Source organism: Achromobacter sp. UMC46, from assembly GCF_014170335.1.
Lineage (GTDB): Bacteria > Pseudomonadota > Gammaproteobacteria > Burkholderiales > Burkholderiaceae_B > Achromobacter.
In genome coordinates, this window is the sequence record NZ_LZZS01000014.1 from 113689 (window position 1) to 171359 (window position 57671).

General features: G+C 65.5%; 44 protein-coding genes, 2 tRNA genes and 1 pseudogene (2 of these 47 only partly in view). 19 read left to right on the forward strand and 28 right to left on the reverse strand.

Features of this window, described 5'->3' with window-relative positions:
- Positions 1–477 carry the start of an acyl-CoA dehydrogenase gene (locus A9973_RS13825; RefSeq protein WP_183014331.1) on the reverse strand. Its footprint begins 1830 nt before the window's first position, so only the first 477 of its 2307 coding nucleotides appear in the window; its start codon is at positions 475–477; the stop codon falls past the left edge of the window.
- Positions 478–623: 146 nt separating this feature from the next.
- On the opposite strand from A9973_RS13825, the gene A9973_RS13830 reads away from it, so the two are divergent.
- On the forward strand, positions 624–1853 hold the full coding sequence (locus A9973_RS13830) for a nucleoside recognition domain-containing protein (protein ID WP_183014332.1): 1230 nt from the start codon (positions 624–626) through the stop codon (positions 1851–1853).
- 45 nt (positions 1854–1898) lie between these two features.
- Here the strand turns inward: A9973_RS13830 and pyk are convergent, their stop codons facing one another.
- The gene (gene pyk, locus A9973_RS13835) at positions 1899–3341 is read right to left on the reverse strand and encodes a pyruvate kinase (protein ID WP_183014333.1); all 1443 of its coding nucleotides are present in this window, start codon (positions 3339–3341) and stop codon (positions 1899–1901) included.
- 105 nt (positions 3342–3446) lie between these two features.
- On the opposite strand from pyk, the gene A9973_RS13840 reads away from it, so the two are divergent.
- On the forward strand, positions 3447–4589 hold the full coding sequence (locus A9973_RS13840; protein ID WP_183014334.1) for a glycerate kinase: 1143 nt from the start codon (positions 3447–3449) through the stop codon (positions 4587–4589).
- A gap of 59 nt (positions 4590–4648) precedes the next feature.
- Here A9973_RS13840 and rsmA read toward each other — a convergent pair whose 3' ends face one another.
- Genes rsmA through A9973_RS13855 form a run of 3 tightly spaced genes read right to left on the reverse strand, consistent with a single transcriptional unit; the run spans position 4649 to position 9444 of the window.
- Positions 4649–5440 carry a 16S rRNA (adenine(1518)-N(6)/adenine(1519)-N(6))-dimethyltransferase RsmA gene (gene rsmA / locus A9973_RS13845; RefSeq protein WP_183014335.1) on the reverse strand — a complete coding sequence of 264 codons (792 nt, stop codon included), beginning with the start codon at positions 5438–5440 and terminating at the stop codon, positions 4649–4651.
- 18 nt (positions 5441–5458) lie between these two features.
- On the reverse strand, positions 5459–7042 hold the full coding sequence (locus A9973_RS13850) for a peptidylprolyl isomerase (RefSeq protein ID WP_183014336.1): 1584 nt from the start codon (positions 7040–7042) through the stop codon (positions 5459–5461).
- Complete coding sequence (locus A9973_RS13855) at positions 7039–9444, reverse strand: LPS-assembly protein LptD (protein ID WP_183014337.1); 2406 nt, start codon at positions 9442–9444, stop codon at positions 7039–7041. Before A9973_RS13855 ends, A9973_RS13850 begins: the two co-directional genes overlap by 4 nt.
- A gap of 169 nt (positions 9445–9613) precedes the next feature.
- Here A9973_RS13855 and A9973_RS13860 point away from each other — a divergent pair, with 169 nt between their 5' ends.
- The 6 genes from A9973_RS13860 to A9973_RS13885 all read left to right on the forward strand — a co-directional run bounded on the left by A9973_RS13860 (position 9614) and on the right by A9973_RS13885 (position 14619).
- A complete protein-coding gene (locus A9973_RS13860; protein ID WP_183014338.1) occupies positions 9614–10654 on the forward strand; it encodes an aminoglycoside phosphotransferase family protein in 1041 nt (346 codons plus the stop codon).
- Positions 10654–11340, forward strand: coding sequence for an N-acetylmuramate alpha-1-phosphate uridylyltransferase MurU (murU, locus tag A9973_RS13865; protein WP_183014339.1), 687 nt, complete (start codon positions 10654–10656; stop codon positions 11338–11340). The genes A9973_RS13860 and murU overlap by 1 nt, the downstream gene beginning before the upstream one ends.
- Positions 11341–11486: 146 nt before the next feature.
- Positions 11487–12185: a DUF6776 family protein gene (locus tag A9973_RS13870; RefSeq protein WP_183014340.1), complete on the forward strand. Its 699-nt coding sequence runs from the start codon at positions 11487–11489 to the stop codon at positions 12183–12185.
- Positions 12186–12308: 123 nt separating this feature from the next.
- Positions 12309–13934: an FAD-dependent monooxygenase gene (locus tag A9973_RS13875; protein WP_183014341.1), complete on the forward strand. Its 1626-nt coding sequence runs from the start codon at positions 12309–12311 to the stop codon at positions 13932–13934.
- Positions 13931–14158 (forward strand): hypothetical protein, encoded by a 228-nt coding sequence (locus tag A9973_RS13880; protein ID WP_183014342.1) that lies wholly within the window; start codon positions 13931–13933, stop codon positions 14156–14158. The genes A9973_RS13875 and A9973_RS13880 overlap by 4 nt, the downstream gene beginning before the upstream one ends.
- Positions 14155–14619 (forward strand): MarR family transcriptional regulator, encoded by a 465-nt coding sequence (locus A9973_RS13885; RefSeq protein WP_183014343.1) that lies wholly within the window; start codon positions 14155–14157, stop codon positions 14617–14619. Before A9973_RS13880 ends, A9973_RS13885 begins: the two co-directional genes overlap by 4 nt.
- Here the strand turns inward: A9973_RS13885 and A9973_RS13890 are convergent.
- The 11 genes from A9973_RS13890 to A9973_RS13940 form a co-directional block, all read right to left on the reverse strand.
- Positions 14616–14942 (reverse strand): 4a-hydroxytetrahydrobiopterin dehydratase, encoded by a 327-nt coding sequence (locus tag A9973_RS13890; protein WP_183014344.1) that lies wholly within the window; start codon positions 14940–14942, stop codon positions 14616–14618. The genes A9973_RS13885 and A9973_RS13890 overlap by 4 nt on opposite strands.
- Positions 14943–14950: 8 nt before the next feature.
- Positions 14951–15598, reverse strand: coding sequence for an OmpA family protein (locus A9973_RS13895; protein WP_183014345.1), 648 nt, complete (start codon positions 15596–15598; stop codon positions 14951–14953).
- Positions 15599–15728: 130 nt separating this feature from the next.
- The gene (locus A9973_RS13900; protein WP_183014346.1) at positions 15729–16403 is read right to left on the reverse strand and encodes an HAD family hydrolase; all 675 of its coding nucleotides are present in this window, start codon (positions 16401–16403) and stop codon (positions 15729–15731) included.
- A gap of 96 nt (positions 16404–16499) precedes the next feature.
- Entirely contained in the window at positions 16500–17138 is a 639-nt protein-coding gene (locus A9973_RS13905; RefSeq protein WP_370539488.1) for a hypothetical protein, read from the reverse strand.
- 114 nt (positions 17139–17252) lie between these two features.
- On the reverse strand, positions 17253–17915 hold the full coding sequence (gene pdeM, locus A9973_RS13910; protein WP_183014347.1) for a ligase-associated DNA damage response endonuclease PdeM: 663 nt from the start codon (positions 17913–17915) through the stop codon (positions 17253–17255).
- The gene (locus A9973_RS13915) at positions 17896–20361 is read right to left on the reverse strand and encodes a ligase-associated DNA damage response DEXH box helicase (RefSeq protein ID WP_183014348.1); all 2466 of its coding nucleotides are present in this window, start codon (positions 20359–20361) and stop codon (positions 17896–17898) included. The genes pdeM and A9973_RS13915 overlap by 20 nt, the downstream gene beginning before the upstream one ends.
- Positions 20358–21962 (reverse strand): ATP-dependent DNA ligase, encoded by a 1605-nt coding sequence (locus A9973_RS13920; protein ID WP_183014349.1) that lies wholly within the window; start codon positions 21960–21962, stop codon positions 20358–20360. Before A9973_RS13920 ends, A9973_RS13915 begins: the two co-directional genes overlap by 4 nt.
- A 21-nt stretch (positions 21963–21983) precedes the next feature.
- Positions 21984–22988, reverse strand: coding sequence for a ligase-associated DNA damage response exonuclease (locus A9973_RS13925; RefSeq protein WP_183014350.1), 1005 nt, complete (start codon positions 22986–22988; stop codon positions 21984–21986).
- A 109-nt stretch (positions 22989–23097) separates the two neighbouring features.
- Positions 23098–23901, reverse strand: coding sequence for a hypothetical protein (locus A9973_RS13930; protein WP_183014351.1), 804 nt, complete (start codon positions 23899–23901; stop codon positions 23098–23100).
- Between the two features lie 157 nt (positions 23902–24058).
- Positions 24059–24134: transfer RNA gene (locus tag A9973_RS13935), tRNA-Lys, on the reverse strand.
- 164 nt (positions 24135–24298) lie between these two features.
- A complete protein-coding gene (locus tag A9973_RS13940; protein ID WP_183014352.1) occupies positions 24299–25045 on the reverse strand; it encodes an SDR family oxidoreductase in 747 nt (248 codons plus the stop codon).
- 115 nt (positions 25046–25160) lie between these two features.
- Here A9973_RS13940 and A9973_RS13945 point away from each other — a divergent pair, with 115 nt between their 5' ends.
- Both A9973_RS13945 and A9973_RS13950 read left to right on the forward strand, forming a co-directional pair.
- On the forward strand, positions 25161–25805 hold the full coding sequence (locus A9973_RS13945) for a TetR/AcrR family transcriptional regulator (protein WP_183014353.1): 645 nt from the start codon (positions 25161–25163) through the stop codon (positions 25803–25805).
- Positions 25806–25816: 11 nt separating this feature from the next.
- A complete protein-coding gene (locus tag A9973_RS13950; RefSeq protein WP_183014354.1) occupies positions 25817–27412 on the forward strand; it encodes a diguanylate cyclase in 1596 nt (531 codons plus the stop codon).
- Positions 27413–27438: 26 nt separating this feature from the next.
- Here the strand turns inward: A9973_RS13950 and A9973_RS13955 are convergent, their stop codons facing one another.
- Complete coding sequence (locus A9973_RS13955; protein ID WP_183014355.1) at positions 27439–29523, reverse strand: AsmA family protein; 2085 nt, start codon at positions 29521–29523, stop codon at positions 27439–27441.
- A gap of 357 nt (positions 29524–29880) precedes the next feature.
- On the opposite strand from A9973_RS13955, the gene A9973_RS13960 reads away from it, so the two are divergent.
- Positions 29881–31821: an LTA synthase family protein gene (locus tag A9973_RS13960; protein ID WP_183014356.1), complete on the forward strand. Its 1941-nt coding sequence runs from the start codon at positions 29881–29883 to the stop codon at positions 31819–31821.
- Here the strand turns inward: A9973_RS13960 and A9973_RS13965 are convergent.
- A complete protein-coding gene (locus A9973_RS13965; protein ID WP_183014357.1) occupies positions 31790–32410 on the reverse strand; it encodes a DNA-3-methyladenine glycosylase I in 621 nt (206 codons plus the stop codon). The genes A9973_RS13960 and A9973_RS13965 overlap by 32 nt on opposite strands.
- 153 nt (positions 32411–32563) lie before the next feature.
- Between A9973_RS13965 and A9973_RS13970 the strand changes: the two genes are divergently transcribed.
- A complete protein-coding gene (locus A9973_RS13970; RefSeq protein ID WP_183014358.1) occupies positions 32564–33025 on the forward strand; it encodes a YkgJ family cysteine cluster protein in 462 nt (153 codons plus the stop codon).
- A 59-nt stretch (positions 33026–33084) separates the two neighbouring features.
- Here the strand turns inward: A9973_RS13970 and A9973_RS13975 are convergent.
- Positions 33085–33861 (reverse strand): annotated as a pseudogene (locus tag A9973_RS13975) (alpha/beta hydrolase); the annotation flags it as partial.
- A 160-nt stretch (positions 33862–34021) separates the two neighbouring features.
- A complete protein-coding gene (locus tag A9973_RS13980; RefSeq protein WP_183014359.1) occupies positions 34022–34798 on the reverse strand; it encodes an AraC family transcriptional regulator in 777 nt (258 codons plus the stop codon).
- Between the two features lie 108 nt (positions 34799–34906).
- Between A9973_RS13980 and A9973_RS13985 the strand changes: the two genes are divergently transcribed.
- From A9973_RS13985 to A9973_RS14015, 7 genes are all read left to right on the forward strand, one after another.
- Positions 34907–35347, forward strand: a complete 441-nt coding sequence (locus A9973_RS13985; RefSeq protein WP_183014360.1) for a transcriptional repressor — start codon at positions 34907–34909, stop codon at positions 35345–35347.
- Positions 35344–35763, forward strand: a complete 420-nt coding sequence (locus A9973_RS13990; protein WP_183014361.1) for a hypothetical protein — start codon at positions 35344–35346, stop codon at positions 35761–35763. Before A9973_RS13985 ends, A9973_RS13990 begins: the two co-directional genes overlap by 4 nt.
- Positions 35764–36208: 445 nt before the next feature.
- The gene (locus A9973_RS13995; protein WP_183014362.1) at positions 36209–37135 is read left to right on the forward strand and encodes a LysR family transcriptional regulator; all 927 of its coding nucleotides are present in this window, start codon (positions 36209–36211) and stop codon (positions 37133–37135) included.
- Between the two features lie 191 nt (positions 37136–37326).
- Positions 37327–38943 carry a methyl-accepting chemotaxis protein gene (locus tag A9973_RS14000; protein ID WP_183014363.1) on the forward strand — a complete coding sequence of 539 codons (1617 nt, stop codon included), beginning with the start codon at positions 37327–37329 and terminating at the stop codon, positions 38941–38943.
- A 153-nt stretch (positions 38944–39096) separates the two neighbouring features.
- Complete coding sequence (locus A9973_RS14005; protein ID WP_183014364.1) at positions 39097–39384, forward strand: ClpX C4-type zinc finger protein; 288 nt, start codon at positions 39097–39099, stop codon at positions 39382–39384.
- Between the two features lie 111 nt (positions 39385–39495).
- Complete coding sequence (locus A9973_RS14010) at positions 39496–40317, forward strand: hypothetical protein (RefSeq protein ID WP_183014365.1); 822 nt, start codon at positions 39496–39498, stop codon at positions 40315–40317.
- 382 nt (positions 40318–40699) lie between these two features.
- Positions 40700–43573: an autotransporter outer membrane beta-barrel domain-containing protein gene (locus A9973_RS14015; RefSeq protein WP_183014366.1), complete on the forward strand. Its 2874-nt coding sequence runs from the start codon at positions 40700–40702 to the stop codon at positions 43571–43573.
- Between the two features lie 89 nt (positions 43574–43662).
- Here the strand turns inward: A9973_RS14015 and A9973_RS14020 are convergent, their stop codons facing one another.
- The 8 genes from A9973_RS14020 to mnmC form a co-directional block, all read right to left on the reverse strand.
- On the reverse strand, positions 43663–43857 hold the full coding sequence (locus A9973_RS14020; protein WP_183014367.1) for a hypothetical protein: 195 nt from the start codon (positions 43855–43857) through the stop codon (positions 43663–43665).
- Positions 43858–44357: 500 nt separating this feature from the next.
- Complete coding sequence (locus tag A9973_RS14025) at positions 44358–51278, reverse strand: autotransporter outer membrane beta-barrel domain-containing protein (RefSeq protein WP_183014368.1); 6921 nt, start codon at positions 51276–51278, stop codon at positions 44358–44360.
- Positions 51279–51650: 372 nt separating this feature from the next.
- Positions 51651–51726, reverse strand: a tRNA-Lys gene (locus tag A9973_RS14030).
- A gap of 160 nt (positions 51727–51886) precedes the next feature.
- On the reverse strand, positions 51887–52684 hold the full coding sequence (locus tag A9973_RS14035; protein WP_006217501.1) for a MetQ/NlpA family ABC transporter substrate-binding protein: 798 nt from the start codon (positions 52682–52684) through the stop codon (positions 51887–51889).
- A 56-nt stretch (positions 52685–52740) separates the two neighbouring features.
- Positions 52741–53394: a methionine ABC transporter permease gene (locus tag A9973_RS14040; protein ID WP_057287106.1), complete on the reverse strand. Its 654-nt coding sequence runs from the start codon at positions 53392–53394 to the stop codon at positions 52741–52743.
- Positions 53351–54439, reverse strand: a complete 1089-nt coding sequence (locus A9973_RS14045; protein ID WP_183014369.1) for a methionine ABC transporter ATP-binding protein — start codon at positions 54437–54439, stop codon at positions 53351–53353. The genes A9973_RS14040 and A9973_RS14045 overlap by 44 nt, the downstream gene beginning before the upstream one ends.
- A 228-nt stretch (positions 54440–54667) precedes the next feature.
- Positions 54668–56893 (reverse strand): glycoside hydrolase family 31 protein, encoded by a 2226-nt coding sequence (locus tag A9973_RS14050; RefSeq protein WP_183014370.1) that lies wholly within the window; start codon positions 56891–56893, stop codon positions 54668–54670.
- Between the two features lie 269 nt (positions 56894–57162).
- Positions 57163–57671 carry the end of an FAD-dependent 5-carboxymethylaminomethyl-2-thiouridine(34) oxidoreductase MnmC gene (mnmC, locus tag A9973_RS14055; RefSeq protein ID WP_183014371.1) on the reverse strand. Its footprint extends 1360 nt past the window's final position, so only the last 509 of its 1869 coding nucleotides appear in the window; the start codon falls outside the window, past its right edge — the gene reads right to left on this strand; it ends in the stop codon at positions 57163–57165.

The window sequence follows — 57671 nt, forward strand, 5'->3', positions numbered from 1 at the left end:
AAACTGCATCAGCAATTCGCCCGGCCCCAGCGAATTCGGCACCATGACCGTCACGCCCGCGGTGATGGAGTACGCCGAAATCCGCCTGACCACTTCGGAATGCGCATAGGGGGAAAAGCCCAGGCCGCCGTAGCGGCGCGGGATGATCATGCCGAAGAAGCGCTGCGCTTTCAGGAAAGCCCAGACCGCCGGCGGCAGGTCGCGCCGGTTCCAGGTGATGTCCCATTCATCCAGCATGGCGCACAACTGCGCCACCGGGCCGTCGATGAAGGCCTGCTCTTCGCGGGTCAGCGTGGCGGCGGGCACGTCCAGCAGCTTGCGCCAGTCGGGGTTGCCCGTGAACAGGTCGGCATCCCACCAGGTGTCTCCGGCCTCGATGGCCTCGCGCTCGGTGGCGGACATGGCCGGCAGGGCGTTGCGCGCCCAGCGGTACGCGGGTTCCGAGATGCGGCGCCGGCGCCAGGCATTGAAATCCATGAGTGTCCCTCACTGTTATGGCCCTGGGGCGTATCAGGTCAAAGTACCAGAATTGGCGGCGGGCGGCCAAGCCCGGGCGTGCTGACTCTGCGACAATAAGCGTCGCCGCGCTGTGCGCAATCAACCGCTATCCGGGCACATTCCGCATGCTGAACAAACTCTGGCTGGGCTTTTTCCTGACCGCAGCCGCCGCCGCCCTGTACCGCTGGCTGGCCGTCGGCGACCCCGACGTCTTCCGGCTGATGGTGGCCAGCCTGTTCGACATGGCGCGCGTGTCCGTGGAAGTCATGGTGCTGCTGTTCGGCACGCTGACGCTGTGGCTGGGGTTCCTGCGCATCGCAGAAGGCGCCGGGCTGGTGGAACGGCTGGCCCGCCTGCTGGGGCCGCTGTTCGCGCGCCTGATGCCCGAGGTGCCGCGCAACCATCCCGCCATCGGCCTGATCACGCTGAACTTCGCCGCCAACGGCCTGGGGCTGGACAACGCGGCCACGCCGATCGGCCTGCGCGCCATGCGGGAACTCCAATCGCTGAACCCCACGCCCGAAACCGCCAGCAACGCGCAGATCCTCTTCCTGGTGCTGAACGCCTCATCGCTGACGCTGTTGCCGGTCACGCTTTTCATGTTCCGCGCGCAACAGGGCGCGGCCGACCCCACGCTGGTGTTCCTGCCGATCCTGCTGGCCACCAGCGCCTCGACGCTGGCGGGCTTCCTGGCGGTCGCCGCGTGCCAGCGGCTGCGCCTGGCGGATCCGGTCGTGATGCTGTGGCTGGGCGGCGCGGCGCTGGTCATGGGCGGCTTCATGGCGCTGCTGGCCAGCATGTCGGCCGCCGCCATCGCGTCGCTGTCGTCGCTGATGGGCAACCTGGCGCTGTTCGGCATCCTGCTGGCGTTCCTGATCGCGGGCGCCTGGAAGAAGGTACCCGTCTACGAGGCCTTCATCGAAGGCGCCAAGGAAGGCTTCGACATCGCCAAAAGCCTGTTGCCCTATCTGGTGGCGATGCTGTGCGCCGTGGGCGTGCTGCGGGCCTCGGGCGCGCTGGATTTCCTGCTGGACGGCATCCGCTGGCTGGCGCATTCCGCCGGCTGGGACACGCGTTTCGTCGACGCCCTGCCTACGGCGCTGGTCAAGCCGTTTTCGGGCAGCGCGGCCCGCGCCATGATGCTGGAAACCATGACGCACTACGGCGTGGACAGCTTCCCGGCCTTGCTGGCCGCGGTGATGCAGGGCAGCACGGAGACCACCTTCTACGTGCTGGCGGTGTATTTCGGATCGGTGGGAATCTTGCGGGCCCGCCACGCGGTGGGCTGCGCACTGATCGCCGACCTGGCCGGCGTGCTGGCCGCGATCGGCGTGTGCTACTGGTTCTTCGGTTGAGCGCCGCGGCGGGGCCTGCGCCCCGTCCCAGCCGGCCCCAGGCCCTTAGTCCACCAGCAGGATCTTCATGCCGTTGGTGCCGCCGCTATCGCGGTAGAAATCGCCCTTGGTCAGGACGACCCAATCGCCCGCCTTCACCAGGTTGCGCTTGCGCAGTTCGTCGATGGCGGCGTTGCTCAAGTCTGCGGGCTCGTACTCCGACGGCGCGAACGGCACCGTGTAGACGCCGCGGAACATCGCCACGCGATTCTGCGTCAAGCTGTGCGGGCTGTAGCAGTAGATCGGCACGCCCGAACGGATGCGCGACATGATCAACGGCGTGTGCCCGCTTTCGGTCAGCGCGATGACGGCCTTCACGCCGGGGAAGTGGTTGGCCGCGTACATGGCCGCCAGCGCGATGGTCTCGTCGCAGCGTGTGAAGGTTTCTCCCACGCGATGATGCGATTTCGTCGTGGTCGGGTGCTTTTCGGCGCCCAGGCACACGCGCGCCATGGCTTGCACGGCCTCGACCGGATACTGGCCCGATGCGCTTTCGGCCGACAGCATGACGGCGTCCGTGTAGTCCAGCACCGCATTGGCCACGTCCGACACTTCGGCGCGCGTGGGCATGGGGCTGGAGATCATCGACTCCATCATCTGTGTCGCCGTGATCACGACCTTGTTTAGCGTGCGCGCGTGCTGGATGATGCGCTTCTGGATGCCCACCAGTTCGGCGTCGCCCACTTCCACGCCCAGGTCGCCGCGCGCCACCATCACGCCGTCGCTGGCGCGGATCAGCGAGTCCAGCGCTTCGTCGTCCGCCACCGCCTCGGCGCGTTCGATCTTCGCGATGATCCAGGCCTGGCTGCCGGCCTGGGCCAGCAGGGTGCGGGCTTCGTCGATATCGCTGCCGTAGCGCGGGAACGACACGGCCACGAAGTCGAGCTCCATTTCCGCCGCCAGCTTGATGTCGACGCGGTCCTTGTCGGTCAGGCTGGGCGCGGACAAGCCGCCGCCGCGGCGGTTGATGCCCTTGTTGTTCGACAGCGGACCGCCGACCGTCACGGTCGTGTGGACCTCGTCGCCTTCCACGCGATCCACCACCAGCACGACGCGCCCGTCATCCAGCAGCAGCTCGTCGCCTACGCGGCAATCCGTCACCAGCTCGGGATAATCGATGCCCACGATGCTGGCGTTGCCGGCTTCCTTGGGGTGCACGCGCGACAGCGTGAACGGTTGGCCGACCTGCAATTGCACCAGCTTGTCCGTGAAGCGCGCGATGCGGATCTTGGGGCCTTGCAGATCGCCCATGATGGCGACGAAGCGGCCTTGCTTGGCGGCAATCTCGCGCACCAGTCGGGCGCGCTCGCGGTGGTCGTCCGCGCTGCCGTGCGAGAAGTTCAGGCGGGCCACGTCCAGGCCTGCGCGGATCAATGCATCAATGCGTTCGGGCGACGAAGTCGAAGGCCCCAGGGTGGCGACAATTTTGGTGCGGCGCAATACAGGCATGACGGTCCACTCTCGCGAAAACAACGAAAGCGTTATGGTACGCCGCCTGCGTCCGCACGGGTATCATGGTCGTCACACCGACCTATAACGAGCCCAGTCAAACCCGTGAAAATCGTCATCGCTCCCGACTCTTTCAAAGAAAGCGTTTCCGCGCCCGATGCGGCGGCGGCCATTGCGCGCGGCGTCAAAGCCGCGTGCCCAGGGGCCCACACGATATGCGTACCGATGGCGGACGGCGGCGAAGGCACGGTCGAAGCCGTGCTGGCAGCGACCGGTGGCAAGGAACAGCAACTGACCGTCAACGACGCGCTGGGCTACAAGGTCGATGCCGTCTGGGGCTTGCTGGAAGACGGTACCGCCATCATCGAAATGGCCGCGGCGGCGGGCCTGGAACTGATCGCGCCCTCCAAGCGCGACCCGATGCGCGCCAGCAGCCACGGCGTGGGCGAACTGATGCTGGCAGCCGTCAACGCGGGCGCCACGCGCATCATCCTGGGATTGGGCGGCTCCGCCACCAACGATGCCGGCGCCGGCATGCTGACGGCGCTCGGCGTGCGCCTGCTGGACGCGGAAGGCCACAGCCTGCCGCCCGGCGGCGGCGCACTCGGCAAGCTGGCCAGCCTGGATACGCGCGGGCTGGACCCGCGCCTGGCCGGCATCCGCATCGACATCGCCTCCGACGTCGACAATCCGCTGTGCGGCCCGCAAGGCGCCTCGCACATCTTCGGCCCGCAGAAAGGCGCCACGCCGGAACAGGTGCTGGCGCTGGACCGGATGCTGACGAATTTCGCGGACGTCTGTGCGCGGCATCTGGGCGCCGACCACCGCAACGTGCCCGGCGCGGGCGCCGCCGGCGGCTTGGGGTTTGCCGCTCACGCCTTCCTGCAGGCGCACTTCCGGCCCGGCGTCCAGATCGTGGCCGAACTGGGCGGGTTGGCGGAAGCCATTGAAGGCGCCACGCTGGTATTCACCGGCGAAGGCCGCATGGACGCGCAGACGCTGCGCGGCAAGACGCCCGCAGGCGTGGCCCGGATCGCGCAGCAGGCGGGCGTACCGGTCGTGGCGCTGGCGGGATCGCTGGGCGAAGGCTACGAGGCGCTGCACGCCTGCGGCATCAGCGCCGCGTTCAGCCTGGCACCCGGTCCGATCACGCTGCAACAGGCGCTGACGGATGCCGAAAAACTGCTTGCCGACCGCGCGCGCGATGTGATGCAGCTGTGGATGGCGGCGCAAAAACGCATGCTGTAGATGCCGGCCGTAAAATGAAAAAACCCGCATCAGCGGGCTTTTTCATTTGGGATCGCGTTTCAAGCGGATTGCAGAATGCCCGCTTCCACCAGCGCATCCGACAAGCGGATGTAGCGGTCCACCGAGATGTCTTCGGCGCGCGCCGTCGGCGCAATGTCCAGCGCTTCCCAGGGCACTTGCGACGCCCAGTCGGCCAACACGCGGCGCAGCATCTTGCGGCGCTGCGAGAACGCGCGCGCCACCACCGTCTCGAAGGCCCGTGTGCTGACGGGACGCAGGCGGTCCGCCGGCAGCGGCACCATGCGCACGATGGCCGACACCACCTTGGGCGGCGGATCGAAGGCTTCGGGTGGCACGTCGAATAGTTTGTGCATGCGGTAGCGCGATTGCAGCATCACGGACAGGCGGCTGAAATCGCCCGACCCCGGCTGCGCGACCATGCGGTCGATCACTTCGCGCTGCAGCATGAAATGCTGGTCGCGGATGTGGTCGGCCCATGCCATCAGGTGGAACAGCAACGGGCTGGAGATGTTGTAGGGCAAATTGCCCACGACACGCAGCGCGCTGCCGAACTGCGAAAAATCCACCGTCAGCGCGTCGGCTTCGACGACGGTCAGGCGGGTGGCATCGAACTGCTTGCGCAGCCGGGCGGCCAGATCGCGGTCGATTTCGACCGCAGTCAGATGATCCAACCGCTCGAGCAGCGGCCGGGTAAGCGCAGACAAACCCGGGCCGATTTCGACCACGGCATCGTCACGGGCGGGAGCAACCGCCCGGACGATGGACTCGACGACGCTTTCGTCGGTCAGGAAGTTCTGGCCAAAGCGCTTGCGCGCCTGGTGTTGAGACATGAAAAGCCCGTAATGCGTTTAGCGGTTGTTCTGCTGGATCTTCTGCTGCTTTTCAAGACGGTTGTCGACGTACGCCTGAGCGCGCAACTGGTCGAGCCAATCTTCGAAAGCAGGCTGGGCACGGCGCTCGAACAGGATCTGGCGCGCCTTCATGCGGGCCAATTCGTCGGTGACGTCATGCTGGCGGCGCTCTTCAACCTGGATCAAGTGCCAACCGAAAGGCGACTGGATCGGGGGGCTGATTTCGCCCGGCTTCAAGGCATTCATGGCGGCTTCGAACGGCGGCACGGTTTCACCCGGGTTCAGCCATCCCAGTTCGCCGCCTTGCGGCGCGGTCGAGTCCTGCGAGTACTGGCGCGCCATGTCTTCGAACTTCGCATCGCCGGCCACCAGGCGCTGGCGCACCTGCTCCAGGCGTTGGCGCGCGGTCTCGTCGCTCATGACGGTGGAGGTCTTGATCAGGATGTGGCGCGCGCGGGTCTGCATGACTTCCGTCGGCCCTTGCGGCGCGGCGGCTTGCGGGCGCGCGGCGGGCTGCTGGGGCTGCGGGGCCTGCGCGGGCGCCGGGGCACGGGCGGTACGGCCAGGAGCCGGTTGCGCCGTGCCGCGGTCCATCACCTTGATGATGTGGAAACCGTTGCCGCTCTGGATCAGGTTCGTCACTTCGCCCTTCTGCAGATTGCCGATGGCCTTGACGAACAGATCGGGCCAGCCGTCCAGCGGGCGCACGCCCATGACGCCGCCCTGCAGGGCTTCGGGGCCATCCGAGGACGCTGCGGCCAGGCTGGCGAAATCGTCGCCGCGCTTGGCGCGCGCCAGGATGCCTTCGGCCTTCTTGCGCAAGGCGGCCAGTTGTTCGGACGACGAGCCTTCCGGCACGCGCACCAGGATCTGCGCCAGCGCGTAGAGCATGGGGCCTGCGGGCGCGGCGGCTTGCTCGGGCTTCTGCTCAGGCTGGGCCTGGGGCTGGGGCGCCGCTTGCGGCGCGGCGCCGAACGCCGGATTGCGGCGCTGGTCCTTCAGGAAAGCATCGACTTCGGTGTCGGAAATGACGATGGTGGAGTCCACCGCGCGCTGGCGCAGGCGATCCGTGCGGATCTCATCGCGCAGCGATTTGCGGTAGGCGTCCCACGACGTGCCCGATTTTTCGATTTCGGCGCGCAGTTGCGCCACGCTGATCTTGTTGCGGCCAGAGATGGTCTGGATGGCCTGATCGACTTGGGCGTCATCCACGCGGATGCCCAGGCGGTCGGCCTCGTGGCGCTGCACGCGCTCCATGATCAGGCGCTGCAAGACTTGATGCTGCAAGGTCTGGTCGTCGGGCACCTGGATGCCGCGCGACTTCAGCTCGCCCGAAATGCGGAGCGACGCATCGCGCAATTCGCGCAACGTGATCACATCCTTGTCGACCACGGCGGCGATGCCGTCGACGAACTGCTCGCCCTTTGCTGCAGGCGCCGCGGCCTGCGGCGCGGCCTTGGCGCCATTGTTCGCGGCCCGGCCAGTCTGCTCGGCCGCATGCGCGGCGGGCAGGCCGGCGCAAAGGGCCAGCAACAGCGCGCTGCCGGACAGGCGGCGCAAAGAGTGCAACCTACGCATCATTCATACCTTTCAAATGTGGTCCCAGCCGGCACAGGCGGTGTAATGCTGGTGTAGCCGGGGATACTTCTGTTCAGCAGGTTCATCGGATCGGTCCCCAAGGAACCCAGGCCGGTCAACTCAAGCTGGAAGAACACGGCGGAGTTGGCGTCCGTCGCCGATACGGCATAGCGCTGGTAGACCACGCGGCCCACCCAGCAGCAATCGCCTTTGTACTCCAGGCCGGCGATGGCCTGCGTGACGCGTGGGGACTCCGTCGTGTTGGCCACCGTGCTGGACGGCCCGGAACGCAACGAATAGTCCACCCGGCCAACGCCGTACCAGCGCTTGGTGAAGGGCCACTGCAACGCCAGGCTGACCTGGTTCTGGCCCTGCGGCTGGTACGAAACCCCGGTTTGGGGGTCACGCTGATAACGGTACGACACCGCCACCGTCGTCAGTCGCTGCGGCGACCAGCGTGCGCTGATCAGCCCGCGCGACCATTGGTTTTCGTAGGGGTTGTACTGCGCCGCCACGTCGGTGCTGAGCGTGTCGGTCAGCGCGGCGCTGGCGCCCACCAGGAAGTCGGAGCGCACGTTTTCACGCGGCGTCTCGCCCGGCAGGGTGACCTGCTGATCCGCGAAGTACAGGCGCTGCGCCACGGCCAGCGACATGCGCTCGAAACCGGTGTTGGCGTCCAGCCAGCGCGTCGTCAACGCGGCGGTCAGCTGATTGGCATTGGATATGCGATCCCAGCCGCCGGTGTAGATGTTCTCTTCGAAGGCCTGCGAGAAGCTGAAATCCGCCAGCGAAGTGTCGTAGACGGGCAGCTTGGACTGATCGCGATACGGCACGCGCAGGTAGTACAGGCGCGGCTCCAGCGTCTGCGTGGAGGCCTTGCCGAACAGCGAGGTGTCGCGTTCGAAGATCATGCCCGCGTCCAGGGACATGATCGGCACCGTGCGCGATTGCGTCGACGGATAGCCGAAAGATGTGCCTGCGTTGGACGTGCCCGAATTCAGGCCCAGCCAATCGCTGCCGTACCAATTGGTCTGGTACTGGGTGTAGTTCACCCCCGCCTTCGGGATGATGAACCAGCCCGGCCTCACAATCGGATAGGACACGGTGGGGTAAGACTGCAGGCGATCGCCTTCCGGACCGCTGCGGCGGCCAGCCACGGTCGGTATCTGGAAACGCACGGCGGTCGATGTCCAGTCCACGTCGAAGCCGCCCCAGTCATAACGGGCACCCCGCAGATAGAGCTCGGGAACCTTGTCGTAAGGGGGCACCAGCGGCGCGGCCGGATCTTGCAGCGTCTGGTACTTGTAGACCTGCGCGTACGTGCTCCAGTATGTGGAGGACCAGCCCACCCGCGCACGTTGCGGCAGGTAGGTGGTGGACGCCTGGTTCAGGCCCAGTTGGGAAATATCCCGGAAATAGTTGTCGTCCGAAACCTTGGCGATGTCCCAGTCCGCATAGAAACCATGCGAGAACTGCTGCTGATGGCGCCACCAGTACATCCAGCGGTCTTCGCTGGTGACGTTGTCGTTAGGCAGATAGGTGCCGTCAAGGGTGCCCGCGTATCCCGCGCCCAGATAGCGGAATTCGGCGCCCAGCTGCATGCCGCGCTTGGAGAAATAGCGTGGCTGGATCGTCGCGTCGTAGTTGGGCGCCAGATTCATGTAGTACGGCAGCGAGAAGTCAAAACCGCCCTGGCTCGTCGTGCCGTAGGTCGGCATCAGGAAGCCCGATTTGCGTTCCTTCTTGACCGGAAAGGTCATGTACGGCGACGCCAGGATCGGCACGTCCTTGAAATACAGCACGCCATTGCGCGCCACGCCTTCGTTCTCATCGAAGTCGATGTCGACCGTGTTGGCCTTGATGTACCAGGACGGCGTCTCGCATGCGCAGCCGCTATACGTGACGGTGTGCAGCCGCATCTGCGACTTGCTGAAAATGTCCGCGTGCTCGGCAACGGCGAAACCGCCGGCAGCCCCCATCCAGAAATTGGGCTTTTCGACTTCGCCGGAATACTTGTCGACGTTGAACTTGGCGTTGGGGCCGGTCACCAGCGTGCCGTCGCGCATCATGCGCGCGTTGCCCTGCACGTCGACTTCGCCCGTGTCCTTGCGGTAGTTGATCCGGTCGCCCTTGATGATGCCGTCGATACGGCGCACTTGCGCGCTGCCGGTCAGGGTCAGGTCGGAATCAGGATCGCCCTGGATGCTGTCCGCTTCCATATAGGCGGGGATGCTGCCGTCCGGCAAGCGGTGCATCCGCAAACCGGGGGACGTGCGCAGCTCGGGGGCCGCGGGCGACGCGCTGGCGGATGACGCGGCGGAAGCCGGATCCTGGCTGCCTTGGGCCTGAACGGCCCCGGCGGCGACGCTGACAGCAGAGAGGATCAACCACCGAACCTTGCGCACGAGTGAAAACAGCCCTTTTGTGACGATGGGGAAACCTGGCACCGGCGCCGCGGAAGGGCCAATGCGAACGGAAACGAGCCGGTATTATAGAGAAGCCGCGCCATACGCCCAGCCTTATGTGCGCCGAACGCAAATTTCAGCAATATTGCCTTTCTGACACGGATCTTCCTTGAAAAACGATCACGACCCCCGCCTGGCGCAGATCCGCAACTGGCTGGATAGCCTGCCCGCCGACCTGGAACTGGCCTTGGACACGCTGCGCCCCGCCTCCGCCGATGCCAGTTTCCGCCGGTATTTCAGGCTGGACGCCGGCGCGCGCACCCTGATTGTCATGGACGCGCCCCCCGCCCACGAAGACTGCCGCCCCTTCCTGCATGTGGGCCGGTTGCTGGCCGACGCCGGCTTGAACGTGCCCGTGGTGCTGGCAGAGGACCTGGGCCTGGGCCTGCTGCTGCTGTCCGACCTGGGTGAACAGACCTACTACCAGCGCATCCAGGCCGGGATGCCCGACAACCAGCTCCAGACGCTGTACCGCGAGGCGCTGGCCGCCCTGGTCCAGCTGCAGAAGGCGTCCACCGCCGGGCTGGCGTCCTATGACAGCGCCCGGCTGGCCGACGAGCTCAAACTGTTCCCCGAATGGTATGTGCGAAAGCACCATGGCCACGCGCTGGACGACAAGACCTCCAACGCGCTGGAAAAGATCTTCGCGCTGCTGTCGGCCAGCAATGGCGGGCAAGCGCAGGTGCTGGTGCACCGCGACTTCCATTCGCCCAACCTCATGGTGTGCGATCAGCCGCAGTACGGCCCCAACCCGGGCATCATCGACTTCCAGGACGCGCTGGCTGGCCCCATCACCTATGACCTGGCGTCGCTGGTGACCGACGCCCGCACCACCTGGGAAGAGCCGCAGCAGTTGGACTGGGCCATCCGCTACTGGGAGATGGCGCGCGCCGCCGGGCTGCCGGTCGAGGCCGATTTCGCCGACTTCCACCGCGCCTACGAGTGGATGGGCCTGCAGCGCAACCTGCGCATCCTGGGCGTCTTCGCCCGCTTGAACCACCGCGACGGCAAGACGCACTACCTGGGCCACATGCCGCGCGTGAACGGCTACGTGCGCCAGGTGGCCCAGCGCTACGGCGTCTTCACCCCCCTGCTGCGCCTGCTGGACAAGCTGGACGACCGCCAGGTCAGCGTCGGATACACCTTCTGATGCAGGCGATGATCCTTGCCGCCGGCCGCGGCGAACGCATGCGCCCGCTGACCGACCGCCTGCCCAAGCCTCTGCTGGCGGCCGGCGGCAAGCCGCTGATCGTCTGGCACCTGGAGCGTCTGGCTGCGGCCGGCATCCGCGACGTCGTCATCAACCACGCCTGGCTGGGCCACGAAATCGAGCGCGCGCTGGGCGACGGCGCCGCCTTCGGCGTGAGGATCCGCTATTCGGTGGAAGGCACCGCGCTGGAAACGGCCGGCGGCATCGCGCAGGCGCTGCCGCTGTTGGGGGACGCCCCCTTCCTGGTGATGAACGGGGATGTCTGGTGCGACTGGGATCCCGCGGCCGCCCCGGGGCTTGCCACCGGCCTGCCCGACGGCGGGGCGTGGCTGCTGATGGTGGACAACCCGGTCCAGCACCCCGGCGGCGATTTCAGGCTGGCGCCCGACGGCAGCCTGCACGTCCAAGGGGAACCTCGTTTGACCTATGCAGGCATCGCCGTCTACCATCCCTCGTTGTTCGCGGATGTCCCGCGCGGCGCGGCGATGCCCATGCTGCCCCTTTTCAGGCAAGCGATGGCCAAAGGCCTGGCCTGCGGCGCGCATCATACCGGCCGATGGACCGATGTCGGCACCCCTCAACGGCTTGCCGACCTGGACGCCGAGCTCCTCGCAGCCGCGCGTTGATGCTCACATATTTCACAATATCAAGGTGCGCAACCAGGATTTTCCGCGCACCCAACGCCCCCGGGTAACGGGGTATTCTCTGACGCTTTGGCACGCGCGGGCACCGTGCGGACGAGCAACACACAGGAAGTTTTCTAGGAATGGGGATGTTTGGAAGATCGCAACGGGCTGTATTCAAGCCCTCCGTATACCAACCCGGTCAACGCACGCGGCGCCTGCCGCGCTGGCTCGTCCTGCTGCTTGTGGGGATTGCCCTGGGTGCGGGCGGCGTGCTCTTCCTGCAAACCAACTACGGGCCGCAACGCCTGACCGTAGAGCAGTCCGAGTCGCTGCACAGCGAGCTCAGCGCCTCCAACCTGGAACGCCAGCGCCTGCAGACCCAGCTGGACGAAGCCATCCAGCAGCGCGACGCCAACAAGTCGGGCCACGAAAAGCTGACGGCTGACCTGGCCGAGTCCCGCACCCGGATCGAGACGATGAACAAGGAACTGGTCTTGTTCCAGGACGCCATGCCGCCCGATCCGCGCGGCGGCAACCTGGGCATCCGCTCGGCCACATTCAAGCGCGCCCCCGGCCAGCTGGACTACCAGGTGCTGGTCATGCGCGAAGAGCGCACCGGCGCGCCCTTCAAGGGCACGCTCACGTTCTCCATCGACGGCAGCTACCCCAACGGCCGCGCCGCCACCGTCACGCCGGAAGGCCCGGCGCTCAATGTGGACCGCTACGACTACGCCCTGGGCCAGTTGAAGCTGCCCGACGGCTTCACCCCCAAGGTGGTGGTGCTGCGCGTGATGGACGGCGGCCAGAAGCAGCAGGCGATGCGCATCTATTACGTACGCAACTGACGCCTTCGGCGCCGCTGCGAAACCCGCCCTGATCCGGCGGGTTTTTTTTCGCCTGGCAAAACTGGTTGCGTGCGCAACTTATCAAGCATATAGTTGCGCACACAACTACATATCGGAGACAAGATGCCGCTCCCCTCGCACGTTCCCGTCCTGATCGCTGGCGGCGGCCCCGTCGGCCTGACGCTTGCCGCCCTGCTGGCTGAATACGGCATCGCCTCGTTGACGGTGGAGGCCGACGACGATTACTGCACCGGCAGCCGCGCCATCTGCATCTCGCGCCGGTCCCAGGAAATCCTGGGCTGGGCGGGCGCCGACCGCCCTCTGACGGCGACCGGCCTGCCCTGGACCGGCGGGCGCAGCTACTACCGCGACCGCGAAGTCCTGCACTTTGAAATGCCGCACGACCCGCTGCAGCGCTATGCGCCGATGGTCAACATCCAGCAATACGCGATCGAGGAATACGCCCATCAGGCCATGCGGCGCCATCCCGGACGGGCGGCGTTGCAATGGTCGGCGCGCGTGACGGGACTGCGCGCTGACACGGACGGCGTGACGGTCGATGTCGATGCCGATGGCCAGCACCAGACCGTGCGCGCCGACTGGCTGATCGCCTGCGACGGCGGACGCAGCACGGTGCGCGAAGCGATGGGCCTGAAACTGGAAGGCATGCAGTACGAAGGTCGCTACGTCATCGTCGATATCGAGCAGGCGTCCAGCCGCCCCGTCGAACGCCTGGCTTGGTTCGACCCGCCCTCCAACCCCGGTTCGACGCTGCTGATGCACCGTCAACCCGGCAACGTGTGGCGTGTGGACTATCAGATCCGTGACGACGAAGATCCCGAAGAAGCCGTCAAGCCCGAGAACGTCCTGCCGCGCGTGCAAAGCCATCTGGACATGATCGGCGAAACCGCGCCCTGGAAGCCGCTGTGGATTTCCATCTACAACGCCAAATGCCTGACGCTGGACCAGTACCGCCACGGCCGCGTGCTGTTCGCCGGCGACGCCGGTCACCTCGTGCCGATCTTCGGCGTGCGCGGCCTGAACTCCGGCCTGGACGACGCCGGCAACCTGGCCTGGAAACTGGCCTGGGTGCTGAAGGGCCAAGCGCCCGCCAGCCTGCTGGACAGCTACAGCACCGAACGCGTACACGCCACCCGCCAGAACCTGGCCTACGGCGCCAAGAGCACCGAATTCATGGCGCCGCCGGATTTCGGCTTCCGCCTGATGCGCGAGGCCGCGCTGCGCCTGGCGCTTGCGGACGATACCGTGCGGTCCTTGATCAACCCGCGCCAGTCCGCGCCAATCTCCTACGACACGTCGCCGCTGAACCTGGCCGACGGCGCCCGGGAAGCCGGCGCCGCCGCCGCGCCCGGCCAGCCGGCGCCCGATGCGCGCCTGCAGGACGGCGACGCGACACGCTATCTGAGCGAGTGCTTCGGCCGCGGCTTCGTCGCGCTGGCGGTATCTCCGGCCGCCTCGGTGGCAGGGGATCTGGACGCGTTGGCCGCCGCCACGCAGGGCGCGCCGCATCCGCTGCAGATCGTGCGCGTGGGCGAAGGCGGCTGGGACGATGCGCACGGCCAACTTCGGCAACGCTATGGCGCGGCGGACGGCGCGGTCTACCTGTTGCGCCCCGACGGCTATGTGCTGGGCCGCTGGCATGCCCCCGATGCGGCAAGCCTGCGCGCCGCCCTCGCCCCCTACTACCCCTCGATCGCCGTGCCCGCGCACAAGGAAAGCCAAGCATGAACCACCAAGAACTGGACCAGGTGTACACCGGCATGGCGCAAGCCCTGACACGCGTGGGCGAACCCCGTGCGGCGTTGTTCCTGTCGATACTCGGCTTGTCGCTGCTGAGCCGGCAGCCCGACGCCGCATCCGCGCTGGCGTTATTGACGCAGGCGGAAAGCGCCTGTCTGGGCGACGACGCTGTGGCAAACTATCCCGCCCCCACTGCCGCCCGCCCGACGTGAAAACGCCTGCCCTGGAACGATTCCTGACCTACCGCCTGCACGTGCTCAACAAGATCACGGATCGGGACACGAATCGCGCCTATCTGTCCGACTGCGGCATTCCCTTGGGCGAGGCGCGCTGCCTGGCGGCGATCGGCCGCTACGCACCGCTTTCCGTCAATGATCTAGCCCGCTCGGCGAACCTGAACAAAGGCCAGGCCAGCCGTTCGGCGCAAGCGCTGGTCGAACGCGGGCTCGTCGAAAAGACGCTGTCCGCCTCCGACGGGCGCGGCGTGGTGCTGACGCCGACCGAGGCAGGCGTGGTGCAGTACCAGCGCATCATCACGCTGATCGCACAGCGAAACGACGAGATCTTCGCGTGCCTGGATGCCGGCGAACAGCGCGCCCTGGGCGACATGCTGGATCGCCTGATCGACCATCTGCAAGCCCGCGAAGACGACGCGGACGGCGAAGACGGCTAAGCGCCGGTTTTCGGCGCCGTGGCCCCCATCTGCGCCGCGGCCTCGTCCATGAACTGCGCCATGCGCACGTCCAGTTCAGTCACGCCGCCGGCGTCATGGGTGGTCAGCGTCACATCCACCCGGTTGTAGACGTTGGTCCACTCCGGATGGTGGTTCAACTTTTCCGCGAACATGGCGACCCGCGCCATGAACCCGAATGCCGCGTTGAAGTTCGGAAAGCGGAAGCGTTTCTCGATGGCGTCGCGCGTAGCCACGGCCTGCCAGCCGGACAACGCGGCCACGGCGATATCGGTGCCGATACGGGCGGGAGGAAACATGCTCATGACAGCCCCTATTGCTTGACCGCGTACAGGTAGATCTCTACGCGACGGTTCAGTGCGCGCCCTTCGGCGGTCGCATTATCGCCGATGGGATCGTTCGGGCCGCGTCCTTCCACCGCCATGCGGCCGGCCGCCACCCCTTGCTTGGCCAGATAGTCCGTCACGCTCTTGGCTCGATTCACCGACAAGGTCTGGTTATGCGCCAACGCGCCCGTGCTGTCGGTATGGCCGACCACCTTGGCGCGCAGTTCCGGATGCTGGTTGAGCGAACGCGCTACGCTGTCCAGCACCGGCAGCAACGCGGGCTTCAACTGCGTCTTGTCCGTGTCGAACGACACGCCGCTGGGGATATTGACCTTCAAGCTGCCGTCGGGCATTTCCACGACGTCGATCCCAAGCGACGATGCGCCGGACTGCTGCACGTCCTCTTTGACGACCTTCCAGTTGTAGCCCACCAGGCCGCCCGCCACCGCACCGATACCGGCGCCGATGGCGGCCCCCTTGCCGTGCCCGATCAACGCGCCGATGCCGGCGCCGACCGCAGCCCCCGCCCCCGTGCCCACGGCGGTGTTCGTCTGCTGTTGCGTGGCGCAACCCGCCAGCAACGCCCCTGCCGCCGCAACCACCGCGATCCGGTTGAACATCGGTCTTGAGTTCATGGCAACCTCCACTATCCCGTCGGTACGCCGGATCATTCCGGTGTAAACCATGCTAGCAAGCGCGAACAGCCGGACCGGCAACATTTTGTACTGGCAGATCGGCCCAAAACCGACTGCGGGCGGCTTGCGTTCAGCGGTTGCGGAACCCAGCCAGCCAGGGCAACGCGTCTTCCAGCCGCGGCGACTCCCGTTCCGGCGCCGGCGCGCCTGGCGGCAACGACAGTCCCACCCGGTTGTGCCAGTACGTGCGCAACCCCACCTTGCTGGTGCCGAACAGGTCGTACCCCGACCCGGCGACGAACGCGGCATCCGCCGCCGGCACCTGCAAGCGCTCCAACGCCAATGCGTACGGCCGCGGATCAGGCTTGTAGAAACCGGCCTCCTCGGACGTCACCACCACGTCCCAATCGATCCCCAGCAGGCTGGCAGCCTGGCGGCCCAAACGGTCGGAACAGTTGGTAACCACACCCAGCCGGCAGTGCGGCCGCAACGCCTGCAACAGCTCGCGCGCCCCGTCCCAGGCGGGCAATTCGGCCCAATGCGCTTCCAGCGCATCCGGGGCGCTGGCCGGCAGGCCGACTGCGGCCGCCGCTTCCTGCACTAATTGCTCATACGGCTGATAGGCACCGCATCCATAAGTGCGACGCAGATAGTCGGCGCGCCAGGCGCGGCCCAGGGCCTCGGTGCCCGCCGCCCGGTTCCAGACCGTCCACGAATCCAGCAAGGCGGTCAGCAAGTCGAACAGGACCGCGCGCGGATAGCCGGATGGCGCGGAGGTGTCGGGAAAATCAGGCGTGTGGGACATGCGGGCGCTCCATGGATGGCAATGCGGCCACTATAAAGAGCCGCACGCCTGCTGTGATGTAGCGGGCCTTTACCCATCGTTAAGCCCAGGCTTAACTCAGACCCGCTTGCCCATCAGCATCGCCAACCCGAACAACGCCCCCAAGCCTCCGACGATCGCCAGCGACACCGACGGTTCGCGCAGGTTCAGCGCCATCACGGCTGACCCCACGCCCAGGGCGGTGATCACCGCACCGATCAGGCGGGCTCCCGTCGAACCGTAGAAATAGGTCCGGCGCGCCGGATCCGTTCCAGCGGGTTGCCGCTTCTGCCAAGCCTGAAGCGCAGCCTGGAATTCGCGCAGCAGGCGCTCGCGGTTGGGCAGGTCGACCGCGCTGACAAGCAGCGTGGAATGCCCCGGCCGGACCAATTTCAGGAAATCGTCGGTGCCCCAACGGGTCAGATCGGCAAAGGCGACCGGCGCCCGCCGCGAGAATGCCAGCCCGTCGGCCGTCACGGTGACCCGGTTGCGGGTGGGAAAGCCTTTGAAGGCTACGAGGGGCGGGACAAGCAGGCCCGCCAATGCGACGATGGCCGCCCAGAGCATCGGGCCGCGGTTGAACACCACCAGCATGAAACCGCCGGCGGCCAGCGCGAACGCCAACGGCACCGACAATTGATGCCAGCGGGTATAGACCGCGGCCTGGATGCCGTCGCCACCCTCGGCCACCGAGGCGTGCGGCGGGCGGTCAACCACACTTGCCTCCCAAAAGCATGCCCGGCGACGTCAACACGGCGAACTCTCTTTTGCGCATTTTTTCCTCCCGTTGCCCATGTTAACGGCAGGCGGCATTCGCGCCCGTCATCCCGTCTACGACGCGAATCCGATCGCCAAGGCGCTGCCTTCCACACACGCCACCAGGGCGCTGCCGTCGCCCGCGCCGACGACCTGGCCGCCCGTGAAGTCGGAAAACGCAGGCAGCACGGTCATGCTTTCCCGCAGCCAGAATGCGGGCCAACTGCGGGGGACGCCGGGCACGCGGGTCTTGGGATGCACGTGGCCCGCGATGACATGCCGGCCGTGCGGATCGGCGCAGGGCAGATGCCGGAACAGGAATGGCCCGTCGGTCGCCGATTCGCCCAGTTGCCTGATGTCCAGCACCGCCCCGTCCAGCGCGCGGTCATGGTTGCCAGTCAGCGCCGCCACGTCGAGCGTGGCGTGCCGCTTGCGCCATTGCGTCCAGGTGTCGCGCCAGCCCGCCCGGTCCATCGGACCATGCAGCATGTCGCCCACGATCCATAGCCCCGCCGCGGCGGTGGATTCGAGCAGTTGGTCCAGTCGCATCAGGTCATCCCGGGTTGCGCCCTGCGGGACGGCGATGCCCGCCTGGCGGAAGACGTGGCTCTTGCCCAGATGCAGATCCGCGATGATCAGACGCGACCGCGCCGGCCAGAACATGGCGCGATCGCCCAATAGCACCACGGGTTCGTCCGCCAGCTTGATGCAAAGCCCTTCATCCCGCGATCCGGGCATAGCGCTTCTCCAGTTGGGCGGCGGCGCGCTTGACGCGGGCCTGCCAGGTTTCCGTGCTGAGCTGACCACGCAGGCTATCCGTCCAGAGCGGAAAAGACAGCGGCGTCAGGGCCCGGGGTTCGCGCAAGTCCAACGACCGCCTCGAGCAATCGTGCAAGGCGGCCAGCAGGCGTGGCGCTTCCAACTGGATTTCAAGAACTTCCCTTTCGGCTTGCGCCAACAGCAGGTGGTCGGGATCGTAGCGGCGCAGCACGTCGTACAACAGCCCGCTGGAGGCCTGCACCTGACGCAGGGAGCGCGCCGCGCGTCCTGGCAGCGAAGGCGTCAGCAAGCCGGCCACGCGGGCGATCTCGCGGAACTGGCGGCGCGCCAACTCTCCCAGGTTGACGCCGTCGCGCAGATCGCCGGCCAACTGCTCGGGGCTGAGCAATTCGCGCAGCAGCGCGTCGTCCAGATCCGCGGGCTCGGCCAGCGTCAGCATCAACCCGTAATCGTTGACCGTATAGGAAAACGTGTTGGCCTGCCGGCGCCCCCAACGCAGCGCAATGGTGGCCGCCATGCCTTCATGTACGGCGCGGCCGGCGAAAGGGAACAAGAACAGGTGCATGCCGCGACGCGTGGCGATGCGCTCGGCCAACAGGCGGCCGGGGTCGGGCAGCCCGCTGGCCTCGCGCTGGATCCGCAGCAGCGGCTCCACGGCGCGCATCTCGGCATGCCGCCCCGGATGGGCGAAAAGGCTTTCGACCTCGCGCGCCAATTGGGTCGACAGCGGCATGCGGCCGCCCTGCCAGGTCGCCACGGGTCCGTTACCGCCCTTGGCGCGGCGCACATAGGCGGTCATGCCTTCCAGCCGCACCAGTTCCAGCGTCCGGCCGGCGAACTGGAAGTGATCCCCTGGGCGCAGGCGCGCCAGGAACCCCTCTTCCACCGACCCCAGCCCCCCGCCCCGCAGGTACTTCACCGAGACGGCGCCGTCGGCGGTGATGGTGCCGATCGACAACCGATGTCGCAACGCGATGCGGCGGTCATGGACGCGAAAGCAACCGTCGTCATCCCGTTGCACCCGGCGAAACTCGGGATAGTTCGCAAGCGCGCGGCCGCCTTGGACGATGAAATCCAGCACGGCCTGCCACATGACGGCGTCCAGGCTGTCGTAGGCATGCGTGCCTCGGACCTCCTCATACAGCGCAGCGGCCTCGAAGCCGCCCCCCAGCGCCAGGGTGACCGCGTGCTGCGCCAGCACATCCAGGCTGCCGCGCGGCGGCGGCCGCGATTCGATGGCGCCCTGCGCAATCGCCTGCCGGGCGGCGGCGTATTCGATCAGCTCCAGCGCTTGGGCCGGCACGCAGATCACATGGCCGGATTCGCCGGGCCGGTGCCTGGCGCGGCCGGCACGCTGCAACAGCCGGGCGACGCCTTTGGGGCTGCCGATCTGCAGCACCTGGTCCACGGCGGGAAAGTCGACGCCCAGATCCAGGCTCGACGTCGCCACCACGCAGCGCATGACGCCGTCGCGCAGGCCCTGTTCGGCTTGCGCCCGCAATTTGGGATCCAGCGAGCCGTGATGCAGCGCCAGCGTGGACGCCGCTTCGGGCCAGATGGATGCCAGCGCGCGATGCCATAGCTCGGCCTGCGCGCGGGTGTTGGTGAACAGCAGACTGGTCTGGACATCGAACAAGCGCTTGAACACGCGCGGCAACTGAGACAGCCCCAGGTGCCCGGCCCACGGCAAGGCGCCGTCGCGCTTCGGCAACAGCGTCGAAATGACGACCTTGCGCGGCGCGGCACCGGCGACCAGCGGGCTATCCGGCGCATGCGGCAACAACACCGAGCGGGCTTCGTCCAGATTTCCCAGCGTGGCCGACAGCCCCCACGTGCGCAGGCCTGGCGACAGGCGGCGCAAACGCGCCAGACACAGCTGCAGCAGCACGCCGCGCTTGTTGCCCAGCAGTTCATGCCATTCGTCGACCACGACGCAGCGCAGGGCGCGAAAACGCTGCGACGCATCCGCATAAGACAGCAACAGCGCCAGCGACTCCGGCGTGATCACCAGCACGTCCGCCTTGCCTTGGCGAGCCAGGCGCTTGTCGCGCGCGCTGGCGTCGCCCGTCCGCAACGCGACGGTCCAATCGACCTCCAGCTCATGGGCGGTTTGAGCCAACGCCCGCGTGGTATCGGCCGCCAACGCGCGCAGCGGCGTCACCCACAGCACCCGTGGCCCCGCGCCTGTCGTGTCCTGGACCCAGGCGGGATCGGCCAAGGCTTCAAGCAGCGGCCCGCCAAACGCAGCCAGTGTCTTGCCGCTGCCGGTCGGCGTGTGCAGCAGGCCGGATTCGCCATGCAGATAGCGGCGCCAGGTCTCGCGCTGAAACGCCGCCGGCTTCCAGCCATGCGCCTGGAACCAAGCCGACAGGGGCGCATCCCATCCGCGCGGCGTTGCCGTCATCGCGCCAGCGCCTTCAACGTGTCCAGTTGATCCGCTTCGGCGGCGGGCTTGTCGTGCCGCCACCGCAGGATGCGGGGAAAGCGCACGGCCACGCCGGACTTGTGGCGCTTGGACAGGTTGACGCCTTCGAAACCCAGCTCGAAGACCTGGACCGGCTCGACCGACCGTACCGGGCCGAAGCGTTCGCGCGTGTGGGCGCGCAGCCAGCGGTCCAGCGCCAGGATCTCTTTATCGTCCAGGCCCGAATAGGCTTTCGCGATAGGCACCAGCGTGTCGCCCTGCCACAAGCCGAAGGTGTAGTCGGTGTAGAGCGTGCTGCGGCGGCCGTGGCCGGCCTGCGCGTACAGCAGCACGGCGTCGATCGTCAACGGCTCGACCTTCCACTTCCACCAGTCGCCCCGCCGCCGTCCGCTCTGGTAGCCCGCGCTGCGGCGCTTCAGCATGAAGCCTTCCACGCCGCGTTCGCGCGCTTCCTCGCGCAGCGCGGCGGCGACTTCCCAGCTGACGGGCGCCACCAGCGGCGAAAGGCCTAGACGCGCATCGGGTTGGCGGCGCAACAACGCTTCCAGTTGCCGGCGGCGCTCGGCCTGGGGCAGTTCGCGCAAGTCGGCGCCGTCCAGTTCCAGCAGATCGTAGGCCAGCATTCGAACGGGCGCGTCGGCCAACCACTTGGGGCCCGGTTTCAACCGTTGGATCCGCGTTTGCAACGCAGAGAACGGCATGGGCTGCGCCGCGTCCTCCTGCCATGCCAGCAGTTCGCCATCCAGCACGCAGTCCACATCCAGCGCCGCAGCGGCGGCTTCGACTTCGGGAAAGCGGCCGTCCAGGCGCTCTTCGCCCCGCGACCACAACGCCACCTCGCCATGGCGCCGGATCAGCTGTGCGCGGATGCCGTCCCACTTCCACTCCAGCAACCAGTCGTCGATGGGGCCAAGCGCCGACGGCGGACCTTCCAACGGCGACGCCAGAAAGAACGGGTATGGCTGCTGGCGGTCGCCGGGCAGATCCTCCGCACTGAGCAGGTCGCGCAAAAAGGCCGGGCTGGGCTCCCAGGCGCCCAGCATCCGCTGGGCGATTCGCGCGATGGGCACGCCCGACATCTCCGCCAGCGCCTGCTGCACCATGCGTTGGGATACGCCGACGCGCAACGCGCCCGTCAGCAGCTTGTTGAAGACCAGCCGTTCATCAAATGGCAGGCCGAGCCAAGCCGATACGATGACCTCGCGCCGCTCGGCCTCGTCGCGGTTGGCGACAGGCAGCAACCGCTCTTCGATCCAGTCCGCCAAGCCGCGCTCCGGCGCGGGTCGAGCGGGATCGGGCATCAGCAACGCCAGCGTTTCGGCCAGGTCGCCGACCTGGTCGTAACTGGCGTCGACCAGCCAGGGCGCCGTGCCCGACGCGGCCGCCGTCCACGCACGCAGTTCGGCCACGCCCGCGATCTTGCGCCGCGCGCTGGTGATTTTTCCGCCGGCAAGCAAGTACAGCGCCCAGGCGGCATCGCGTGGCGGCGCATCCCGGAAGTACGCGGCCAGCGCGCCGCGCTTGTCCAGGGTGGCGGTGCTGCGGTCCAGCTCTTGGTACAGCGCTGCGAATCGCTTCATGCCCGGGTGCGCCTCCGATGTCTAGTCGTCTTCACCATATTGGGTGGCCAGCGTTTCGGCCGCCACGCCGCCTTCGTTCAGCGTGCGCACCAGCGCGTCGGTGTCGCCATGCGTGGCGATGACGCGGCGCGCGCCGGTGTCGTGGATGGTGCGCAGCAAATCCGGCCAATCCGCGTGGTCCGACACGACAAAGCCACGATCCATGTTGCGGCGCCGCCGGTTGCCCCGCAACCGCATCCAGCCCGATGCGAAGCCGTGCTGGGCCTTGCGGAAACGCCGCAGCCACGTACTGCCGGCGGCCGACGGCGGCGCGATGATCAGCTCTCCCGCAAAGCCGGCCCTTGATGCCGGCGAGTCGCCGTCGGCGTCGATCACCAGCCGTGTCTCGGCCATATCGATGCCCGCTTGCCGGTATACGTCCACGCCGGCCGCGATGGCGCCATGCACGTAGACTGGCCGGTCGATGAACGGCTTGAGTTCGGCCAGGACGCGCTGCGCCTTGCCCAACGCATAGCAATAAAGAATGGCCGCCTCGCCGCGCGCCGCGCAGTGGTCGCGCCATTGCGCGATGTCCCGCGCGACGTCCGCCGTGCCGGGCCAACGATAGATCGGCAGCCCGAACGTGGCTTCGGTGATGAAGGTGTCGCAAGGAACGACTTCAAACGGGCTGCACGTGGGGTCTGGCTGCCGCTTGTAGTCGCCGGACACGACCCAGGTCTGGCCGTCGGCCTCGATGCGCACTTGCGCGGAGCCCAGCACATGGCCGGCCGGATGCAGCGATACGCGGGCATTGCCCAGGACGAACGCTTGGCCGTACCCATGCACGCGATAGTCTTGATCGCCCAATCGCCATTGCAGGATCGGCAGGCCTTCGGCGCTGGTGTGATAGCAGCCCATTCCCACCCGGGCGTGATCGCCGTGGCCGTGGGTCAGCACGGCGGTGGCCACCGGCCGCCACGGGTCGATGTAGAACTGGCCTGCCGGGCAGTACAGGCCTTCGGGACGCAATTGCACGACATCGCGCATGGGGCTCTCCGGGCACAGCGCTTGCTGACGGGGCGGTCAGGTCCCGCAGGCTGTTACGCCGCGGGTTGGAAACGATTCACGATACTCCAAAAGGAAATATGCGAACCCCTCACATCCTGACGCTTGTCGTGCTTGTCGTCGTGCTGTCGGTGGCCCTGTCCGTCGTGCCCTGGTAGCGCCAGGTTTCCCGGAAACCCTGGGCCACCAGCTCCGCCAAGAAAGGCTCCACCAGACCGCCCGCGGCGTTATCGAATTCCAGGCGAACGCCCACGCGCGTGTCGCCCGGCGCTTGCGTCAGTTGAACCGCGCCATGAATATCGGGCAGGAACAGGCGGGTGCCCCACGCCGCATCGATCCGATGGGCGGGCAGCCAACGCCGCAAGATGCGTTCCGCAAGGTCGGAAATCGAAAACGATCCGGAGGTGAACAGTTCAACGATGCCGCGATCGATTTGCGAATCGAAATAGCGGCGTTCATCTTCCCGGGCAGGCAGCCCCCAGTCCAACGGGTCATTCAGGCTTCGCGGCATCCAGAGGACCTCGTCGCCATGCCGAGGCAAAACGAATAGCTGCCGGCGAACGACGCTGTAAAGGATCTTGTCGCCGTCGACCGTGCCGGCAAACGGAACGCCTTGCGCCGCGTCCTGCATCGAGAGCGAACTGTCCCCGCCCCAAAAGTCGTCGAAGTGCTCCCGGACAAAAGCGCGTTCGGATTCGCATTCGGCCTGAATCTGCGCCGGCATCATCACCATCAGCCGGCCGCAGTAGGTCCCTCGGCCCAACCTCGTGACGAATTGCCGATAGCCGGCGGGCAGATCCGCGCCCAGCCAACGGGAAAGCGCGTCGACCTCGTCGGAACGGGCCAGCACTTGCTTGGGGGTGATCAGGTAGACGTCGTCGAAGGTCGTTGACATGTGCCGTGCTCGAGTCAGGGGAATGCGCCAACTTTACCTGCATGCGGCATGCGTGAGCCATGCATGAGCTATCCATGCGGCGATCAGATTTCGATCGGTTCGGCCAGGCAAAGAAAAAACGCCTTAGTCGCTAGGCGGCTAAGGCGTTTTTGAATTCTGGTGGGCTGTGAGTGGCTCGAACACTCGACCTACGGATTAAGAGTCCGCTGCTCTACCAACTGAGCTAACAGCCCTGCAATCCACTCATTTCCGATTCACTTTCAGCTGCGCTTCACTGTTGCCAGTGCGTTGCCGCTGCCTGCGTTTCGTTATGTGTGTAGTGCGAAGAAGCAAGATTATATGTAGGTTTTTTGGTTTGTGCAAGTCACGTGCGAAAAAACTTTTCAGACCCGCGGCATCAGGCCGCGAAGCCGCCATCCACGGCCAGGCTCGCGCCCGTGATGTAGCGTCCTTCGGGGCCCGCCAGGAACGCCACCATTCCGGCGATGTCGCGCGTTTCGCCATAGTGCGGCAAGGACAGCACGGCCACCAGTTCGCCCGCGCGTTCGCCGTCCGCCGGATTCATGTCCGTGTTGATCGGGCCGGGATGCACCACATTGACGGTGATGCCGCGCGTGCCCAGGTCGCGCGCCAGGCCTTGGGTCAGCCCGACCAGCGCGGCCTTGCTGGCAGCGTACAAAGCCACGCCGGCGCGGCCCGCACGGACGGCCAGGCAGCTGCCGATATTGATGATGCGGCCGCCGTCCGGCATCGACGCCTGCGCGGTGCGGATCGCGACGAAAGGCGCACGGACGTTGATGGCCATCGTCCGCTCGTACTCGTCCAGGCTGGTGTCGCCGATCACCCCAGCGACAAAGATGCCAGCGTTATTGACGAGCACATCCACCGGACCCAGTTCCTTGATGGCCGCTTCCACCGCCTGGCGAACTGCCAGCGCGTCTTCAGAGTCGGCCTGGATCGCATGCGCGCGGCGCCCGTCCACGGTCAATTCCTTGGCCAGCGCCTGCGCGGCGCCGGCTGACGACGCGCTGACATAGGTGAACGCCACATCGGCGCCGTCGGCCGCCAACCGCCGCACGATGGCCGCACCGATGCCCCGGCTGCCGCCCGTCACGAATGCCACTTTTCCAGTCAGGTTACCCATCGCTCGTCCTTAATTTGTAGTGATCAGCACAAATATCATCGCTGCACCACGATCCGCCCGTCAATCATTTTTTTATCGATCAACACAAAATATCTGTCGCAGGTAAAATCGCGGCATGGCAGAACGTGGGCGCCCCCGGAACTTCGACCGGGCCCAGGCCTTGCAAAAGGCCATGGAAGTCTTCTGGTCGAAGGGATATGAAGGAGCATCGCTGACCGATCTGACGGAAGCGATGGGCATCAACTCGCCCAGCCTATACGGCGCATTCGGCTCAAAAGAAGGACTATTTCGCGAAGCCGTCGAGCTCTACCGCGAAACGGAAGGCGGTTCGTCGCGGCGCGCGCTGCAAGACGCGCCCACCGCGCGCGGCGGCATCCAGTCCATGCTGATGTCCGCGGCCGAACGCTTCACCGCCCCTGGCCAGCCTCCCGGCTGCATGATCGTGCTGGGCGCGCCGTCCGGCAGCGTCAACCACGCCAGCGTCGGCGGGTTCCTGTGCGATAACCGCCGCGACATGCAAGGCCGAATTTTGGCCCGACTGAACGCGGGCGTCGCGCAGGGCGAATTGCCGGCCAGCGCCGATACGAAGAGCCTTGCGGCCTTCTACACGACCGTCCTGCACGGCATGTCCATCCAGGCGCGCGACGGCGCCAGCCGCAAGACGCTGCAAGGCGTGGCGCGCCAGGCCATGTGCGCCTGGGATGCCCTGACCGGAGGCCTGCCGCTTTCCGGCCTTCCGCCGGGCAGCGCTCGCAACTGACGGATACGGCCATGATCCGCTTCGACCTTCGGCGCCTCATCCTGTGGATCAGCCTGCTGTCGGTCATTCTGGTGGTTGCCGGCGGCCTGCACGCCAGCTATCTGGTGCAACGCGACCTGCTGCTGCACAACGCGCTGGAGGTCAACCGCGTCTACGCCTCGAAGCTGGCGTCCACCACCGACACCTTTCTGAACGACGTGCGGCGGTATCTGGCCTACAGCGCCGACGTGCTGGCCGACATGGAGACCCGCCCCGCGCTGATGGCCGACGAAACGCGGCGCCAGCAAGAGCAGTTGGGGCACTTCAATTCCAGCATCATCGTATCGCCGGACGGCAAGGTGATCGCCGTATCGTCCGCCTACCCGGAACTGCTGGGCCAGCAGTTGACCAGCGACGCCTCCAAAACCGCCCTCCGCACCAAGCAACCGATCATCAGCGAACCCTACCAGACCAGCACCGGCCGCTGGCTGATCTTGTATTCGTATCCCATCTTCTCGCGCGATTACCGGTATCTGGGGTACATCGCCGGCACGCTGTACCTGCATGAGGACAATGCGCTGGACCGCCTGCTGGGCCAGCATTTCTATCGCGACGACTCCTTCCTGTATGTGATGGACCGCAACGGCACGCTGATCTATCACCCCGACCGCAGCCTGCTTGGCCACAAGGCGCCCGACGACGAGGTCTTCGCGGCCGCCCTGCGCGGCGAGACCGGAGAGCGGCGCTTCACCGACAGCCAGGGTCGCGACATGCTGGCGGGCTATGCGCCGGTGCCCAGCACCGGCTGGAGCATCATCGCGCAGCGGCCGGTGGCCAGCACGCTGCAACCGCTAAGCGACCTGGTCATGGCCACTGCGGAAAACGCCCTGCCCCTGCTGCTGCTGTCGGTGGTGTCGATCTGGCTGCTGTCGCGCTGGATCGCGCGGCCGCTGGGCGAATTGGCGGGCATCGCCCGGCACATGCAGGATCCGGACTCGGCCTCGCGCATCCGCAACGTCCGCTCCTGGTATTTCGAAGCCGCGCAGCTGAAACGCGCGCTGCTCATGGGATTGGCGTCGATCCATCACAAGATCCGTGACCTGCGCCGCGAAACCACGACCGACACCCTGACGGGCCTGCTCAACCGGCGCGGCCTGGATGAAGCGCTGGCGATGCTGCAGGCCGACGAGTCCCCGGTGGCGCTGATGGTCATCGACATCGACCACTTCAAGCGCATCAACGACCGCTACGGCCACACCGCCGGCGACCGCGCGTTGCAGGCCCTGGCCACGTTGATGAGTGAGGGCTCGCGCAGCGGCGACACGCTGGCGCGTTCCGGCGGGGAAGAATTCGTCATCCTGATGCCGGGCGCGTCGCTCGCGGCTGCCGTATCCGCCGCCGAGCGCCTGCGCCAGCGGTTGGCCGCGCAGCCCGCCCCCGGCGCCATCGACTCGCCAATCACGGTCTCGGCGGGCGTGGCGCGCTACCCCGACCACGGCGCCACGCTGGATGCCGTCTTCCAACGCGCCGACCAGGCGCTCTACTACGCGAAAAACCAGGGCCGCAACGCCGTGTGCGTCGCCGACGACGATGTGCGCGACGGCTCGCGCCGCGTCTCGCCTGGCTGACGAGGCGATTTTCCGCCCCTCTTCCCTCACTTCCCCTTGGGCGCGGCTGGCGCCGGCGCTTTGGGCGGCTTGCGCATCTGCTCCAGCAACGGGGCGCAGGCGTTCTCATCGGTCGTGCTGGGTGCGATCAGCGCCAGCAAACCGGCCGCCGGCGTCAACAGCACGCCCAATGCCACCATGCCCGCGCCGCGCGCCGCCAGCGGCAGCACATGCACGCCCACGTCCGGCGAGCCGAAGGTGCCGCGCACATACAGCGGCGACCGCAACGAGAAGATGCGGAATCCCTTGCTGTCCGGGGTAATGTCCATATCCATCGTTTCGTTCTTGAAATCGGCGGTGCCGGTAATGCTGATCAGCGCGTTCTCGGTATCGAACACGAACACCCGCGGCGTCATCACGCCGTTCTTCATTCCCAGATCGGCCGCCCCGCAATTGATCTTCACCTCGTCGTCGCCGAACAGTTTGGACATCACGTAGTTGCCCACGTTCAGCCCCGCTATCTCCATCAGGCTGCGGCTGATGACGCCGTCGTTGACCAGCATCTTCACATCGCCCGTGGCCGAGCCCAGCAAGGCGGCCACCGAGTTGCCGGTGCCGCTGATCGCCAGATCGCCGTTCAGTTCGCCCAGCGTCTTCTGCATGGCCTCGGTCGCCGGGAACAATTGCTTCAACCGCATGCGGCGCGCGTGCAGGTCGACGCGCCCGGTCAGCGCTTCATTGGCGCCGTCCAGCTTGATGGTGCCGTTGATGTTGCCGCCGGCCATGCCGAACCGGAACGGGTCGAGCGTCAGCTTGCCGTCTTGCAGCACCACGTGCACGGACAGGTCCGACAACGGCAGCTTGCTGTCGTGCACGATGCGCCCCGCATCCAGGGCGACGTCGGCGTCCATATCGCGCCAACGGTCGGTGCGGAAGGCCTGCGTGGGCAACACCTTGCCGCCCTTGGGCTTGGCGGGCGCGTCCTTGGCGCGGTCGGCGGGCGCCGCCGGCGTGCCGCCAGCGGGCACGCCGATCAGCGGCCCCAGGTCGACCATGCGCAACTGCCTGGACGACAGCTTGCCGGTGAGTTTCGGCCGCGGCGCGCCCAATGCGAAGCTGATGTCGCCATGCAGGTCGCTGCCGCCCACCTTGCCGTTGAAATCCTTGTAGTCGAACACCGCGCCGCCGGGGTTCTTCAACTTGGCGACCAGATGCCCGTCGGTGGAATAAGGCGGCGTATCCGGCAAGGTCACGCCCGTCAGCGGATACAGCTGCGCCATCGAAGCACCCGACAGTTTCAGCCGCAGGTCGAGTGCGCCCAGGTTGACCGGATCCGTCAAGGTCCCGGTCACCGACGCCTTGGTGCCTCCGATGGCGACATCGGCCTGCACCGGGAACGGCTGCCTGGCATCCTGCAAAGCCAGCATCCCGCCGACTTTGCCTTCGCCCTTGGTGGCCAGCCCCTTGAACTTGCCGTCCACCTTCCAGCCGAACACGTAATCGCGGGGCGCGGGCGCCGCGCCATCTTCCGGCACGAATGCGGCGCCGGCCACATCCGCGAACGGCACCGGTTTGCCCAGCGGGTCCACCAGCACCGTCAGGTCGGCCTTGAGGATTTCGTCGACCAGCCCGACGCGGCCCTTGTCGAAGCCGATTTCATTGATGTCCAGCACCCAGGGCGAGGGTTCGCCGGTATCGGGCATGGTGAAAACCCAATTGGCGCGGCCATCGGCCACCCGTTCCAGGTCGGCGGCGGGTTCAGTCAGCTGGATGCGGCGGATGACGACCCGCTGGTTCAAGAGCGGCAGCAGCGCCAGGCTGAACTCCCCGCGCTTGAGCGTGGCGAAATAAGGGGCCTTCGCCCAGGGCGCATTGCCGACCGAGATGTCGTTGGCGATGACGTGCGGCCATGGCACCCAGGCACGCCATCCGCCCTCATCGGGCTCGCGCTCCCATTTGACGCTCAGGTCGCCGTTGATGGCGAAGGGACGCCCGATGGCGGCGCTGGCGCGCTCGTTGATCATGGGTTTGGCGCGGTTCCAGTCGAAAGTGGCGATCACCACTCCCAGCACCAGCACGACGAGGGCCAGACCCCCTACAATCCCGATCGCTATTTTTCTTGTGCGCGTCATGGTTATTATCCTTGGCGTTGTGGCCAGCCTACAGCCGCCGGCCCTCTGTTATCTGCAAGGGTATCGCGGCCTACTGCAAGGGTTAAGCCAACCGGCCCCATAATGTGTGCGGATCTTTCCGCCCGCGAAGCGCCCGGCAGCCTGCGCCGCGCGGCGACCCATCGCCGCCTGCGGGTTTGCGCAGCACGCCGTGTTCCCGGCCAGGCACCGGGAAGTTACAAAAAGAAATGGCTATGGCCGCCGGAAAAGTGACCGGATTGCGGTAACTCACTGAATTTTCAACGCGCCCCCTGCTCCAATGCGCGGACGATCGATTCCACCCCACCGGGTCGGATAGCAGAACAACCTGGAGGCCCGATGCGGCATTCAACCTTGATTTTCGTGGTCGCGGCATTTGCGCTGCTGACGCTGAGCCGCCTGGCGCTGGCCGCCTGGCAATGGCAGCGCGTGCGCAATGCCGGCGGCCTCTTCCCGCTGCTGCTGGGCGGCTTGCGCATCGACGCGCATCAGATCGCCGTCTTGGCCGCGTTGCCGGCCGTGCTGTCGCCGCTGCTCGGGCACTTCCCCATCGCCGCGACGATCACGGGCTACTGGTATCTGGCGGCATTCATCCTGCTGGCCTTCCTGGAGGCGGCCTCGCCCCCTTTCATCCTGGAATACGACACGCGGCCCAACCGGCTGTTCGTGGAATATCTGAAGCACCCGCGCGAAGTCTCGGGCATGCTCTGGCGCGGATACAAGCTTGCGCTGCTGGGCGGCCTGGGCGGCGTAGCGGTGATCGGCTGGCTCGCGTACGGCTTGTTCGGCTACACCCTGCCCGACGCGCAACTGACCTGGTGGCAGATGCCGCTTGCCAGCGTGGCCATCCTGGCCATCGTCATCCTGGCGATCCGCGGCACGCTGGGCCACCGCCCCATCAACCCGTCCTCGGTCGCCTACAGCTCCGACGGCATGCTCAACACGCTGGCCTTGAACTCGCTCTACAACGTGTTCTACGCGATCTACAGCATGAAGAACGAGAAGTCGGCCTCGGACGTGTACGGCGGCATGGACGACGCCAAGATGCACGATCTGGTGCTGGCGCAATCCGGGCTGCCCAATCCCCCCGCCAACCCCGACTACCCCAGCCTGCACCGCCAGCCCGCCACGCGCAAGACGCCGCGTCCGCTCAACCTGGTGATCATCCTGGAAGAAAGCCTGGGCGCGCAGTACAGCGCGGGACTGGGCGGCGCCGACCTGACGCCGGAGCTGGACGCGCTGGCGCGAGAATCGTGGACCTTTACACGCGCCTACGCGACCGGCACGCGCTCGGTGCGCGGGCTGGAAGCGGTGGTTACCGGATTCCTGCCCACCCCGGCGCAAGCGGTGCTGAAGCTGCCCCGTTCACAACGCGGCTTTTTCTCGCTGGCCGACCTGCTGGGCCGTCACGGCTACCACTCGCGCTTCATCTATGGCGGCGAATCGCACTTTGACAACATGAAGGGCTTTTTCCTGGGCAACGGCTTCAAGCAGATCGTTGACCGCGCCGACTTCGTGGACCCCGCCTTCGTGGGCACCTGGGGCGCGTCGGACGAAGACATGTTCAACCAGCTTGACCGGCTGCTGCGCGAAGACGGCGACCAGCCGACCTTCACGCTGGCCTTCAGCGTGTCGAACCATTCGCCCTGGGAGTACCCCGCCGGCCGCATTCAGACGGAAGGCAACCCGGCCACCGTGGAAAACACCGTGCGCTATGCGGACTGGGCCCTGGGCCGCTTCTTCGAACGCGCCAAGGCCTCTCCGTATTGGGAGAACACCGTCTTCCTGGTGGCCGCCGATCACGATTCCCGTGTGTTCGGCGCCAGCCTGGTGCCGGTGCGTCACTTCCACATTCCGGCCGTGATCCTGGGCGCGGGCATCGAAGCGCGCCGCGACGACCGCCTGATCAGCCAGATCGACCTGCCGCCGACCCTGCTGTCGCTGATCGGCGTGGATACCGAACACCCGATGATCGGCCACGACCTGACGCGCAGCACGCCGGGCCGCGCCATCATGCAGTACGACAGCACCTACGGCTATCTGAAAGAAAACGATCTGCTGGTGCTGGCGCCCAACAAGACGCCCGTGCAGTACCGCTACACCGCGCCGGAAGACTACGCGCCCGTGGCGTTGAACCCGGAACTTGCGACCGAGGCGCTGGCGCACGCACTATGGCCCAGCTGGGCCTACCGCGAAGGCCGCTACAGCCTGCCGGGCCTAGTGCCCGAACAGGCCGCCGCACCCGCCGCTACGCCGGCCGCCGGCCCGCCGGCCGCGTGAAGTCCTTGCGCGCTTTTTGGCTAAGCGCGTGGCAATGGCACCCGGGGCTGTGATCGTTCACCATGCCCACCGACTGCATGAACGCGTAGACGGTGGTGGGCCCCACGAACTTCCAGCCCAGCTTCTTCAGCGCCTTGGACAAGGCGATAGATTGCTCGGACGTTGATGCGCCCAAGGTGGAGGGCGCGCCCGCCGGGGCTTCGAAGCGCCAGAAGAACGCCGCCAGCGAGCCTTCTTTTTCAATCATTTCCAGGGCGCGGGCCGCGTTGTTGATCACGGCTTCGATCTTGCCGCGATGCCGGACGATGCCGGCGTCGGCCAGCAAGGCCAGCACCTGCTTTTCGCCGAACCGCGCCATTTTGGCCGGGTCGAAATCCGCGAAACCGTGGCGGAAGGCCTGCCGCTTGTTCAGGATGGTGCGCCAGCTGAGGCCGGACTGAAAACCTTCCAGGCAAAGCTGTTCGAACAAGGCGCGGTCGTCGCCTTGCGGGCGGCCCCATTCGTTGTCGTGATAGGCCATGTATTCGGCGGAGGTATCCACCCAGCCGCAACGGGCCAGGCCGTCGGGGAATTCGGTTTTCGCGTTCAAGGCATTGCTCCAGGCGGCAGTCAGGCCACCGATGCTACCCCAGCAACGTCCCCGAAAAAAGTCGTAGCGGCCGCAGTCCGAATCCCGCTACTATTTGCGCCCCTGATCCCCCGCCGGCCGGGGCCTGGACAGGCCTTTTCGACTCTTTTCCCCATGTCCCTGCTAGAGACCGCTGTCCTGACGTTCGTGTCACCCGCCGTGCTGGCCGGCGACAGCCCGGACGCCAACCCCTGCCTTGATTGCGGAGCCTGTTGCTCGCACTTCAGGGTGTCGTTCTATTGCGGCGAACTGGCAGGCGAAAACGGCGGCCAGGTTCCGGTGGAACTCGTCACCCAGATGAGTCCGCTGCGCGCCTGCATGAAAGGCACCGAGTTGGGCGGCGGCCGCTGCATCTCGCTGCGCGGCGAACTCGGCCAGCCCGGCATCCACTGCGCCATCTACGAAAACCGCCCCACGCCCTGCCGGGAATTCGACATCTGGATGCCCGACGGCTCGCCCAACCCCGATTGCCAGCGCCTGCGGATAGGGCTTGGCTTGCCGCCGGTGCCGGCGCGCCCGGATGCGGAAAACGATCCGCAAGGCCCGCTGCTTCCGGACCAGCCCGCCGCGGCCTGATCCGCCACGACCGCCGTCGCAGCAGCCGCCGCAGGACGCTTGCGCGCCCGCACCAGCTCGGGATCCTTGCCCAGAAACGTCAACACGCCGCGCATGACGCGGTCGCGTTCGCGGTCGACGCAGATCATGTGATAGCTGTCTTGCAGCATCACCACCGTCGCCCCGGGGATGCGCGAGCCCAGGAAACGCGCCGACCGCGGGCTGGTCAGTTCATCTTCCTCGGCGTGCATGATCAACGTCGGGCACTCCAGTTGCCCAAGCCCTTGCTGGACCATGCCGCGCAGGCGGTCCACCTGCCGCACGCAAGCCAGCGGCACCCACTGGTAGTGGAACCCGTCGCCCCGCGCGAAGCCCGCTTTGATGAAGGCGCGCACCAGTTCGCTTTTCACGCCATAAGGGTCCTCTTCCTGCACCCGGATCCGGCGCGGCACGCCCGGCACGTGGTACAGCAGGTACCGCAGGCCGCGATACCAGGGGGTGCTCCAGCCGTCCAGGAACACGGGCGCCGACAGCGCCACCAGCGCGCCGCGCGTGTGCGATTCGCGCTTGCACAGTTCCACGGCCAGCAGCGCCCCCAGGCACATGCCGATCACATGCACGACCTCGTATTGCCCGCACAGCTCGCGATAGCGCCGCGTCACCACCTCCATCCAGTCTACCACCCGCACGTCCAGCAGGTCTTCCGGCTGTCCGGCGTGGCCGGGCAAGGTCACGCCATGCGTCTCCACGCCGGCGCGCGCCAGCACCTTGTGCAGCGCGCCCATATCGAATTCCGTACCGCCCAACCCATGGATAAGCAACGCGCCGGTGCGCCGTGGCCTCAAAAGGTCATTCATTTCTCACCCCAGGAACATCGCGGGTGGACGAACGAACCTTTGACCACCCCGTGCCGCCATACTAGGGAGAGGGCGCAGATGAAGATCCGCAAAAATGTCGGAGAAACGTGAAGATGCGTAAAGGCGTAGAGGCGGATCGGCCGCGGCCGCCGCGCGCGGGCTAGCGGTCCGCCAGGTAGCGGGTCGGCGTCATGCCGAAGGCGCTGCGGAAGCTGCCGATGAACGCGCTGGTGCTTTCATAGCCCACCGACAACGCGGCTTCGGTGACCGACCCGCCGCGGCTCAGCATTTCCAGCGCGCGCAGCAAGCGGGCCTGCTGCCGCCATTGCCCCAGCGTCACCCCGGTTTCCTGCCGGAACCGGCGCATCAGCGTCCGCGACGACATGTTCAGCCGCTGCGCCCATTCGTCGATCCCGGCGGTATCGTCCGGCGTGTCCAGCAACGTATGGGCCAGGTCCTGCAGGCGCGCGTCGACGGGCATCGGCAACAGTTGGGGCGCATGTTCGCGGTGCTTGAGTTCTTGCAGCAGCACCTCGAACAGTTGCTCCAGGTAGGCGTCCGACACCTCGCCGTCCCGGCTGCTGGTAAAGCGGTCGACCAGGGCCTCGATCAGCTTGGACGACGGCCACGAACGGCAGTGCGCCGGCAACCGGTCGCACACGTCGCGCCGCACATACAGGAAGGAACCGCGCGCATCGCCGAACCAGCGCGCGCCATGCGGCGTGCCCGGCGGGATCCAGCCCAGACTGCCCGGCATCACCGTCCAGACATCGGCCCCAGCCTGCACCACCACCAGCCCTTCGTGCACCAGCACCAGCATGCCCTCGTCATGAACATGCGAGGGCACCGCGATACCTTTGGATTCCCGGCGCCCTTGCACGCTGAACGGCGTCAGCAGCACGTCGGGGCGCGGGGTGGCGATAGCCACATGAAGCATGGTTGGCAGGTTTGAGCTACAGGTTGACGGGTTCCCGTTAGCGGGTTCAGTTGAAAATGTACATCATTCTCATCAGTCGGGCATCAGCCCCCCGAATGGAGAACTCACATGGACACCACGCGGCTGCGCGACGCCGGCATCAAAGCCACCTTCCCTCGCCTGAAGATCCTGGACATCTTCTATCAACGCGCCAACCAGCACATGAGCGCGGCGGACGTCTACCGCAGCCTCATCTCGGACCGCAGCAGCATCGGCCTGGCGACGGTTTATCGCGTGATTACGCAACTTGAGGACGCCGGGCTACTCAAACGTACTCAGCTCGACGCGCACACCACCGTGTTCGAGCTCAACGACAAGGGGCACCACGATCACCTGGTCTGCACGCATTGCGGGCAGATCCTGGAGTCCAGCGATCCCGCCATGGCGCAATTGGTCAGGAAGATCGCCAAGCGCACCGGCTTCGCGTTGGATTCCTACAGCCTGGTGCTCTACGGCGGCTGCGGCTGCAAGCCCGGCGCGCCCGCTCATCCCCACGGAGAATTCGAATGAACCGCGATCAGTTTTTCTTCCATGACCTGTCCCATTTCCCCATCGTCACCGCCAAGCACGGCGGCGCGCCCAAGGGGTATTCGAGCAGCTGGATCCGTGAAATGGAACTACTGGTGGACAACCCGCAGACCTTCGTCATGGTCGTGCCCGACATGCGCCAAGAGGCCGGCCATGAAGACCGCAAGGCCATGATCGAATGGCAGACCACCAACCTGCCCCGACTGAAGGCGCGTTGCCGGGCCTTCATCGCCATCGAGCGCGACACGGATGCGCTGGACAAGATCCGCAAGCAGGGCGAAAAAATGGCCCGCGCGTTCGGCATGCCCTTCCTGGCGGTGGCCACCTCCGGCGAAGCGATGCAATGCGCGCGCGAACTGCTGGGCCACAGTGGACCTGGTGGCTTCGTCGTGGATTAAGCCGCCAGGCCCGGCGCCCGTCCGCTTCGGACATTGCGCCGGGCCCGCCACGTATTCGAACGCGCCTTCGGGCGCGTTCTGCGTTTCCGGCCCCGGCCCGCATTGCCGTAGGAAGGGGCGCGCTGCGATTGCCGAAATTAGAATGCAATATTGATAAATTTGCGATTGTGGCAAAAGGTGGAGCTGGAATAAATTCCACCCCTGGCACATCCGCCCGTCCCGCCATGTCGGGGCTGGCGTCCTGGCGCGCCGGACTCTCCGGATGACGCTTGTCGGCCTATCCATGGCGCAACCCGCCATCGCTTCCCTGGTCCGTACCTGTTGGCCTGCGCGTTCACAAGACGCCGTGGCGGACGGCTATTCCACTGCCATCCGCCTTTCGCGCGCTATTTTTGCGGCTGCCAACCGCCTGGACTCGACATTGAGATTTACGGCATCCACATCAATGAAGCGATTCCAATTCGATAGCACCGCGCTTCGTTATTTCCTGACCGTCGTCGACACCGGGTCCGTCAATGGGGCGGCCGCGCGCCTGAACGTCGTCAGTTCCGCCGTCAGCCGCCAGATCGCCGGCCTTGAGCAGCGGCTGCAAAACCAGCTGTTCGAACGCCACCCCAAGGGCATGCGCGTCACGGAAGTGGGCCGCATCCTGGCGGATCATGCGCGCCGGGTCGAAGCGGACGCCGCGCGCACCTATGCCGAGATCGGCGGGCAGAACGGCCGATTCACGCAGACGGTGAAGATTGCCGGCGCGCATGGCTTCGCAGCCCAGGCGCTGCCGCGCAAATTCGCCGCGTTCCAGGCCGAGTACCCGTCCGTGCGCTTCAACCTGACCGTCCTGGATGCGGGGCTGGTCACGGAACGCGTGCGTTCGGCGCAGGCGGACATCGGCGTCACCTACAGCCACGCGGCCGAAAAGGACATTGCCGTGGTTTTCGCGCGCCCGGCCGAAATCGTCGCGGTGATGCGTCCGGGCCATCCCTTGGCCGGCAGCGGCGCGCAGCGCTTGACGCCGCTGCGCTTGACACAGCTGTCCGCCTATCCGCTGGCGTTGCCGGAAGGCGGCAGCGCCTTGCGCCGTGTGTTGGACATGGCCTCCAGCCTGTACAACACCACCCTGTCGCCTGCCTTCACCTCCAATCACCCTGAAGCGGTCTACAACTATCTGCTGACCGGCGATGCCGTGACCTTGTGTGCGCGCCTGTCGGCCGCCGAGCACCTGGACGCGGGCCGGCTCGTCTGCCGTCCCGTGGACGACGCGCTGCTCAACGGCGGACAGATTCAGGTCCAGACACATGTTTCCCGGCCACTGCCGGACGCCGCCCAACGCTTTCTGCGCTTCATCCGCAGCAACTCCCCCTCCCTGTTCTGACCGCCCTCGGCCTCCCGCGCGCACCGGGCTTCGCCTTGAAGCCCGGACAGCCACGCGTTGCTGAAACCAGAATGCCCCAGTGAAAAATGATCAATTGTTAAAAATGTAATTCAAACTTACATTTGGCGCGGGTTTACCACTAGATCACGGCTGCCGGCCCTGCTGGCCGCCTTATGCAGGAGCCTTCTCGCATGCTTAAGAACCTGAAAATCCGAACCGGACTGCTCGCGGTCCTGGCCCTGTTCGTGCTGGCGCTGGCTGGCGCCACCGGCATGGGCTGGGTGTTCGCCCGCGCCGCCGACGAGGCCGTCGACGACCTGAACCGCGTCGCCACCGAACAGACCCGCCCGCTCTACGAAACCCAGGTCCTGCTGCTGCGCACCCGCATCACGCTGGTCGCCGCCTACCTGGACGTGCAGGCCGGCCGCAGCGCGCAGGCCCAAGCCAGCGTGGACCAGGGCGCCAAGTTCCTGGCCGATGCGCGCCAACGCTACGCCACCTTCCAGCGCGTGCCGAAGGTCACCGAGGCCGCCCGGAAACTGACGTCCGACCTGGACGGCATCTTCAACGCCTATGTGCGCAGCATCGGTGCGCTGGGCGAGGCCCTGCAGAAACAATCCGCGGAAAACTATGTCATCGCCTTGGCCGACGCCCGCGCCGCCGACGCCCGCTTCGAAGAGCGGGTCGTCGCCTTCCTGGCCCACACCGAACGGCGCGCCGCCCAGATCAACGACGCGTCCGACCAACGCTACAACCTGGCCGAACTGGCCACGATCATCATGCTGGCCCTGGCGGTCGTCCTGGCCGCCGGGTGCTGGCGCTTCATCAGCCGCCAGGTGCTGTCGCCCTTGAAGGATGCCGCCTTGCATTTCGACCGCATCGCGTCGGGCGACCTGACGCAACGCGTGGCCATCGGGGCGCAGAACGAGATCGGCGTGCTGTTCGCCGCGCTCAAACGCATGCAGGACAGCCTGACCCGCACCGTCGCCGAAGTGCGCCGCAGCGTGAACGAAATCAACACCGGCGCGGCCGAGATCTCGTCCGGCAACACCAATTTGTCGTCGCGCACGGAAGAACAGGCCGCCTCGCTGGAAGAAACCGCGGCCAGCATGGAAGAACTGGCCACGGCCGTGAAGCAGAACACCGAACACGCCCACCAGGCCAACGCGCTGGCGGCCGAAAGCCGGGGCGTGGCGCTGCGCGGCGGCCAGGCGGTCGATCAGGTCGTGGCGACCATGACGCGCATCTCGGACAGCTCGCGCCGCATCGCCGAGATCGTATCGGTCATCGACGGCATCGCGTTCCAGACCAACATCCTGGCGCTGAACGCGGCGGTGGAAGCCGCCCGCGCGGGCGAACAAGGCAAGGGGTTTGCCGTCGTGGCGGGCGAAGTCCGCTCGTTGGCGCAGCGCAGTGCGCAGGCCGCCCGCGAAGTCAAGGACCTGATCGAACAATCCACCAGCAACGTGGACAGCGGCGCGGCCCAGGTGCGCCAGGCAGGCGAAACCATGCAGGAAATCGTGACGTCGGTGCAGCGCGTGACGCAGATCATGGCCGAGATCACCGAGGCGTCCACCGAACAGTCCATCGGCATCGACCAGATCAACCGCGCCGTCACGCAGATGGACGACGTGACCCAGCAGAACGCCGCGCTGGTGGAACAAGCCGCCGCCGCCGCATCCTCGCTGGAGGACCAGGCCAAACGCCTGGCCGCCACCGCGGCCTTCTTCAAGGTGCCGGCCGAAACCGTCATCGACATGACGGCCGAGGCGGCCCCGGTCGCCCTGCGCCCCGCCTACGCGGCATAGCCCCCGCCGGCCAGGCGCTCATGCGTTTGGCCGACACCTGAAGGACTAGGGCTTTCCGCCGGCTTAAGAGTTGGCCCGCATGGCCGTTGTCTATGGCAAGGCGCCTTTCCCCGAGGCACCCTCCCGCCAACCCGACGATGAGCCGCCCGCCGCATGAACCGTGCACTCGCCTGTACCTTTTGCCAATCGACGCTGACCCAAGGCGCGCCGCTGCTTGAAAAGAACGGCGCCGCCATCTGCAAGCCCTGCGTGGACCAGTTTGCCGAATTGTTCGCGGAACGCGCCTGGCTCATGGCGGCCACACTGCAGGAACAGCTGGATGTGCTGCTGGAAGAAAGCCGGCGCGCGCTGGCGCAAAGTGAATCCCTGTCCGAACGCGCCCGCAGTTGCGGGCTGAGCCTGCATGAACTGTCGGGCACGGCCACGCGCACGTTGTCTTAGGGGCCGTCCGGCACGTCACCACTCGGAAATTCCCTACAAGCCTTGCCGTAACGCCCTGCATCCCGGAAGCAAAGATCCGCATATTCTGTTGCTTTTGGGGCGGAGCCATTGATGTTCAAGCGTTTATATATATACCGGGTCGCCTTTTTTATTTTCCTGCTGTCGCTGTCAAGCCTTTCATATGCGGTGGTAATAACCTCTACAAAAAGCCAGTACGAACCCGGGGGAATCAGATTTTATTTCACCGTGACTAGCTGGAAAGATGGCGGAGGCAATTTCTGCGACGACATGTCCGCGATATCTTGCACGCTTCAAATATACGGGGTGCAATCCCCCGGCGACAATTCGTACATGACCCCTGCGGAAGGCTATTGGGAAATTAAGCCGCAGCAAACAATGGAATGGGTTTTTGCAGAAATGCAAAAAATCGGATTTTCCATTCCGCACAGAGGATCTGTACTCGTTCGAAAAGGCGCACCGCTATCGGACACTTTCTGCATATCATTCGCCACCGGCTATCGGTGGGCCGGCATCGGTGGCGCGGTAACTCCCAGTGGCCCGTGCGCGAAGGTAACTATGCCGGCATTGCAATGCGACATTACGGGAAATACCACCATCAAACATCGCGAGATCTTCAGCGATGCGATTGACGGCAATGAAGCGGAAACCCAGCTGCAATTAACGTGCACGGGAGCAACCAGCGTCACCGCGACCACAGGCGCCGACGATGCGCTAGGCGTCAAGCTGCGGGCAGGCGAAGGCTTGTATTCCAAACTGACGATTGACGGAAAAAAGACCTCAAGCGGCGTGTTGATCAAGGTCGACAATGGTTTACCTACCCGCATTTCCTTGAAATCGACGCTGGTCACCAAGGGCATCGTCAAGCCGGGTGAATTCTCGGGATCTACCGTACTGACGATCTCCCCGCCCTGACCCGGCAATGCCCCAAGCTTGATGCCCGCCCCGAATGAAAAACGCCGCTAGCAATAGCGGCGTTTTTCATTTCTGGCGCCCTATTCCACGAATCTATAAACATTATTGAATGTATCAATTCGCGCCATTTATATAACTTGGATGGTATCCATCAGCGTGGTAAAAAAATACTGGATGGTATCCATTTCAATGCCTTACGACGCTTGGATGGTATCCCGCTATTAATTCTTGGTATTGCAAAAAAACTGGTTTACATTGCGTCCTTTTTTTTCGACGGCTGATTACGTTCATGCAAATTGGCTTGTTACTTAGCCATACTTTTGAAGCAAATCAGCAATGTTTCGACATCGAATTATTAATCGAAATATAAAGGACCCACGTTTTGAGATATGGCACGAATAAGTGGCTGACGGCGACGCTCGCGCTCAGTACGACTTACTGCGGCGGCGTCACGGCGGCGGACCTGACCGTTGCGCCGGGCGATACGCAGGTGTTTGACGGCTCGGCCCGTTTCCCCGGCGGGATCGATGTCAACGGCGGCACGGTGGTGATCGGCGGCAATGGCGGCGGAGCGGGCGTTGCGATCGGCGGGAACGTCAATGCGGCATCGGGCGGCACCGTCGCGGGCTTCGGCTCGATCGGTGGCGACCTCAACGTGACGGGCAACGCGCGCGTCGCGCCGGGGTATTCCGTCGGCACGCCGACCGGGGTTTCCAACGGCAATCTCGTCGTCAACGGCAACCTGTCGATGAACAATGCCGTGTTCGCGTTCGAGACCGGCTATGCGGGGCTGCCCATTACGCAACCGGGCACCGGCGACAACATCACTGTGGGCGGCAACGTCGCGCTCAACAACACGACGCTGAACGTCTCGGTCAACACCTTGGGCACCAACGCCGGCTACTACCGGATCCTGTCGTATGGCGGCACCTTGAGCGGCAACGGCCTGTCGTTGGGCACCGTCACCGGCGACTCCACGCCCGCAGCGACCATCCAGACGCTGACCGGCGACAAGCAGATCAACCTGATCCTGGGCCCAAGCACGACCAACCTGTGGAACGGCAACGGCGCGGCGTCCGCGACGCGTTCAGGCGGCGGCAATGGCACCTGGAGCGCCGCCAGCACGAACTGGAACAGCGCCAGCAATGCCACCGGCGCCCTGCCCGATGGCGGCTACGCCATTTTCACCGGCACGGCCGGCACCGTGAACGTGGACGGCAGCGCCGGCCCGGTGCGCGTGTCGGGCATCCAGTTCGCCACCGACCGGTATCGCCTGCAAGGCGCGCCCATCACGCTCGTCGGCAGCGGCGGCAACCCGCCGGCCATTGTCGTGGGCGACGGCACCTATGCGTCCGGCCAATTCGTCGACATCATCGACAACCCCCTGCAAGGCACGCAAGGCTTCGTCAAGACCGGCCCCGGCTCGGTGATCCTGACCGCCGACAGCAGCGGCCTGACCGGCCCCATCCTGATCGCCGACGGCGCCCTGGAAATCGACGGCAAGTTGAATGGCCCCGTCGATATCGGCCGCGAAGTCGTGCTGGCCGGCGTCGGCCAGTTGGGCACCACCACGCTCTACCCGACCGCGGTCGTCTCGCCCGGCAATGATGGCTCGCCCATCGGCACGCTCACCATCAACGGCAACCTCACCTTCGGTGAAAACACCGTCTATCGCGTGCACGCCGATCCGGCCAGCAGCGCAAGCGACCGTATCCACGTCACGGGCGTGGCCTATCTGGATGGCACGGTCGCGCACGTGGGCCCCGACGGCAACTATGCACCGCGCACAACCTACAACATCTTGACGGCGGACGGCGGCATTCAAGGCAGGTTCACCGGCGCATCCAGCGCGTATGCGTTCCTGACCCCGACGCTCAGCTACGACACGAAAAACGCCTTCATGACGCTGACGCGCAACGACGTGCCGATCGGCAGCATCGGCGGCACCGACAACGAAAGCAGCGTGGGCGGCGCGCTGGATCAGGAAGAGCCTCCGGCAACCGGTAACGGCTCCTCGTCGGCCGGCAACGGATCCTCGTCCACGGGCAACGGATCCTCGTCCACGGGCAACGGATCGTCCTCGACGGGCAATGGCTCAACGGCAACCGGCAACGGATCTTCGGCTGCAGGCAATGAATCGCCTGTGCTGGAAAGCGGCAGTACGGCGGCCAATAACACGGGCGCCGGCCAGGTGACCGCGGCGGTCCTCACCATGACGCCGGGCGAAGCGCGCGCGGCATTGAAGATGCTTTCGGGCGAAGCGTACGCCAGCACCGCCAGCATCCTGCAAAGCCAGGCGGACACGGTGCGCACGCTGCCGCTAAACCATTTGCGCGGCAACCTGGACGCGCCGATGCTCGCCGGGCGGCCGACGGCCCAATTGGGCTCGCCGTCGGCTGACGCGCTGCCGCAAAACGGCGCATCGCCGGTCTGGGCGCAAGCGTTCGGCAACTGGAGCACGTTCAACGGCGACGGTAACGCGTCCAGCGTGAGCCAATCGGCCGGCGGGCTCTTCGTCGGCGGCGACGGCGCGGTGGGCAATGGCTGGCGATTGGGCGGTGCAGTCGGCTATATCGGCAGCCACAACTCGATCGCCGACGTGTCGTCGCGCACCAATGTCGACAGCTACACCGCGACGCTCTTCGGTGGTCGGAACTTCCAGGCTGGCCCGGGCAGTCTCCGCTTCATGGCCGGCACGGCCTACACCTGGCACGACATCGAGGCGAAACGCGATGTGGCGGCCGGCAGCCTGAATCAGCGGCTTGAATCGTCCTATCACGCCTCGTCGACGCAAGTGTTCACCGAACTGGGCTACAACCTGCCGGTGGGCGATGCCTACACCATCGAACCCTATGCCGGCCTGGCCTGGAACCAGTTGCGCACGCGCGACTTCAAGGAATCGGGAGGCTCGGCCGCGCTGCACGGAACGGGAAGTTCCGACGACGTGACGACCACCACGCTGGGCCTGCGCGGCGCATGGCAATTCGGCTCCGACCAGGCGCCGGGCCGACTGACCGCATCCCTGGGCTGGCGCCACGCGATGGGCGATGTGAAGCCCAGGCAGGAACTCGCGTTCGCCGGTGGCAGCACGTTCTCGGTGACCGGCGTGCCGATCGCGCGCAACGCCGCCGTGCTGGGCCTGGGCGCCGAAATGGCCATCACGCGCAACACGACGGCAGGCATCGCCTACGACGCGCAGTTCGGCGGCGGCAACCGCCAACAGTCGGGCCTGCTCAAGCTGGCCATGCGCTTCTAAGCAGAACGCCCTGAGGGGCGTTGTTCCGTTGTTCAGGACCTAGGCAGGCCAAAAGAAAAGCCCCCAGCAGTTTGACTGCTGGGGGCTTTCTAATTTTGGTTGGCAGCCCTCTCGTGCCCTTCGCACCGCAGATTGGCAGAGGAAATTTCTCCAAGCGGATTGAGCCATTTCATACACAGCGCAATCGCGCCCGCCGCCATCCTTTCTACGCGCGACAAGCTCGCGCCTAACCATGCGTACTCCCATTCATCGCAAGCCCCCACTTCCCAGTGGATAATCATCATGCACACTTTTCCTCGTCCTCAGCCTGCTCTACCTGCGTCAAGCTACCCGCAGGGCGCCAGTGCCGTTCCGCGTAGCCTGCCCCAACCCGCAGTGCTGACCACCCATCAATCGAGTCCCCTGTGCAGCGCGGGCGCGTCTCTGCCCGGCCCGGTGTCTACCGCGCTTGCGGAGTGTCGTTCCAGCAGTCTGCGCGCCTGGCGCAACTATTGCGGGTTGTCCATACAGACACTGCACCGCCGCACCCATATGCATATGGTCACGCTCACAGCCTTGGACCACGGGGACGTCGCCTTGTGCGAATGGACTGTCGGCATTCTGGCCATTGCGTTGCATGTGGAACCGTGGCAACTGCTCAAGGCCCAGAACGAGGCCTTGCAGTATCAGACGCGCGCAGCAAAAGTAAGTTAGGCATTTGGCTTTCGTCTTTCATCATCGCTGAACTGAAACAGGGTCAAGACCGCAAACCGTCTTGACCCTGTCGCCCATGACTAGCCGGCGGCTACCAGGAGTACTTCACGCCGATCTGGCCGCGAGCGCCCGTGTAGTTGTTGCTACCCGCTTCCAGCCCCAGGCTGCCGTATAGGCTTACCGCCTTGGTCACGTTCCCCTGCACCCCGGCTTTGAGTTCCACCCGGTTGGCAGGCAACTGTTCGCGGACCACTTCGCCGTCGAAACTTGCCCGCTGGGAAGAAGGGCCGTTCCACCAGTTCACTTCGGCAAAAGGACGCATCTTGGACATGCCGTGATCGTCGTCGATGTTGCCTTGCAAGCGCACGCCTACGCGCGTTGTGACACTGGTTTGGGACTGCCCCGTCACCTTCGTTCCGGTATTCTCGGTGTGATCGTCGGCCCGGTAGTTCGACAGGATCGCTTGGGCTTGCGGCTGTATATACAGCTGCCGAGCCCCGTTCTCATAGATCTTGAACGAGTAGCCGGATTCGACCGAGGTTGTCGCGGCGCGGGAACGGTACTTCTCTTTTTCAAGGCCTTGACCGTTGACCGAGTTGTCATACCGGCCCAACATCGCCCAAGTGTCCACGTACGGGCCACTGATCATGTCCTGATGGCCATACCACGTTCCGTATACGCCGACGTTATAGCCTTCCACTTTGCCGCCAGCCTCCAACCCGCTGCTGCGCGCCGTGCTGCTGCTGGTGCCATAAGACGCCATGGCACCCATACGCAGGGAGCCTTCCTTGCCCACATTGAGCCGCAGCACATCGCTGCCGCCGTGGATCAGATTGCTGTTGGAACGATCCTTGATGGAACCCACGCCATTGCGGCTGTCTTGCCCGCCAGAGATGCGCAGCCAGCTTGACGCGTCAGGCGCGCCTTCACCGCCGATTGCATTCGGCGCCTGCCCTTGCCGATCCCGCAACGTGTGGTATTGCATCGTGGTGGCGGCCAGCTGGTTGTTCAAGTACGCGCCCACCTCCGGGCGGTAGCTTGGCGTCACCGGCTGGACCGGAGTACCCGGATCCGGATCGGGCGCGGGGCCCGGAGGTGTCGGCGGAACGGGCGGGACCGGCGCGTCCTCGGTCTTGGAAACCAGATACCAGTCCTGCACGTTGCCGCCATTGCCGCCCCGCGCCAAGCGGTAGTCATAAGCGCCAGCCGCGATCGTGCCCACGCCTTGGCGATAACCGTCCGATCGCGCATCCAGACGGAATGCGTCTGCCGTGGTCCCGGCGCCATTGCGGGTCTCGACCAGGCGGATGCCTTGGACGGTCTGCGCGCCGCTGCCGCCGGCATGTTTGATTACAAGGCCGGTATCACCCGTAGCCTGGCCACCATCCACCACCAGCTTGTCTGTCGCCGAACTGTCACCGCCCATATAGGTGTTCAAGGTCAGCGTGCCGCCATTACCCGTGTAGCCACCTTTGACCGCCAGCGCATTGCCGATCGAGCCACCTGCCAGGTTCACGTTGCCATTATTGACAAGACCGTTGGCAAGCGTGAACGTGCTGGCGGGCTGCGCGGACATACCCGCCATGGCATTCAAGGCGCTGACCGTTCCGTTGTTCACGACGTTGCCGTTGACCATGCCTGCCCCGCCCAAGGTGGCACCGGCGAAGACGTTCACCGCTCCCGCGCCAGCACCGCCCAGCGTGGCGCCAAGGTTTGCCGGATCACCGACCACCAGCGTGCCTGCCTGCACGAACGTCGAGCCCGTATAGGTCAAGCCGTTGCCGGCCGTGAGCACGCCTGCGCCACGCTTGAGCACATCGCCCGTGCCAGACACCGCATTGCCCAGCGTCCAGTCGCTAGCCGTATCCACCACGAGTGCCCCGCCGTTGGCCACGGCGGCGGTCCCCAGGTTCGCTGCGCGTTCAACGGTCAGAACCGTTGCGCTATTGGTCTTGAAAGTCCCCGAGAAGTTGGTGTTGTCGCCCGATGCCTTCACTTGCGCGGCATTGCTCAGGACAACATCACCCGCGCCGCTAATGGCGTTCACGAGCGTGCCGGCCGCGCCCTTCAGCTCCAGTGAACCGGCTGCGGCGATCGCGCCCGAGCCCAATCCGGCCACGTGGTCCAGCACGGCCGCAGCCCCGCTAAGAATGGAGGTTGTTGTGCTTAGTCCGGCATTTCCGCCATTGACCGCCAACGTGCCGCCCGCCAGATTCAGAGAGCCGGCTCCGGTCAGCGAGCCTGCAGAGGCCCCGCCCGCGAGGATGGTCAGCGAACCGCCATGCACATCCAGCACGGAGCCCGACTGGCCATCCAGCGAACCGATAGCCTGGGTTTTGCCATTCACATCCAGCGCCGACGCGTTCGCCAGATGAAGCACATCAGTGGCACCCATCGCGCCATTCGCATCCAGGCGCAATGTGCCTGCCACCACGCTGGTGTCGCCCGTATAGCTGTTAGTGGTATTGGACAGCGACACGATGCCGCTCCCCGCATTGATAGCCAGGTTACCCGACCCGATGATCTTGGCCGACATGTCGGCCGCGGCGCCCGTCGCCCCGGCATCTTGCGCCAACATCAAGGTCTTGCCGTTCTGCAGTGCCAGTTGCTTCAGGCCATAGTTCACGTACAAACCATCGCCCGGTGCCGTGGTCACACCGAAATCGTAGGTGCCCGTGGCGACCGTGCCGCCGCCTTGAGCAATGTCCACGCTTTTTGCCGCAGAGATAGCGTTTCCTGTCTGGTCTTGCAGCACCAGGGCACCGCCGCTGCCGACTGTGGTCGTTGCGGCAACCAGCTTCACGCCGATGTTGCCGTCGTCCTGCGTCAACAGATTCGCCGTGTTCGGCGTCCCTGGCGCGCTGGGGACATAGGGTGCAGGCACCGTGATGCGCACGTTCCCGGTTCCACTGGCATCCAGTACCGCCGTCTTTATCGTGCTTGCGGCAACCGTCGAATCCGGCAAGGAGGCGTTGAAAACCACCGTCCCTCCGCTGAATTTCAGCCCGCCGATTTGCTGTACGCCATCCGCCACGCTCGTCACGCTGCCAGCGCCCGCTTGAAGCGTCGCATTCTTGAGTGCGGCGGTATTGTCGCCGCCCAGCAAGAAGGTGCTGGCGCCCAGCGCCAGGGTGCCCGTGAAACTGGTGCCCGTAGCGGCGGCGTTGCCGGCTCCGAAAGCGAACGCATTGCCCGTCGTGTTGGTCGTGACGGTACCCGCGCCCTGCACGCGATTGTTCAGCATGAACGAACCGGTTGCAGGCGCCACGGCCAGCGTGCTGCCCGCGTCCACAGCGACCGTGTTGGTGTCGGTGCCCGTGTCGGAAGCCATCAGCGCCTGCTTCAGCGTCAGGGTCGAGTTATTCGACAGTTGCACGGTTTCAAAGCGCAGGATGGCGTTCGGGTCGTTATACGTATAGTTCGCGGCGTCAAAGATCAGCTTGTCGCCGACGCCCACGCCGCCGTCCACGGACGTGAAGCCTGCGTTGTTCCGCACCGTAAACGTATCTTGCCCGGTACCGCCGGCCAGCGTGCCGTTCAATACGGACCCGCTCTTGAGCAGCGCCGTGTTGGTGCCATTTCCCAAGGCGACCAGACCCGTGATAGCGCCGGTGCTGTCGTTGACAAAGGCGTGGCCGCTGTCATCGAGTGCCACGGCCTTGGCGTTGACGCTGGCTGCGGTCAAGGTCCCGGCATTGGTCAGCACGCGCGGATTGCCCGCCACCAGCGTAGCGTTGGCGTTACCGGTCTGAAGCACGGTTCCTGCACCAATCGTCACATTGTTGGCGCTATCGATCCGCACGCCCGTTGCCGCTTGCGAACCCGTAATCGACATCTGTGTGCCCGCCAGCGACAGATCGCCGGTGGTATTGGCGTACACCCCGCTACCGTTGCCGGACACATCGATATTCCAGCCGGCCCCCAGCGCCAGGCTGCCGTTGGACAAGCCGCCGTCCTCTCGGGACAGGGATACGCCCTTGCCGCCGACATTGCTGGAGACAATGATGTGGCCATGCGACGCGGCATCCAGGTTGCTGGTTGACAGCAGCGCGGAGCCCGAGCCTTGCATCTCCAGCGTGGCGCCGTCCACCAATGCGCTACCCGCGGCGGCGCGGTTCAACACCAGTGTGCCGTAGGAACCGCCCAAGCCGGTAATGTGCGTGGCCGGACCCACTGTGATTTTTCCAGCGTCCGCGCCAATCAGCACACCCGCTGCGCCGTTATTGACCGTGATGGTGTCGTTGATCGTCAATTGGGCGCCAGCGTGGGTGTAAATGCCGGCCACGCCATCGTCGACCGTGATGGTTCCGCGTACGCCGCTGCCATTGGCCTCGATCGACGAACCCGCGCCCTGTACTTCAATACCCGTCCCGTCGGACAGGTGAATATTGCCGGCGTTGATCAGCTTGGCGCCGTTCTTTACGACGAATGCAGTGACGTTTTGCGCCGTCAGCACATTGATTGGCGCGCTATTGGTGAAGGTCGACAAGGCAGTCGCGATCGCGTTGCCCGATAAGTCGTACTTGGTGTTGTCCACCACCGCGATGGTGGCGCCGTCGCTCAACGTCAGTGCCGCAGCGCCGCTCATCTGACCTGTTGCGCCCCCCTCGACCTTGATCGCCGTCGCCCCTTGGCCAGAAAGAAGAATGTTCAGCGAATCCAGGTTCGCCGACGACCCGACACCCGTCACCTGAAGAACCGTCGAGTCCTTGCCCGACGCAATCAGCGGAGCGCCGGCATTGTTGTTGATCTTGGCGCCGTCTTCGATGCGGAACAGCGTCGAGCCTTGCGTCGAAACGTTCAGCCCGGTGACGGGCGCACTGTTGATATTCACCATCGCGCCGCTGCCATACGCGAAAAAACCGATTTGCTTCTTTCCGGACACGAAATTGACACTGCCGCCGGTCACATTGATCTTTCCTGAATTGCGGGCATGCACACCAATTGCGCCATCGCCCGCCAAATTCACCTCGCCGTTAGAGAGCGCGGCCGTGGCGCCTACCCCCTCCGACCAAATGCCGTAGTTGCGCGTTCCCGACGCGGGGTCGGCGCCGCCAGCCACATTGATGATGCCGCTGTTCGTACCCTGCGAGGTCCGAGTCGGAACGCTGGTATTGACCTTCAGGCCGACGCTGTTGACACCGTTCAAATTGATCACGCCCGCGTTGGAGACGTTCGCGGCGTCGGTTGCCAGGATGGCGTCGTTCTCAAGCGGGATCGCCGAGGCGCGGCCGTTGACGTTGATGATGCCTGTTGCGGCGTTCGTCACCGAACCCGTGCCGAGGTTTACAAAAATGCCTTTGCTGCCCTGTGTCAGCGAGCCGATGGTAATGGTGCCTGCGTTGTTCAGCGTGCCCGTGCCCGTGACATTGACCCCCACCAGGGACGTGCCATTGCTGCGCACGTCGGAAGCCGCCTCCGGAGCGCTCTGGTTGTACTGCGGGCCGCGGCCAAGATAGATCGTGCTTCCGACGGCATTGGTAAACGTGCCGGCGGTCTTGACACCCGTCGTGGCGGTACCGGCCGAAGAGGTCGAGTCCGATATTTCTCCTACGCCCACATTCAGAATGCCGGCGTTCGTTCCGGCATTACCGCTATCGACAATCATGCCGACGGCGCCAGGCCCACCGATATTGATGATGCCATTAGCCGCGTTGCTGATTGCCGATGCGCTCCCCGCCGCCCGCATGCCATAGTCCAACGAACTGTTCACCACAGGAGTCCGGGGATTGACGTTACCCGTCGATCCGGCCAAGTACCCCAGGTTGACCACGCCTTGATTGGAAGCCGTTGAATTGCTTGCCGCGTACATTGCATACGAGACGCCCTGGCCCCGCATCGTCGACAACGCGCCTTGGTTGACGACCGCGCCCCCATTGTTGGCCAACATCACTGCGCCGACATACGAGCCGGTTGCGTTGACGCCGACAGCGTCAATCCTTGCGCCCGCGTCGATTCGCCCCAGCGCCTTCGCGCCCGACGCCTCGATCACTGCCCGATTGCCGATCGGTGCATAGACTTCATCGGTCAAGTCCGATGGGCCATTCAGGTAGGCGACCTGTTGGTAGGAAGTGGTATAGGCAAAATTGAACGCGGCGTCATAGCCCGATGGACTTAACGCGCCGGATTGCAATTTGCCGATAAGAAAGCTGTTGTAGGCCCGCAGGTCCGCCGCATTGTTGACGCTGTGGCTTGACCCATCGAACGCCAGGAAAGAGCCCTTATACGCAAAAGTCTGCAACGTTGACGTCGTCCCTCCCGGCGTGGCCTGCGTGGTCAGATCGCCCAGCTGAACCCGGTTGGTGCCTTGCCAAACAATCGTGCTGTTGACGCCGCCACTGCCATCCGCCTTGAACAGCGAGGCGTCTTTGACCGCCATGCTAATCAGGTTGGCCGCCGAGTCCGTGGGACCTGCTGTGCCGATATTGACATTCAGCGTCCCGCCGGTGGCGTCGACGCCGCCAATACGCGTGCCGATGTACTGATTGCCATTAACAGGGGTATTCAAGGCGACTTGGGTGCTCGCCAACGAAGAGTCGGAGAAATTCGCGTTGTCGTAGACGGCCATGGTGCTGATGCCGCCCACAATAGGGTCCGGCACGGCCAGGTTCACCGACTTGAAGCCCACATTGATCTTGAGCGAGGCGGGGTCTGCCGGATTCACATACTGCCCGCCCACTACCACTTTGCCTGCCGCGTATAGCGCGCCAGCCGTGGTGGTCGAGGCGCCTGACTGGCCAAATGGAATCTGCGTGCCCGAACCGGTCAGCGTCAGCGTCGCGCCGCCCGACACGGTGGTTGCGCAGGCGGCGCCGTCACAATTGATGGGGTCGAAATTCGGTATCACCGCGGCATAGCCGGCAGCAGCCGACAGGTTTGCAACAACCAGCGCGACGCCCGTCTTACTCAAGACAGATCGCGTCCCACCTTTGCCATGGCTCTTCGCAAACTCTGCCACCGCAACCCACGTGCGGGTTGATTCATTGAAAATGCACCGATAGACCTTATTCATTGCCGCCCCAATTTACGGAAGAAATTACGGATCTTGCTGAGCCCTCGCGAGGCTTGAAGACCGGCGCACCTAGCGCCCTCGTGGCCGACAGATAGGCAGCCATCGTGGTAAGAATCGTCCTTTCGAGCCCTGGGAGGACTAGGAAACGGATCCAACAGGGGGGGGAAATTTCCTCAATTGATGCCGTCCGCGTAGGGGGATGCGCATGGGGTGTGGGGTGTGGAGTATTCAGAGGGCCGCACTTGCCGGGCGAGTGGACGGCGTTCTTCTCGGACGTTGCATCCGAAGCCGCATTCCCTACAGACGAAAAAAAAGCACCGCGATCACTCGCTGGTGCTTGATTCTCTTACCGCCTTCGTGAAAAAGCGGGGGTGGTGGGCTGAGCGAGACTCGAACTCGCGACCAACGGATTAAAAGTCCGCTGCTCTACCGACTGAGCTATCAGCCCGACCGAAGCCAGAAATTATGGCGGATTTTCTCAGACTTGTCAAAAAGTTTGGCTTGGACCGCGTTGACCGGCCCCTTGTCGCCCGTCCAGCATCCCTTCCCGCCGCCCATGAAAAACGGCCGCACGCGGCGGCCGTTCCTGGATGCGGATACCCCTGGAATTACCAGGCGGCCACCACGGCGCCCTTGTACTTGGTCTCGATGAACTGCTTGACTGCCGGGCTGTGGTAGATGCTGACCAGCTTGGCGAAGTCGGCGCGGTCCTTGTCTTTTTCACGCACGACCAGCACGTTGGCGTACGGCGAATCCGGCGACTCCTGGGCGATGGCGTCCTTGGTCGGGTTCAGGCCGGCTTCCAGCGCGAAGTTGGTGTTGATGGCCGACGCGTCGGTGTCGTCCAGCGAACGCGGCAACTGGGCGGCGTCCAGTTCGATGAAGCGCAGCTTCTTCTTGTTCTCGACGACGTCGATCGGGGTCGCCTTCAGACCCGCTTCCGGACGCAGCTTGATCAGGCCATTGGCTTGCAGCAGCAACAGGGCGCGGCCGCCGTTGGTCGGGTCGTTCGGCAGCGCGATGCGGGCGCCGTCCTTCAGTTCGGCCAGCGACTTGATCTTCTTGCTGTAGATGCCGATCGGGAAGATCACGGTCTTGGCGATGCTGACCAGCTTGTAGCCGCGGTCGGCGTTGGCGTTGTCCAGGTAGGGCTGGTGCTGGTAGCTGTTGACGTCCAGGTCGCCGGCTGCCAGCGCCACGTTGGGCTGCACGTAGTCGGTGAATTCGATGATCTGGATGTTCAGGCCCTGCTTGGCGGCTTCCGCCTTGACCACATCAAAGATCTGGGCGTGCGGGCCGGCGGTGACGCCGACCTTCAACGGCTTGTCCTGAGCCAGCGCGGGCTGGGCGAAAACGGCGGCGCCCAGGGCGAACGCGGCCAGCGACTTCAAAACCTTGATGCTCATGTTGCGATATCCCGAATAACGGATGTAGAGAGAAAAACGAATAGGCGCCGTTGCGCTCAGCGATGCGACATGCGGCGCACGAAGCGGTCGCCGAGGCTTTGAATCGCCTGGACCAGGACGATCAGCACGATCACGACCGCAGCCATGACGTCCGATTGGAAACGTTGATACCCGTAGCGGATCGCCAGGTCGCCCAGGCCACCGCCGCCGATGGCGCCGGCCATCGCCGAATAGCCGATCAGGCTGACGACCGTGACGATGGTGGCGGCGATCAGGCCCGGCAAAGCCTCGGGCAGCAGCACCTTCATGATGATCTGCATCGGCGATGCGCCCATGGCGCGCGCCGCGGTGATCAGGCCCGGGTCGACTTCGCGCATGGCGTTCTCCGCGATGCGGGCCATGAACGGAATCGCGGCCACCGACAACGGCACGATGGCAGCCGTCGTGCCGATGGAGGTCTGCGCGACCAGGCGCGTGAACGGAATGATGGCGACCATCAGGATCACGAACGGCACCGAGCGGGTGGCGTTGATGACGGCGCCCAACACGTGGTTGACGGGCTGGTTCTCCAGCATGTTGCCGCGCGCGGTCACCGTCAGCGTCACGCCCAGCGGAATGCCGATCACCACCGCGATGGCGCTGGCCACGCCCACCATCAGCAGGGTGTCAAGCAGCGACGTAATAAGCAGATCGATCAGTTGCGGACTCATGAGCTATTTCTTCAACGGTAATGTCACGGGCGGTCAACGCGGCGATCGCGTCCTTGACCGCGGCGGGCGCGCCCTGGGCCAGCACGAACAACGTGCCCACGGCCACGCCCTGGATGTCTTCGACGCGGGCCTGAACCAGCCCCACGTCCAGCGAATACTGCTTGGACAGGTCCGACAGGAAGGACCCCGACGCGTCCGTGCCGGTCAACGACAGGCGCAGCAGGCGCACGGCCTGGCCAGGCTTGGCGGCGGCCAGCGCGGCGATGCGTTCCTTGACGGCGGCCAGCGTGGCGTCGGTCAGGTCGGAGGCGGTAGCGGCCGACACCATGCCGCGCGTGACGTCATGGCGCGGCTGCGCGAACACTTCACGCGTGCTGCCCACTTCCACCACTTCGCCTTGCGACAGCACGGCGACGCGGTCGCAGACTTCGCGCACGACTTCCATCTGGTGCGTGATCATCACGACGGTCACGCCGGTCTTGCGGTTGATGTCGCGCAGCAGCGCCAGGATGTTGTGCGTGGTTTCCGGGTCCAGCGCGGACGTGGCTTCATCGCTGAGCAGCACGTCGGGGTTGTTGGCCAGCGCGCGCGCAATGCCTACGCGCTGCTTCTGGCCGCCGCTGATCTGGCTGGGGTAGCGGTCGCGCAGATGCTCCAGGCCCACCAGCGCCAGCAGGCGCTCCACGCGGGCCGGGATCTCGGCCTTGGCCACGCCGGCGATCTCCAGCGGCAGGGCCACGTTGCCGTAGACGGTGCGGCGCGACAGCAGGTTGAACCCCTGGAACACCATGCCGATGCGACGGCGCTGGCCGCGCAACTGCGCTTCGTTCAGGCCGGTAAGCGGCTGCCCGCCGATGGTGATCGTGCCTTCGTTGGGGCGCTCCAGCAAATTGATGCACTGGACCAGCGTGCTTTTACCGGCCCCGCTGGGGCCGATGATGCCGAAGACCTCGCCCTGCTCGATTTGCAGGTTGATGCCTCGCAGCGCCTGGAATTCTCCATGCGGCGTGGCATAGGTCTTGGATAGGTTCTCGATGTGAATCATGGCAAGCGATTTTGTATCTTTTCTCTTCTGAAGAGAACGACCGTTTTTTCCATTTTCTATAACTATAAGTAATATAGAACGCCGTGGCCGCCTGAGGGCAGGCCGACAGGGCCTATCTCGAATCCTGCAATCGGGTGCCGGGTAAAAGGCGTAAAGGGCAGTCAGGAAGGAAAGCCTTCCTGACTGCCCCTTGTTGTCGCGGTGGCCGGTCTCCCGGCCACGCTACCGTCAACGAGCGCGGGAGATGCGGACTTCCGCGCCCCGGCGCTTGACCTCAAGGCCTTCGGACGGCGAGATGCGCAGCCCTTCCAGCCCCTTGATGTAGCTGGAGCCCTGCATCTGCATCACGCGGATCTTGTTGCGCATGACGACCGGGTTGTGCACCGGCATGCCGAACATCCAGACTTCGTCCAGGATGCGGGCCGAGTTGAACTCGCCCGTATGCTGCGCGGCCGGTCCCAGACAGAGCATGTGCCCTTCGCGGCCGAAAACCGGGAACTGGCCCAGTTCGCAGTCGATCGTCCAGGTCGTGCCGCCTTCGTAGCGGTGCCCCGTGTTCAAGTCCCACCACGCCTCGCCCTTGGGCAGGTACACGCGCACCTGCTTGCCGGGTTGCGTCACCGGCGCCACCAGCAGGGCCGGGCCCAGCAGGTATTGCAGGTCCCATTCATGGGCGTGCGGGTCGTTCGGGAACGACAAAGCCATGGAACGCTGCACCGGCAGACCGGTGCGGGCCGAGTCCTCGATGGCGCCCAGCACATAAGGCACCAGGCGATAGCGCCACTGCATCCAGGTCTTGGCCTGGGCTAGCGTTTCTTCACCGAAGTCCCAAGGCATCAGGCCTTCGACGCCCTGGAACGAGAAGTTCGCCGAGAACACGCCAATGGTCAGCCAGCGCAGGTACAGCTCGGACGTCATGGCCGAGCGGTCGCGCAAAGCCGAGCCGATGCCGTGCACCTGGACGGGCACGCCGCTGGCGCCGATCGACAAGGCGGTGCGCAGTGTATGGCGCAGGCCGTCCCAGGTGTTTTCCACCTGCGGCCCCACCTGCCACGGCAGGCGCTGCGCGGCGGGGAACAGGTCGGAACTGGGCACGACGCCTTCCGGCGGCACCTTCAGGCCGGCGACGGCGTCGAACAGCGCGCGGCGCACCAGCAGCGGATACATGCTGCGCAGCGCCGGGCCGGTTTCGCCGTTGCGGGCGGTCACGCCGTCGGGAATGGCGATCTGGGCGTCGCACGCGGGCGCGTCCAGACCGTCTTCGATCAACAGGCGATGGCGCTCGACCCACTGGTTGTAGATGTCGCGATAGGTCAGGTCCAGCAAGCCGTACGGCTGCCCGGAAGTGGCGGCGTTGCCGTCGAACACCTGGGCCGAACCGTCATCCTTGGTCAGCAGCCAGCCGCGGTCTTCCAGTTCCTCGAACAGCGGGCTGGTCTTCAGCACGCCGGGGAAACCGGTGGCCGACACGTGCACGTTGTGCTTGTGGAAGAGCGCCAGCATTTGCTTGGCGTCGGGGAAGCGCTGGGCGTCCCATTCGAAGACCGCCTTGTCCGACTGGAAACCCCAGGCCGCCGGCTGCGCCAGGGACACGGCGTCAACCGGGATCTGGTTTTCGCGCATGCGGGCAACCAAAGCCACCGTCTGCGTGGGCATTTCGCCCGCGGCCTGCTGCAGCCACGCGCCCATCGCCCACAGCACGGGTTGGCCGGCGCGGCCGGTCAGCGCGGTGTACTGGTTCAGGATTTCCGCAGGCTCGCCGGCGAACAGGAACAAGTCCAGCACGGCGTCGTCCACGGTCAGCACGTAGGCCGAATCCGCAGGCGCGACGCCGACCGCGTGCTCGACGCGGCGCATCGTGTTCACGTAGACGCCCCAGCCTCGCGGACTCCAGGCCAACGGCAAGGCGCGGTGCTCGGGGTCATCGGAAACGACCGATTCTTCGCGGCGGTTCAGGTCGCCCGGGGTTTCGCCCAGGCCGAAGACGCGATCGTCGGCCTGCAGGGCAAACCCCGCCGACCAGACCGCGTCATCGTCCTGGTCCAGCGCGTTGTGCCCGAATGCGGGCGTATGCGCGGAAACCTCGGACTCGAACACCCGTTCGTCGTTGCGGTAGACCGCCACGCGCACGGGGTTGGATTGGAGCTCCAGGGCAACGTCGCCCTGGGTAATACGCCAGCCATCCCCGCCTTCGCGAGGGGCAATGGCGGCTTCGCCCACGGCCTCTTGGCGCGCGAGCAGCATCTCCGCCACGGCGCGCGCACGCGCGCTGGGCTTATCTTCATTCAGGTGGTTCGCCTCGCCGCAGCGCAGGCGAAAAACACCAGGCGCATGCGCCTCGACTACCAGGTGCAACCCATCGCCCGCGTCGAAATCGAAGCGACTGGGGCGGGACGTCAGCAGCTCGATATTATCGAGCTGGGTAGTATGGGCAAAGTCGAACTTGGGCGGCACAGAGCATCCCCCGGCTTAAGCCAAAAACCATCAAAAGACGCTATTTTGACGGATTTGAGCTTTGAAATAAACTCGGTCCCTCTTTTGGAAGGCGATCTCATCCAAAAAAGGGGCATAAAGCCCTCGGCCAGCCCCCGTCGGTCTTGATGCCCGCGAGCCGCCGAAACGCCAATTTCGAGCCCAATACGGCCTATTTGGCGCCAAATCCTGGCAATTACTGCAATTCTACGCCACCTGACCCCGAGGCCCGTCACCGGCCTGACTTTTTTTCACCTTGGCGAAATAAGTTGGGCCAGATCGGTTTCCAACGGCGATGGCTCGCCAGCCAGACGGGCAGCGATCAGGTCGCCCATCAACGCCGACCAGGACAGCCCCCGCGAGGCATAGCCGACGGCCAGCCACAGACCCCGAGCATGCGGCAATTCCCCCACTGCCGGCAAGCGCCCCGGCAGCACGGCGCGCCAGCCCGCCCAGCCAGGCAGGCTGCCCGGCACGAGCGAATCGAAGTCCGGGAAGTGACCGCTTAGTAGCCCCGCCGCCTTGGCCAGGGTGACGCGCTGCCCATCGGCGCTGACGCGCGCTTCGGCTGCGTCATGGACGTACGTGCTGCCCACCACGCAGCCCGCCCCCACGTCGGGCAGCAGATAGCCTTCCCCGCCGACGATGCAACGGGGGCCGCCCGACAGCGCCGCCGCCGGCACCAGCGTCACTTCGCCCGTCAGCGCATGCATCTGCGCCACGCGCGGCAAGGGGCCCAGCAGGCCGCTGTCGGCCAGCA

Bases quoted from the DNA above. Each gene is read 5' to 3' on its own strand.
- A9973_RS13830 (WP_183014332.1), top strand. From the start codon at position 624: ATGCTGAACAAACTCTGGCTGGGCTTTTTCCTGACCGCAGCCGCCGCC.
- pyk (WP_183014333.1), bottom strand. From the start codon at position 3,341: ATGCCTGTATTGCGCCGCACCAAAATTGTCGCCACCCTGGGGCCTTCG.
- rsmA (WP_183014335.1), bottom strand. From the start codon at position 5,440: ATGTCTCAACACCAGGCGCGCAAGCGCTTTGGCCAGAACTTCCTGACC.
- A9973_RS13850 (WP_183014336.1), bottom strand. From the start codon at position 7,042: ATGATGCGTAGGTTGCACTCTTTGCGCCGCCTGTCCGGCAGCGCGCTG.
- murU (WP_183014339.1), top strand. From the start codon at position 10,654: ATGCAGGCGATGATCCTTGCCGCCGGCCGCGGCGAACGCATGCGCCCG.
- A9973_RS13870 (WP_183014340.1), top strand. From the start codon at position 11,487: ATGTTTGGAAGATCGCAACGGGCTGTATTCAAGCCCTCCGTATACCAA.
- A9973_RS13875 (WP_183014341.1), top strand. From the start codon at position 12,309: ATGCCGCTCCCCTCGCACGTTCCCGTCCTGATCGCTGGCGGCGGCCCC.
- A9973_RS13880 (WP_183014342.1), top strand. From the start codon at position 13,931: ATGAACCACCAAGAACTGGACCAGGTGTACACCGGCATGGCGCAAGCC.
- A9973_RS13890 (WP_183014344.1), bottom strand. From the start codon at position 14,942: ATGAGCATGTTTCCTCCCGCCCGTATCGGCACCGATATCGCCGTGGCC.
- A9973_RS13895 (WP_183014345.1), bottom strand. From the start codon at position 15,598: ATGAACTCAAGACCGATGTTCAACCGGATCGCGGTGGTTGCGGCGGCA.
- A9973_RS13900 (WP_183014346.1), bottom strand. From the start codon at position 16,403: ATGTCCCACACGCCTGATTTTCCCGACACCTCCGCGCCATCCGGCTAT.
- pdeM (WP_183014347.1), bottom strand. From the start codon at position 17,915: ATGCCCGGATCGCGGGATGAAGGGCTTTGCATCAAGCTGGCGGACGAA.
- A9973_RS13915 (WP_183014348.1), bottom strand. From the start codon at position 20,361: ATGACGGCAACGCCGCGCGGATGGGATGCGCCCCTGTCGGCTTGGTTC.
- A9973_RS13920 (WP_183014349.1), bottom strand. From the start codon at position 21,962: ATGAAGCGATTCGCAGCGCTGTACCAAGAGCTGGACCGCAGCACCGCC.
- A9973_RS13925 (WP_183014350.1), bottom strand. From the start codon at position 22,988: ATGCGCGATGTCGTGCAATTGCGTCCCGAAGGCCTGTACTGCCCGGCA.
- A9973_RS13930 (WP_183014351.1), bottom strand. From the start codon at position 23,901: ATGTCAACGACCTTCGACGACGTCTACCTGATCACCCCCAAGCAAGTG.
- A9973_RS13940 (WP_183014352.1), bottom strand. From the start codon at position 25,045: ATGGGTAACCTGACTGGAAAAGTGGCATTCGTGACGGGCGGCAGCCGG.
- A9973_RS13945 (WP_183014353.1), top strand. From the start codon at position 25,161: ATGGCAGAACGTGGGCGCCCCCGGAACTTCGACCGGGCCCAGGCCTTG.
- A9973_RS13950 (WP_183014354.1), top strand. From the start codon at position 25,817: ATGATCCGCTTCGACCTTCGGCGCCTCATCCTGTGGATCAGCCTGCTG.
- A9973_RS13955 (WP_183014355.1), bottom strand. From the start codon at position 29,523: ATGACGCGCACAAGAAAAATAGCGATCGGGATTGTAGGGGGTCTGGCC.
- A9973_RS13960 (WP_183014356.1), top strand. From the start codon at position 29,881: ATGCGGCATTCAACCTTGATTTTCGTGGTCGCGGCATTTGCGCTGCTG.
- A9973_RS13970 (WP_183014358.1), top strand. From the start codon at position 32,564: ATGTCCCTGCTAGAGACCGCTGTCCTGACGTTCGTGTCACCCGCCGTG.
- A9973_RS13980 (WP_183014359.1), bottom strand. From the start codon at position 34,798: ATGCTTCATGTGGCTATCGCCACCCCGCGCCCCGACGTGCTGCTGACG.
- A9973_RS13985 (WP_183014360.1), top strand. From the start codon at position 34,907: ATGGACACCACGCGGCTGCGCGACGCCGGCATCAAAGCCACCTTCCCT.
- A9973_RS13990 (WP_183014361.1), top strand. From the start codon at position 35,344: ATGAACCGCGATCAGTTTTTCTTCCATGACCTGTCCCATTTCCCCATC.
- A9973_RS13995 (WP_183014362.1), top strand. From the start codon at position 36,209: ATGAAGCGATTCCAATTCGATAGCACCGCGCTTCGTTATTTCCTGACC.
- A9973_RS14000 (WP_183014363.1), top strand. From the start codon at position 37,327: ATGCTTAAGAACCTGAAAATCCGAACCGGACTGCTCGCGGTCCTGGCC.
- A9973_RS14005 (WP_183014364.1), top strand. From the start codon at position 39,097: ATGAACCGTGCACTCGCCTGTACCTTTTGCCAATCGACGCTGACCCAA.
- A9973_RS14010 (WP_183014365.1), top strand. From the start codon at position 39,496: ATGTTCAAGCGTTTATATATATACCGGGTCGCCTTTTTTATTTTCCTG.
- A9973_RS14020 (WP_183014367.1), bottom strand. From the start codon at position 43,857: ATGATGATTATCCACTGGGAAGTGGGGGCTTGCGATGAATGGGAGTAC.
- A9973_RS14025 (WP_183014368.1), bottom strand. From the start codon at position 51,278: ATGAATAAGGTCTATCGGTGCATTTTCAATGAATCAACCCGCACGTGG.
- A9973_RS14035 (WP_006217501.1), bottom strand. From the start codon at position 52,684: ATGAGCATCAAGGTTTTGAAGTCGCTGGCCGCGTTCGCCCTGGGCGCC.
- A9973_RS14040 (WP_057287106.1), bottom strand. From the start codon at position 53,394: ATGAGTCCGCAACTGATCGATCTGCTTATTACGTCGCTGCTTGACACC.
- A9973_RS14045 (WP_183014369.1), bottom strand. From the start codon at position 54,439: ATGATTCACATCGAGAACCTATCCAAGACCTATGCCACGCCGCATGGA.